This window comes from Sporosalibacterium faouarense (assembly GCF_016765695.1).
GTDB lineage: Bacteria > Bacillota > Clostridia > Tissierellales > VENL01 > Sporosalibacterium > Sporosalibacterium faouarense.
Map to the genome: position 1 here is coordinate 57,672 of NZ_JAETGO010000037.1, position 57,671 is coordinate 115,342.

Consider the following 57,671-nt stretch of genomic DNA (forward strand, 5'->3'; position numbering starts at 1 on the left):
AGCAATCTTGATAGAATCTTCATTTTTTAATTCTATTGCCTCTTTAATTGCATTTACATCATAATCCTGAATTTTTTTTCTCGAAATTCTGCTCATGATCCTATTAGTTAAAATTTCATCACTCGATATGATTTTGTAAACTGATAAGTAAACTCCATCTTCTAAGTATTTGATTTCAAAGGACTTCCTACTATTGCCTCCAATTTCATCTAAGTGCTGAAGAACATTATCTATCTCTTCTTCATCGATGTTCTTCTCAGCTTCTCCCTTTATTGTCATCTTAATTTTACTGTTTTTCTTAAAAAGTCCAATTATTGATTTTCCTTCTTCAATTACTTCAATCTCAACTTCATTCTTAGATTTATTAAGTTTATCCAGTCCTTCATTGATAAGCTCGTCCATGTCCTTGCCTTCAAGTATAATGTAGTTCTTATCCATAATATCACCATCCCCCACTAATACAAATCGTCAATGCCAATTTTATTCAAACTTCCTTTCATCTTTAGTATAGCCTTACTATGAATTTGTGATATTCTCGACTCTGACAAATCTAAAACTTCCCCGATTTCTTTATACGTTAATTCATCGAAATAATACATTGATATAATCATCTTCTCTTTCTCAGGCAAAGAGTCTATTGTTTCTTTAAGGATTTTTTTGATTTCTTCCTTACTAATTTTTTCCTCGGGTGTCAATTGGCTCTGATTAGCTGAATAGTAATCGCCCTTTAAACTAATCAATTCTTCAAAAGAAACTATGTTAAAGGTTGAAATCTCTGCAAGGGTGCTCTGTACTTCTTCTTTACTTACATTTAATTCATTAGCTATATCATCTACAGTTACATTTTTAAATAGCTTGTTTTCTAATTTACTTATTACAGCCTCATATTCTTTTGACTTTTTTCTTAAAGACCTAGGCACCCAATCAAGCTTTCTAAGACTGTCTATAATTGATCCTCTAATTCTAATTTGAGCATAGGTTTCGAATTTAATATCTCTTTTTACTTCGAACTTCTCTATTGCATCAATAAGTCCAAATATACCAAAACCTAATAATTCATCAAACTCTACATTACCACCATAGAAATTATACATCCTTCCAGCGACAATTCTAACAAGAGGAACATATTTCTCAATTAATTCCTGTTTATAAAAAATGTCAGAAGTATTTTTATATTTTTGCCAAATCTCTTCTATGGTCATAAAAAGTGCCTCCATTTAGGTAATTTTATATAGTACGTACTCCATGCCCTATAGTTTTAACCATTAATGAGCCATCTGATGTGTCTAAAACTATAGTTCTTCCATAATTCCCACCAGTATCCTCACCCAAAATAGGGATACTAAGCTCTTTCAACTTTCTCTTAGTTGCATTTACATTTCTTTCGCCTATTCTTAAAACATCACTCTTTGATTGAAAGCTAAACATCTGAGATCCACCTGCAATTTTAGCTTTAAGATTTTTTCGCCTTGCACCTAAAGCTATCATTTCTTTAAGTAATATATCAATTGCAGTATCTGCAAATTTAGCTTTATTGGAATTGTTTTTAATTTCTTCGCTTGAAGGTAGCATTATATGTGCTAATCCTCCGACTTGACTTAATTTATCATATAATGCTATACCTACACATGAACCTAGTCCTAAAGTTGTTAAATTGTTTGGTGACTTAACAGCAGCTAAATCTGCCATCCCTACCTTTACAGACTCCATTTTAACTAACCCCTAGTTTCTTCATCATTTTTCCAAAAGAGTCTATCTTAGGTATTAAGAATAAGTCCCCTGCAACTCTTTTATCATCTTCTTCAAATTGTGTTTCAATAAATAGGATTTTATCTCCTAATTGACCAAATTCAACCGCAGGTACACTTAAAATTGCCCCTGCCATGTCAATATTGATTGAAGGTATAGATATTTTTAAAGTCATTCCCGTCAAAGAACTCAAAGAGTTTATATATGATGCTGCCAAAATATTCCCAACTTCAGATAATGCTGACATATCCATTTCTTCTAAATTATCATTGGAATTTGCCCTATTAAACAGCATATTAACTAGATTTACTGCTGATTCATAATTAAGAATAAACATGATATTTCCATCAATGTCTCCTGACATTTCAAAATATATGCCCACAACAGGAATTTCAGCTCCCCCAAGAACATCTGTTATATCTTTGAACTCTAATATTTTAACCTGTGGCACATCCATATCAACTTTTTTATCTATCATTGAAGCTAGTGCTGTTGCTGCATTACCTGACCCAATATTTCCTATTTCTTTCAATACATCTAATAACATTGAATTCATATTGTCAATATTCATATAGTCACACCTTTACATATCTTCTAAATCATCGTGAATTCCAATAACTTTTTCCAAATCCAATAGCATTATCAATCTACCATCTTGCTTTCCAATTCCTTTAATAAACTCTTCAGTTATCTGCTCCCCTATATTAGGAGTATTATCTATTTCACCTTTTACAAGAGTAAGCACTTCAGAAGATGAGTCTACTAATAGCCCAACCACAATATCCTTTATCGATACTATTATTATCCTTACTTCTGCTTCGTCTACATTTTCAGATTCGATGCCAAATCTCTTTACAAGATCAATTACTGGTACAACTTCTCCTCTTAGATTAATGACACCCTTTACATAATCTTCTGAATTTGGAACTCTAGTATAATTAGTAACTTTTTCTATAACCCTAACATTATAAATATCAATTCCATAGTTTTGACCGGCTAGTTTAAAAATAACAAATTTATTGTCCGTATCTGAACTAGTAATATTCATAGAATCACCTCACAATCATTAAAATAACGAATTTACGTCTAAAATTAGTGATATTTCTCCATTTCCAAGAATTGTTGCTCCAGCAATGTATTTTATTCCGGTTAAATATTTTCCTAATGATTTAATAACAATCTCTTGTTGTCCAATTAAATTATCAACAATTACTCCTGCTTCTTTATCACCTTTTTTCACAATAACTGCAATTAACTCTTCTTTATCTTTTTTCTGCTCTAAACCTAATTTCTTATTTAATCTTACAATTGGAAGTGTTCTATTTCTAAATAAAACAACTTCTTGGTCTTGAACCTTTGTAATATCTTTGCTTGATATAGGACTTATTTCTCTTATCGAACTAATTGGTATAGCATATATTTCATCTTGAAGTTTTATTAATAAAGCTTGAATTATAGCTAATGTCAATGGTAGTCTGATAATAAATTTAGACCCCTTATTAGTATTAGTTTCTACCTCAACATTGCCTCCGATTGATTCTATCTTGGTTTTAACTACATCTAAACCAACACCTCTTCCAGAAATATCTGATATTTGGTCTGCTGTACTAAACCCTGCACTAAATAGAAGCTCTACTGATTCTTCCTTAGATAAGTTCTTAGCCTGATCCTTAGAAATAACACCTTTACTAATTGCTTTTTGCTTAACCTTCTCTATATCTATTCCTTTACCATCATCGGCAACCTCAATAACAACATTATTACCATCAGGATAAGCAATAAGCTTAACTGTTCCTTCTTCATCCTTACCATTCTTAGTTCTCTCTTCTGGACCTTCAATTCCATGATCTATTGAATTTCTAATGAGGTGTATCAATGGATCTCCAATTTCATCAATTACTGTTCTATCAACCTCTGTTTCTTCTCCTGACATTTCAAGATTAATAGACTTCCCTAACTCCTTAGATAAATCTCTAACCATCCTTGGGAATCTATTGAATACTCTTTCAATTGGAACCATTCTAACCTTCATAACTGCATCATGTAAATTAGTAGTTATTCTTTCAAGGTATTCTATTGCTTCATTCATATTCTGTCTCTCAGATGATTCTCCAATGTCTTCCATTCTTGTCTTAATTATAATTAACTCACTTACTAGATTCATCAAGTTATCAAGTCTATCTATATCAACTCTTACAGTTTTTCCAAATCTATTTGTAGTTTTTTTCTTATCTTGGCTTTTAATTTCGATTTCTTTTTCATCTGATTCTTCTTCTTTTGGTTTTTCATCTTCTCTTCCTTCAATATTCTCTTGACTATCCTCAATTTCTCCAAGATCTATTGATGATACAACAACATTATTTATCTCAGAAATAGACATTATATCATCTTCTATTTCTTTTTTATTAGTTCTTGTAACTAAAACTATAGAAAAGCTATCTTCAAATTTTTCATCTTCAATATCCTCAGCTGGAGGATTTGATTGAATAATTTCAGAATGTCTTTCTAACTTATTGAATACTATGAAAGCTCTAGCAGCTTTAAGCATACAACTTTCATCTACTGTTACGTCAACTTTAAAAGCATTTAAATCTTTTTCTTTAGCCTTATTTAAAACATTAAGTACATATTCATTTGCATTTTCTAATTTTACTCCATTACTTGATACTTGTATTTTATTATCTGCTGTTTCAATACTTTCATTATTTGAACCTTCTACCTTACTACTTTTATTATTTAATATGTCATTTAAGGCTTGTACTAAATGTTCAGTTTCTAAATCACCTTCCTCACCTGTTGTACTAATATTTGTTACATATTCTTCTAAAGCATCAAAACATTCAAAAAGTATATCAATGATTTCAGATGTGATTTCTTTTTCTCCATTTCTCACGGCATGAAGTAAGTTTTCCATCTCATGAGTTAGATTAGATACTTTAGAAAAACCCATGGTACCAGCCATCCCCTTAACTGTATGGGACACCCTAAATATTTGATTTAACAAGTCTTTGTCATTTGGATTTTTTTCTAGTTCTAATAAGCTTTCATTCATACTAAGCAAGTGCTCTTTAGCCTCTTCAATGAAAATATCCAAATATTGATTCATATCCATTCTATACACCTACCTTCTTATTTAAATGTGGAGCTATCTTATCTAAGGACAATATCTCTTCAATTGCCCCTAAGTTAACAGCGACTTTTGGCATACCATATATAACACATGTTTCTTCATTTTGTGCAATGGTATAACCTCTATTATTTCTAATCTTTTTCATACCTTTTGCACCATCACCACCCATACCAGTTAGTATAACTCCATAAATATTTACTGATGTTATATCTGCTACGGAATCCATTAAGACATCAACTGAAGGTCTATGCCCTGAAACTACACTGTCTTGTGTAAGCTTAATGTATAATTTATTGCCTTTCTTTTCAACTTTCATGTGATGGTCACCAGGTGCTATGTAACACCAACCCTTTATAATTTCTTCACCATGTTCAGCTTCTTTTACTGTCACTTGACTCAATCCATCTAATCGATTAGCAAGGGATTTAGTGAAACCAGGTGGCATATGTTGAACTACCAAAATACTTCCATTTATATTTTTATTAAAATATGGTATCACTGATTGTAAAGCTCTTGGACCACCAGTTGAAGTTCCAATAGCTATCAAATTTGCAACTTTTTCATCTCTTTTGATAAAGCCAGTAGATTTAGACCTATTGAAAATTGATCTTCTAGTAGATTTTCTTTCTGGTATTTTAGCTGGTTTTTTAGTCGGAGCTTTAGGTGGGATTTTCACCTTAGCAATACCCTTTATTTTATCTATTAGCTCAGTTTTTTTAGAATCACTATCCATATCAAAAATACTACTAGGCTTTGTAATAAAATCAATTGCTCCTAGTTCAAGAGCTTTAAGAGTTGCTTCAGCTCCTTCCACTGTTATACTACTTAACATTACGACAGGTATTTCATAGTTAGACATGATTTCTCTTAATGTTTCTATACCATCCATTACCGGCATTTCAACATCCAATGTCACAATATCTGGTTTAATAACCTTTAGTTGCTCTAGAGCATCCTTTCCATTTTTCCCTGTCCCAATAACTTCAATCTCTTCATCTAAACTAAGGATATCACTTATTATTCTTCTCATAAAAGCAGAATCGTCTACTACAAACACTTTAATAGCCATTATATCAAACCCTTTTTCCTTAATTTTCTTTGTTGATTAAATATAAATTTAATTATTCTTTCTCTATCAGTATCATCTATTTCAGAAAATTTAACCCCCAATGTATATTTGTATTGTGGATTATTAGCGTTGTCTATCCTTACTATTTTTCCATGAATAGTTATTACAAATCTATCAAGTTCTAACTTTAACTCAACTAAGTCACCTTTATCATGAGAATAGTTACTAAGTAAACCTATTCCACCACCACTAATATTTTCAGTAGAGCATTCTTCCTTTATTTCTTTTTCTATACCATCCTTTGTTATCTTATATATCTTCAAGGCTGGCAAAGAATAGTCTAAACGATAAAAATTTCTCTGTTGAATTTTTCTTATCTTCGAAGTTTTTTCAACAACTAGCTTGTACATATTTTTATTGATAACCTTTTTTACTATTGCCTCGAAGAAGTATTTACCTTTATTTTCTTTGTAATATGCTACTTCAATAATGTTATTTATATAAAAAGGAACTATATTTCTATTTTTCAGAGGACCGCTAATAGTATAATTTCTTTCATCAATAATATCTAGCATTTGACTAATATATTTCTTCTTTTCTCTTGACCTAGTTATATTATATAATTCTAATCTATCACCTATATTTGGCAAATCATTTATAGACATTAACTACGTATCCCCCTTTGAAAATAAACTTCTGAATCTCTTAACAAAGTTACCTATTCCACCATCATCTTCAGTATCCTGATTCCCTGAAATCTTTAATGCTATAGAATTTATTTTCTTTGATATACTCGAGTTGGGATAAAGAAGAATAAAGGGATCTTGATTTTTAACAGACTGCATTACTAACTTACTGTCATTAACAAATCCTAATTTTTCTATAGTCGTATTTAAAAATTTATGGGATACTCTACTAAGTCTATTAAAAACCTCATCTGCCTCATCACTATTTTCAACTTTATTAATCACTACACTAAGCTTATTATGTCCACCATTTGTTCTAAGTGTCTTTATCATTGCATATACATCAGTTAATGAGGTTGGTTCTGGTGTTGTTATCAGAATAACTTCATCAGAAGAATTTACAAAATTTAACACTGTATTAGATAATCCAGCTCCTGTATCAATGATAATGTAATCAGCATAATTATCTAACTGCTGAAGTTGACGAGTTAAAATGTCCAACTTTTGACTATCTAAATTAACCAATGACTTTATTCCAGAGCCTCCTGCTATTATTTTTATACCATTAGGTCCTTCTGTCATTATATCTAGGATATTTTTACTTCCATCTAAAACATCAGCTATTGTATATTTAGGAATAATTCCAAGTATAACATCAATATTTGCTAATCCAATATCAGCATCAAATACTACAACCTTGTAACCAAGTTTACTTAACGAAATACTTAAATTTATAGCAAAATTAGTTTTTCCAACTCCACCTTTTCCACTAGTTACAGATAAAACTTTTGATTTATTTATGAGTTGAGATGTATTATCTAGATTTGTTTTTGTATCCCTTGTCTTGTTGTGTAATATTATTTGTCTAAGTCTCTCAGCTTGATCTCTCATGTTTTGTCTCTCCAATCAACTCATTACTTAGTTTTGGAATATCAATGATTTCAATATCTTCTGGAACATTTTGTCCAGTTGTAATATATGACAATGGTTTATCAGTATAAAATTTTGTATCAAGAATTACACCAAGATTGTTTGATTCATCAGACTTAGTGAATATAATTTTAAAATTATCAATAAAGCTATATTGCTTTAATATATCCTTTATGTTTTCTATATTTGTAGTGGCACTTAAAACAAGAAAAATATCTTTTTGCTTAACTATTTCTAATAATTCTTTGACATCTTCCATTTGTTCACTATTTTTATGACTTCTTCCAGCTGTATCGACAAAAACTACATCTTTATCATTAAAATTCGATAATACCTCGTAAAAATCCTTTTTCTCATATATAATTTTTATCGGTAAATCTAGAATATCACTATAGATTTTAAGCTGTTCAACTGCAGCAATTCTATAGGTATCTGCAGTCACTAATCCAACATTCAGTTTTTTCTCTAAAGTATAGTATGCTGCTAACTTAGCTAACGTGGTAGTCTTACCAACTCCAGTAGGACCAATAAAAAATACTATTTTTTGGTCATTATTGTATCTAATAGGAGAAGGATTTCCAAGATATCCATTTATATTAAATTTAACGACCTCTTTTACTTCTGATTCATTCTTATCTTCTAAGTTAACATTTTTATCTATATTTCCTAAAATACTATTACTAACAATTTCACTAACTCCATTATCAACTAATATATCTTTATAAGGCCTTAATTTCTCTGGCAAATAAAAGTCTTTATACATTTTACTTTCAAAGCTCTTCATAAATCCTTCCATTGTTCCCCTAAGCTTTTGAATCTCTTTGTTGATTTCTTCATTTGATTTAGAATTCTGATTATTATTTACATTCATCTGAGTATTCAACTTATCAAAGAAATCATTTGTAACGTTTTTATCTAAAACCTTATTCTTATCTTTTATACTGTCAGAAAAAGAGTTCTTTTCTTCATTCTCTTTTATGGTGCTGCCAAAGTTCTTCCTAGGAGTGCTATTATAACTATGGTTTTTGTATTTTTCAATATTATAACTTCTACTACTCACCTTTGGTTTTGTATCTTCTTCGCCCGTTTCTTCTTCATCAATTGCTGCAACAATTTCTATTAAGGATTTACCAAAAAGTCCCAAAAATCCTGACTTTTTAATTTTTCTTGTATGAAGTATTATTGCTTCAGGTCCTAATTCAACTCGTAATTTTTTCATAGCCTCTTGTGTTGTTTTCCCAATATATCTTTTAACAATCATTATATAGTCACCATCCCTAGAGATTGAACCTCAACTGAAGAATCAATTTCATTATATGATAATACTATTAAATCCTCAGCTACTTGCTCAGATAATCTTTTGAAGAATATCCTTACTATAGGCGCCGTTAACACGATTGGTTGCTCTCCTATAGAAGTGAATTTTTCTATATTTTTAACTAAACTCCTTAAAACCTGCTGTACCGAGTTAGGGTCTAGAGATAAATATGAGCCCGTTTCTGTCTGTTTAATTGAATCCATAATTCTTTGTTCTAGCTGACCATCTAATGTTATTACCTTAATTCTCTTATTTTGCACATATTTATTTGTAATATATCTAAATAGCTTTTGTCTAACGTATTCTGTCAACATATCAGTATCTCTTGTTATATTTCCATAATCTGCCAAAGTTTCCAGTATAGAACCCATATCCCTTACAGAAATATCTTCTTTTAAAAGATTTGCTAGAACTTTTTGAATCTCACCAATGGTAAACATTTTAGGAGTTACTTCTTCTACTAAAGCCGGATGCTCTTCTTTTACATTATCTACTAATACTTTCACATCTTGTCTTCCTAATAATTCATGAGCATTGCTCTTGATTATTTCTGTTAAGTGTGTAGATATCATCGAAGGTAGATCAACTACTGTATATCCAAGTATCTCTGCTTTCTCTCTTTCTTCTTCAGTAATCCATTTAGCAGGTAATCCAAAGGCAGGTTCTACTGTATCTATACCATTTATGTCTCCCTGTGAAGTTCCTGGGTCCATAGCAAGATAATGATCAAACATTACTTCACTTTTACTCACTTCTGTCCCCTTAATTTTTATAATATATTCATTAGGATTCAATTGAATATTATCCCTTAATCTCACTATTGGTACTATTATACCCATTTCGAGAGCAATTTGTCGTCTAATCATAACAATCCTATCTAGAAGATCTCCGCCTTGATTAGCATCTGCCAATGGTATAATACCATAGCCAAATTCTAATTCTATATCTTCTACTTTAAGCAAAGACATTACGCTCTCTGGCTTCTTGATCTCTTCTGATTCAGATTCCTCTTCCATTTCCAATTCTTGTACTTCAGCAGTTTTGATGTTTGTACGTAGCCTTAATCCTGCAAAAATTAATACACCAGCCATAACAAGATAAGGTAATTTCGGTAATGGTGTTCCTAATCCAAGGAAAATAAGAACTCCAGATATGATAAACATTACTTTTGGATTTTGTCCAAAAAGCTGCTGTAACACATCTTGTCCAAGATTTGAATCTGAAGCTGCTCTGGTGACTACTATACCTGTAGCAGTTGATATTAAAAGAGCTGGAACTTGACTTACAAGGCCATCTCCAACTGTTAATAACGTATATTGGTTTAAAGCTTCACCAAAGGACATATTGTTCATTACAATTCCAATGACTAAACCTGCACTAATATTTATTAATGTAATTATTATACCCGCAATTGCGTCTCCCTTAACAAACTTACTAGCACCATCCATAGCTCCATAAAAATCTGCCGATTGCTGTATTTCTTTTCTTCTAATTCTTGCTTCCTCTTCTGTTACTAAGCCTGAATTTAAATCCGCATCTATAGCCATTTGTTTCCCAGGCATAGCATCTAAAGTAAATCTTGCGGCTACTTCTGCAACCCTTTCAGAACCCTTTGTTATTACAAGGAATTGAATAATAACAATAATTAAGAAAACTATAAATCCAACAGCTGCATTTCCTTGAATAACAAATTCACCAAAAGCTTCAATTACTCTACCTGCATCCCCTTCACCAAGAATATATCTAGTTGTTGATATATTCAGTGAAAGCCTAAACAATGTGGTCATTAGTAACAGGGATGGAAAAATTGAGAATTGAAGAGCATCCTTTGTATACATAGATATCAATAGGATTAATAATGCCAAGGAAATATTTAAGCTAAGAAGGATATCTAAAGCTGTCTTCGGTATGGGAATAATAATAATAATAACTATGCAAATTACTGCAATTGCAACAACTATGTCTCCAAATTTCATTTCTTATCCTCCTTAATTATGTCTTAATCCATATACATAAGCTAATACTTCTGCTACAGCCTGATAAAGCTCTTCAGGAATAATATCACCAATTTCTACACTTTTATATAATGCCTGTGCAAGAGGCTTATTTTCTACCATAGGTATATCAGATTCTTTAGCTACTTTTTTTATATTCTGAGCAATCAGGTCCTTCCCTTTTGCCAAAATAAAAGGCGCATCACATTTTTCTTTATCATACTTAAGAGCTATAGCATAATGAGTAGGGTTAGTAATTATTACGTCCGCCTTGGGAACATCTTGCATCATTCTGGTCATAGCTATCTGTCTTTGCTTTTCTTTTATTTTAGACTTAATCATTGGGTCCCCTTCTGTTTGCTTATGCTCTTCTTTTATTTCTTTTTTGCTCATTTTAAGGTTTTTCTCGAAATCCCACCATTGATATATATAATCAATAACTGCAATAACTATCAATACACCTCCGGCTCTAAGAGCTATGCCAAAGGTAATATCACCGATATAGGTTACTATTGCTGCTATACTCATATCTAATAAGTTATAAATAAAATTCATTTGTTTCAAGATATAGGAAAAAGCTACATAGCCTATAACAAATACCTTAATTAAGGATTTAACTAGCTCAACAATTGACTTCGGCGAAAATATACGCTTAAATCCTTCAATAGGATTTATTTTACTAAACTTTATTCCTATACTTTTAGTGCTAAATAAAAAACCAACTTGCATATAATTTGATAATAATCCTATAATTAGTGCAACTGCTGCAATTGGTGCCACAGTTTGGGCGGCAACAATTATAATTTCATAAAACATATTATTAATTCCTTTGATAGTAAAAAGATCATCTATTTCGTTATAATGACTCAAAACCCTTTGAGTAAAATCACGAATATTACTATACATATAGCTTCCAAAAATTTTCAAACCAACAAAAGTTCCAATTATTAATAAAGCTGAGTTGATTTCTTGACTTTTTAATACTTGTCCCTTTTCCCTTGCTTCTTTTCTCTTCTTGGCGGTTGCCTTCTCAGTTTTTTCCTCGTCAGCGAATAATTGAAGATTAAGTTTATATGTTAATTCCATTTGAATCATCCTTTAGAAATAATCTTCATAAATATGTCGATTTCATTAAACATGCTTTCAAATAAATGTTGAAGTATAACAGAAAAAATGGGTATTGTAAAAATTAGAACTAGTAAACCTACTGCTACCTTAAAAGGCATACCAACTACAAAAACATTCATTTGTGGCATAGTCTTTGCTAAGATACCAAGCAACACATTTGCTAAAAAGATTGTAGCAATTATAGGACTAGCAATTTTGAATCCAATTACAAAAACTTGTCCAAATATACTTATCATTTGTGTTGTTAAATCATTACTAAAAGCAAAGCTACCTATAGGTATTAAACTATAACTATCAACTAATGCCCTAATTAATAAATGATGACCATTTGTAGTTAGAAAAATTAGAGCTGCCAATATATAATAAAAATTACCAGTTATGGGTAACTGTACATTATGCTGTGGATCAAGAACATTAACCATTCCAAAGCCTATTTGCATATCTATGATCTGACCTGCTATATACATAGATGTGAAAAAAACATAAGAAATAAATCCAATGATTAGTCCAACTGCAAACTCTTTAATTATTAACAATACCATACTAAGATCGTTAAATACTTCTGCATCATAATCTATAACTGAAAAAATAATAAGGGACATAAAAAATGCAAGTCCTATTTTTAAAATGTTAGGTATATTCTTTCTACTAAAAATAGGTGTAATTACAAATAGTCCTGTAGATCTTACTAATATCAAAAGAAAAATCTGGTACTTATTTAGAATAATATCTATTATTGCATCCATTTTATTCACCTAAATCTTATTGTATATATAAATTCAAATTCATCAAAAGATTCTGAGTAAACTCCAACACGAGTTTAAGAATCCATGGTCCAAAAAAGATAAATGAAACAAGCACAGCAACTATCTTAGGGATAAATGCCAATGTTGCTTCCTGGATTTGAGTAGTAGCTTGAAAAATACTTACTAACAAACCAACTATAAGTCCAAATCCCAGCATAGGAGCAGATGCCATTAGTATTGTTTTCACACCTTCTTGAGCTAGTCTTAAAATTTCTCCTTCATTCAATTGGATCACTCCTTAACTAATTAAAACTCAGAACTAACGATCTAATAACCAAGTGCCAGCCATCTACCAAAATAAATAATAATATTTTAAAAGGTAATGAAATCATTATTGGTGGAAGCATCATCATACCCATTGACATTAAAGTACTTGCCACGATCATGTCAATTACTAGAAATGGAATAAATAAAATGAAGCCCATTTTAAATGCCTTTCTTAGTTCTCCTATTACAAAAGCAGGTACTAGGGCTTTGGTTGGTATATCATCAGTATTTTCAACTTCATCAATTTGAGCTATATCCATAAAAAGACTAAGATCTTTACCTTCTGTCTGTTTTAGCATGAAATTTCTTAATGGTTCTATTCCTCTTTCAATTGCTACATCTTGTCCAATTTCTTCATTTAAATAGGGTTGGATTGCATTATCGTTTATTTCTGTAGCTACAGGTGCCATAATGAAAAATGTCAAAAATAATGCTAATCCTATAAGAACTTGATTTGGAGGAGTTTGTTGTGTTCCCACTGCATTTCTTATGAATGAAAGCACTATGATTATTCTAGTAAAGCTAGTCATCATAATAACAATTGCAGGTAGTAAAGCCAAAATTGTAAAAAGAACTAACAATTGTATACTAGGAACGTAATCTCTAACTTCAAAACCTTCCGCATAAGCACAAGAAGTAAATAATAATAGTATTATACAAGTTAATAATATCGTCTTAGTTCCCTTATTCATTCTCCTCTTCCTTATCTAATTGATTATTGTATTTATCATTCTTTAGTTTGAGTACCTTCATTTTCATATTTACAAGCTTATCATTTAAGCCTGATTCTCCAGAATCATCATCTATAGAGTCCATGATACTGTCTAGTTGTTTTTCAAAGTCCCTATTATCTACTAGGGACTCTTGATCTTCTAAATTAATATCTTTTTCACTAAGTTTATCTATAACACTAGTTTGATTATTGTTTACAGATAAAACATAAATTTTTCTATATATTTTAGCTACTAGAATCTTATTATTACTTCCAAAGCTAAATTGGTCTAATATCTCTATATTATTACCTTTACCAAGCTTTTTTGAATGTCTAGCTATAAATTTAGTCCCATAATAAGTTAAGAACAAGACTAAAGCAAGAGCTAACAAGTATAAAACTATTTTACCAGCTGCTCCAAAAAGACTATAATCTTCAGAAATTAAGTCATCGGAACAATAGGCACTTGAGCTGAAAAATAATAAGCTAAAAAAAGCTATTAAGGCATAAGTATTTTTTTTCATTTTTTATCCTAATGCCTTTTTAACTGCCTCTAAAACCCTGTCTGCCTGGAAAGGTTTAACAATGAAATCTTTTGCTCCAGCTTGTATTGACTCTATAACCATTGCCTGTTGTCCCATGGCAGAACACATGACAACTCTAGCCTGTGGATCAGTTCCCATAATTTGCTTAACAGCTTGAATACCATCTACTTCTGGCATAGTTATATCCATGATTACTAGTTCTGGTTGCAATTCATTGTACTTTTCAATTGCAACTTTCCCATTCTCAGCCTCTCCTGCTATTTCATAACCATTTTTTGTTAATATATCCTTAATCATCATTCTCATAAAAGCGGCATCATCAACTACTAAAATTCCATTTGCCATGTAAATTCCTCCTCTATAGTTTATTTATTCGTTTAGATGGATTTATTATATCAGTTACTCTGACACCAAAGTTATCATCAATAACTACTACTTCTCCTCTAGCTATAAACTTTCCATTGGCATATATCTCTAGAGGTTCTCCAACTAATTTGTCTAATTCAATAATAGTTCCTGGTCCATATTCTAAAATTTCACTTATCCTTTTAACAGTTCTGCCTAATTCTACTGTTATTTCTACAGGAATATCTTGAATTCTTTCTATACCTTCATTATACATAGCATTGTCATTGCTATCAAATGCCTGAAATTGCATTTCTTGTACATTTACTGGCTCTTGCTTATTAATTTCATCATTTTCAACATTTTTTCTAGAATTATTACCAAGATTATTACCTTCTGCATTTATTTGATCATTTCGAAGCATAGATTGCATATGGCTGTTATCTTGTCTTGATGAATTACTATTTGTTTGATTAGCTTGAACTGCAGGCTGCTGAGAGGCTTTTGACGAAGAACCCAAACTAATTTCTTCCTCATTATCTTGCTCACCCATTAGCTTGTTAACCATATTTTTCGCAAACCTCATAGGAATAAGCTGCATAATTTCACTATCTATAACATTTCCTACTTCCATTTTAAAAGATACTTTAACAATATCTTCTTTTGGGTCAAATATTTCCAAATCCCAAATTCCATTAGCATTGAATTTAATTTCAAATGCTCTAGGAGGATCAATATCAATTTTATTCATGAACATCTCTGACAGTGAAGTGCTTGATGAACCTACCATCTGATTCATTGCTTCACTTATGGCACTCAAGTCCATCTCACTGATATCTCCACCAGGACTTGTCCCATCTCCCCCCATCATTAAGTCAGTTATTACCTTGACATCGTCCGACTTAAGTATCAAGAGATTAGTTCCTTGTAATCCTATTTTATATTTGACATCAACAGCAACAAAAGGGATTGGGTATTCTTGTGCTAATTCTTCAACATTAGTAATAGAAACCTTTGGAGTAGTAATAACAACTTTTTGCCCTAATAATGTGAACAAAGTTGTTGCAGCAGTTCCCATACTAATATTACCTATTTCACCTAATGTGTCTTTTTCCGAATCAGTAAGTCCATCATTTGGATTACCTTCTATATCAGAATTTCCACTTGAGCTTTGATTATCATCTTCTCCTTTTAATAGAGCATCTATTTCCTCTTGTGATAGCATCTCACTAGTCATCTGCATCATCACCATCCTTTTTTACGTCAGTTAGCTTAACAGCCAATTTATTTTTATTGGTCCCAGGTAATCCATAAAACTTTTCTACTCTACCTGTAAATATCCTTAGCTGCTCATCTGTTTTAGTATCTAGCTTTATGACATCTCCAACATTTAAATTCATTACTTCTTTTAGAGAAGCTGTTGTAGAACCTAATTGCGCCCTTACTGTCACAGCAGCTCTCTTTATCCTTTTGGACATTTTATCTTTATCTTTGTTATCTTCATCTTCTGTTCTTTGAGCATTTGAAAACCAAAGCTTAGTACTTAATCTGTTCAAGATTGGTTCGATAACAAGATGAGGAATACAAATATTAAACATTCCTTCAACCTCACCTATAGAAACATTCATTGTTGCTAAAGCAATTGTTTCATTGGGAGATACAATTTGAGCAAACTGAGAGTTAATCTCAATTTTCTCAAGCTTAGGCTTTAACTCGATTACATTTTCCCAAGCTTCTGGAAAAATATCTAGTATTCTTGTCAATACCCCTCTTAGCAATGTGAGTTCTATCTCAGTAAAGCTCCTAGTTTCTTGTCCTTTTTCACCATCTCCACCTAGTAGCCTTTCTATCATAGTGAAAGCGAGGCCAGTAGAGATTTCCATTAGTATTTGCCCATTTAATGGATGAAAGTCGATTACTGGTAAAAAAGCTGGATTAGAAATTGAGTTATTAAATTCGCTGTAAGCAAATTGGTCTACTGTTAAAACTTCAATTTTTACTGGAGCCCTTAAATAGCCAGATAAAAAGGTTTGTAAAAGTCGCCCAAAATTCTCATGGATAATCTCTAATGTCCTTAATTGATCCTTAGCAATTTTTTGGGGATTTCTAAAGTCATAGTTTTTAACCTTTTTTTCTATACTATCATCTTCTATCTCATTAACATCAACTTCTCCAGAATTTAAAGCTTTGAGTAGGGCATCTATTTCATTTTGTGATAAAACATCAGCCACTATAAAAACCTCCCTACTGTATGATTAATTCTTCAAAATAGATATTTATTATTTCATTAGTAGAAAAAACAGTATTAAGTCTGTCAGTTAATTCTTTCTGAAGAGAAAGTTGACCATCGCTGCCTTCTAAATCTTCATAAGTTTTGCTTCTAATAGTTTCATTGATATCATTTTTTATCAAAAAACTTTTTTCATCAAATTCAGTTATTAAATCCTCATCAGTAGTCTCAATAATAACCTTCAGCCTAACTATTCTACTAGTTTCTTTTAGATTACATATCATCTGATCAACATTATAATATAACGATTCTTTTACTACTTCTTCTGTATTATCTTTATCATTAAATACAAAAAGCTTCAATCCAGTAAAAGTTATTGCTGAAATTACTAACAAAGAAATAATTGCATAAATAAATATTTTTTGTGTGCTCATAGTCTTCCAACTCCTTATTTTTAGTTGGGCTCCCATTTACTATAGGATGATTTCAGAATTAATATATCAACCCTTCTATTCTTGGCTTTATTTTCTGCTGTGTCATTAGGGGCAACTGGTCTATAATAAGCATATCCAGCAAAGGATATTCTATCACTTTCAATTCCTTTCTTATCTACAAGAAATCTAAGCACGCTAGATGCCCTCATACCTGAGAGTTCCCAGTTCGATTCAAAAAGATTTGTATAGAGTATAGGGTCTGAATCAGTATGTCCCTCTATTTTGATATGCTTGTCCTTTACTTCTTCTAGTTTTAACATATCACCAATATAAAGCAAGACTTCTTTAGCTCTAGGTTTGATTTCAGCTCTACCAGGATCAAAGAATACATTATCTAAAATTCGTATCACTAATCCTCTTTCCTCTATATCTGCTACAATTTTTGCATCTAAATTGTTCTCTTCAGCATAGGTTTCAATTTGATTCTGTAGCTTTTTAAAATCTTCCTGTTCTTGAATGTCACTAGTTGACATATTCTCTGGTAAATTATCAGCATTTATGTTGGGAGCTTGTTCTATAGTCTTACCACCCTCCCAAATTCCTAAGGAGCCTTCAAAGGATTTCATTATGGCTTGAAATTTCTGAACATCAATTTCTGAGAATGAAAATAACAATATAAAGAAGCATAATAAAAGTGTTACCATATCACTATAGATAGTCATCCATTCTGGTGAACCTTTCTTCTCTTCATTTTTTTGTCTTCTTCTCATTATTCTGCCCCACTTTCAGCTTCCTGTCCTTTAGAAATTGCCTTTCTCATATCTGGTGACAAGAATGTAAGTAGCTTCTCTTCGATGATTCTAGGATTTTCACCTGCTTGTATAGATAATAATCCCTCTACCATAAGTTCCTTCATCATTATTTCTTCTCTACTTCTTCCTTTAAGCTTATTGGCTATTGGAATGAATAGAAGATTTGCTAGAACTGAACCATAAAAAGTTGTAATAAGGGCTACAGCCATCTTTGGACCAACTGTTGATGGGTCATTTAAGGTTTTTAGCATATTTATAAGTCCAATAAGGGTACCAATCATACCAAATGCTGGAGCGTATGTTCCCATGGATTCAAAAATTCCTTGTCCTTCTTTATGTCTGTCCTCCATAAAAGTTAATTCAGTTTCTAGTATATTTCTTACAAGCTCTGGGTCAGTACCATCAACAATCAATAATATACCTTTTTTTAAGAAATCATCATTAATTTCTTCTCCTGCCTCTTCTAAAGCTAGTAGACCTTCTTTCCTGGCCACATTTGCCAATTCAATTATTTTATTTATAACATCATTAGGCATATCATTTTTTGTCGTAAACGCATTCTTTACAACCTTTAAAGTAGCCAAAACCTTTTTCAAGGGATAACTTACAAATGTAGCTGCTATTGTTCCCCCTAAAACTATAACTATAGAGGCAAAGTTATAAAAAGTAATTAGTGACCCTGAATTAGTTATTCCCCAAATAATAAATCCAAATCCTGTTAAAAAGCCTATAGCCGTTGCTAAATCCAATAGCTACACCTCGTTTCTTTGTATCATCAAATTATTGTTTGTTTTTTTCTTGAATTCGATGACCTTATTTATTATATCATCAACTGAATCCTGTACAACTATTTTCTTCCCTGTAGTAAAGGTTATAACAGTGTCAGGAGTTGATTCCATAAATTCTATTAACTCACAATTTATTACTAACTCTTCTCCATTTAATCTACAAACTTTAATCATTGCATCACCCTAGTTTGTTATTTATCCCTGGATAATAATTCAATTATCCAGGGATAATATTATTTAATTATCTTTTCATATTCGCTAGTTCTTGAAGCATTTCATCAGTTGTGGTAATTATTCTTGAGTTTGCTTGGAAACCTCTTTGTGTAGAAATCATTTCAGTAAATTCCATAGATAAATCTACATTGGACATTTCCAAAGCACCTGGAGTAATTGCTCCTAATCCATTACTTCCTGCAGTTCCAAGTTGAGGTTCTCCAGAGTTAGGAGTTTTTTCAAAGAAATTACTTCCTGATTTAACTAGTCCTGCTGGATTATCAAAGTTTGCTAGTTTGATCTGCCATAAGGCCATTTTTATTCCATTATCAAAACTAGCAATAACTTGTCCTGTTTCATTTATGGTAAATTCAGTAACAGATCCAGAGGATTTACCTGTGTCGCCATCTAATCCAACATCAACACCCTTAGCTGAACTCTCATTTCCAAATTGTGTTAATTTAGTAAGGTCTATCTCAATATTATCATTAGTTGAACCACTAGGCCCAAAATCAACCCCTAGATTAGTTGCTAAATCACTAAGGTCTAAATCAAATTTCGGATCACCTGTTATTTTTCCAGAAGCATCAAATGTAATTTGGGGATTTGATCCAGTATTAAATTCCCAATTGCCCGATGCCGGATAAATTTTATTATTCGATACTCCTCTTATCTCTTTAATGCCTACTGTCCATTCATTCACGCCATTACCAGAAACTGAGTTATCCATATGTTCAAATTCAATTGCTACCTTATAGGAATTTCCTAAACTATCTTTAACATACACATCTGTCGTATATTTCCCATCATTGTTAGTTTCATCAACTGTACCATCATCATCTGTATCATCTTGATAAAATGGTATTCTTGAATCTAAGTTACCACTAACATCAATTTTTGTTGAAGCCACAGGCGGCGATGGAATAGCTTTACTAACTTTAATCCCATCTAAATCCTTTGTTGAGTCTACATCTAGATAATCAGCATAATCGGAATCTCCAATATAAGTTCCTAGTACTTTATATCCTCCTTTTGTTACTAAGTTACCTTCAACATCAAAACCAAAATTTCCAGCTCTAGTAAAGTATCTTTCCTCAGCATTTGGGTCATTAGATACCATGAAGAATCCATCCCCATCTATCATTAAATCTGTAGGATTATCAGTTCTCTGTGTTGCCCCTTTAGTATGAATCGTTTGAATTGCACCAAGCTTAAGTCCAAGACCTATTTGTTGAGGGTTTGTACCTCCACTTCCTCCACTTGGAGCAGAACCTCCACTAACTACTTGGCTAAATGCCTCTTGAAAACTAGCCTGAGATTTTTTATAACCAATTGTGTTAACATTAGCGATGTTATTACCAATAACATCCATCTTTGTTTGATGTACCCTTAACCCAGATACTCCTGAGTACATTGATCTCATCATAATTATTGACCTCCTTATTGTTTAGAGCTGTTCTATGCCCTCTATCATTCAGACATAAAAGCTTCCTTTAAAAGGTCCAGCTTATATTATTACAGCTCCATCTATATTAGTAAACACTTTCTCATTCATTCCATCAGGATTAGCAGTTGTTATAATCGTTTTGCTTTTTACGCTGGCTATGAATGCTTTATTATCCATTAATATCAAAGCTTCCTTTATTCCTTTGTTTTCAGCTTTTGATAAAGCATTTTCTAGTCTTTTAACTTCATCTTTATCTAGATTTATATTTCTACTACCCATTCTTTGTACTGCATGCTTTGAAAATTTAACATCATTACTTTCCTTATTAATTTGATGTAAAATCTCATCAAAGCTTTTTCTATTATTCTTCTGAATATTAGGTTGCATATTAGTATTATTTCTGTTGTTAATTCTTATATTACTAACTTGTGGATTAATCTTATTCATTTTAATCACCTCTATTGTTCTACTCTTCGCCTGAGTAAGCTTTTATGGCTTCTTCAATTGAGGCAAGCTTTTTTAATACTTCTACTTGGCTCTCTACATGATTATTATTAAGGTCTTTAATACTCTCAATAATAGCAACTTGCGAATTTTGTAAACTTGCATTCATGTTTTGCATTTGTTCCAATGAACTAAACTGAGCCATCTGAGCAATGAATTCTTTATCTTCCATAGGTTTTAAAGGATCCTGATTTCTTAATTGAGTAACTAATAACTTTAGGAAAGCATCCTTATCTAGAGTACTATTTTTACTTAAAGCACTTTGAGTAGTATTCACATTATTTGTACCACTAGAACCTTGAACTGTAGTATCAGACATTATTTATCCCTCCTTATGCTTGTAGGTTTATTGTGCTATTACCAATCATCATATTATCTTTACTTCCAGCTACTCCAACTTCAGTAGTATCATCTAAGTACTGATTATATTCATTCTTTACACTTGCAATCCTTCCAATTCTCCTGCTTCTTTTATGGTTCCAATTATGTCCATTATGTCTTTGGAAGTTAGAATCATCACCAACTGATACTTCAAAGTTGGTAATATTGATACCTTGCTCTTCTAGATTTTCTCTTAACTGATTAAGATTTGATTCTATTAGCTGCTTAACCTGCTGATCTTGCACAATCGCTTTAGCGCTTATTACACCCTCATCCATACTCAACTTAAGAGACATTTCACCTAGAATTTCAGGCTTTAAACTTATCTTAATTTGAGAGCTATTACTATTTGTATTAATTTTAACTTTACTAACTATTTGTTTAATTAAGTCATTTTTATCTATATCATGTGCTTTATTAGATAAATTACTCAACTGTGTATGTGTATCTTTTACAGCTTTAGTACTAACTTCTCCTTCAGCTACCTGTTGAAAAAACACTTTGTTGTCACCATTATCTGTTTTTGATAATGTAGACTCATTTAATACTTTTATCTTCTCACCACCATCAAAACTTTTATCACTTTGTCCTTGACTATTATTGGAAGCATCTTCTTTTTTTGATAACTGACTTGCTTTTTCATTATAATTATCATCATCTATTCTTAAGTTTTCAACGAAGCTTGAGTCAGATTTTGAAGTATTTTTCTTAGAATTTTCACTACTATCTAATGTTTTATTCAGTTTGTCAATAATAGCTGTGAAATTTTCAGCTTGACCTGATTCAATCTTAGAAGCATCTATTTGAGTAATTAAGCTATTTAAGATATTTTTAAGTTCCTTTACTATATTTTGGAATTGTAGCATATCTTGACTACCTTGATTTTCCTCAAACTGTGACAAGATTTGTTGTAGCTTACCTTTGATGCTTTCTACATCTAGTCCGCCAAGGTTATTACTAAGTTCTTCTTGGCTTAAACTGTTTAAGAGGTTAATAATACTATCTTGGATTTCATCAGCCTTATCTTCAATATTGATTTCGTGCTTGTCCTCTAATTCTTTAGTCTTATCAGTTTTAGTTTCTTTTGAGCTATTAGTTGATTTGGCACTACCCGATTTTTCATTTGAATTAGTAGTATCATCTGTTCTATGTAGCTCTTTTCTATCTGTTGCTTCAGATTCTTCTTTATCAGTAAGATTTTTTCCCTTCACTGAAGTACTAGTAGGCTTCCTTTTTCTGTCTACTTGACTATTATTCTCTTCTAATGAGCTCGTCCTTCTTTCAAAAATACTTTCGAAATTATTTTTTGAAGAATTATCTCTTCTAGAAGACGAATTTTTAACTGAACTACTCCTTGAGCCAATGTTATTGATTAAATTAAAAGCCATATTATTCACTTTCTCACCTCCCTTCCCTAGATTATACCAAATTTCTAGTTTAATATTAGTTTTCTCGACAATTCTGCAGCCTTTATTGAAGACATATTACTCAAAACGTCAGAAACTGTCGATTTATTCATTTTACGTAGGACATCCATTATTATAGAAGCATCAGAAACTCTATATAATTCATTAGTATCTATTTGAAAGGAACTCAACTCATTGTCTTTTCTTAACATGTTGGTAACTATGTCTCCTAATACATCAGGTTCCATCTTTTCATATACCTCTACTAACTCATCAATTTTATTATTATAATCAGTTAAATAACTGAAAACACGACTAATTTTTAAGGCTTTTGAATCAGTAATTCCTTTTAATCTTTCCTGATCTCTAATACCGTTTAGTAAACTATCTACAAATTCTTTATCATCACTCTTAAATAAAATCTCACCAGCTTTTTTCGGTGTTAAATTCATATATATTGTTGCCAACTCATCAATTGTATGGCCTTGTGTATTTCCTATTTCAGCAAAAGATGTTTCTAAATCTTTTGCTTCATAAATATCTGCTAAATCAATAAGTTTATTTTCTTTAAATGTCTTTTCTGCTAATAAAGAATTAATATTTTCTCTACTGTTCTCTTTAACCATGCTTAATATAAGCGTTCTGTCTTCTTGGCCTAGATAATATAGGATGCTAGAAGCAATATTTGGGTCCATTCCTTCCATTATCTTTCCTATCTCACTTAAGAACGAAGGATCACTATCTATTTTGCTACTTATTTCATCTATTGCTAAATTAGTTTCCATACTTTCATATCTTTCAACTTCAGTATCTAGAGCATTTTCTTTTTCTGTTTCCATCTCCCCGTAAACAGATACTAGCATGTCATCCCTAATCTCAAGGTTTCGAATACTCGCTAAAATTTCTTTTGTTTTATTACTGGACATGGAATTCATCATATCTTTAATGTCATTAAAAAGCACTTCATCGTCTTTCTTGATTATATAAAGCTTTTCAGCTGCTCTTTCAGGCTCCAATTCAATATAATGCTGTGATAAATCAGAAATCTTTTTCTCCCTTTCATCATCGGTAGGAATCTTTTCAAAGTGTGTTCCTATAAATCCGGGAGCATCTCTTAAATAGTCATTTACAGCTACTTCAAAAGTATCGTTTGTATAATACACTAATGTTGAAACTCCAAGGGGTAACCCTATTAATACTAGTGTAAATATTAATATTATTTTTATTGTATTTGTCTTTTTTTCTTTAGCCATATGATACCCCCACTATTTTACACTATTATTAAATGACACCAACTGGTCTACTATTTTTTCATCCTCTCTTTTTAACTCAAAGAGATGTTGGTCATAATCTTTATCCTTTAGCTTCTCAAAAGTTCTTTTTTCTTTTACAGATTTAATTAATTCCTGCTTTGCTTCTTCAACTTCATCTTTCTTTACATTGACTCTTGAGTTTTGCTCTATAATTATTTCATTCATTTTATTTAAATAATTATTAAATATTTTTAAGTCTTTAACAGTAGACTGCTTTGTCAAACTGTTCCTCTGTTTATTGATTTCTTCTTGTTCCTTAATAAAGATATTAAGTTTATCTTTTTCTTCATTAAATTCTTTTATTTCAGTATTATAACTAGCTCTTTTCAAATCTTCAATTGTTTGCTTAAAATCCAATATTCTTTGAAATCTAAAATTGAATTTCTTCATAAAACCACTCCATTATATACAGTTTTATTTATGAAATCTTTGAAGCTATATCTTCCAATAACTTAATTGTTTCCTCATAAGTGAACTTTTCCATAATATCTTGTCTTAAAAAGCTATTAATTTCATCTATGTGTTCAACAGCTAAATCTAACTTTCTATTAGCTCCTTCTTCATAAGCCCCAATATTAATTAAGTCTTCAGACTCTCTATATACTGCAAGAATATCTCTTACAATACTTGCGTAACTTTTGTGGTCTTCATCACAAATATTAGGCATAACCCTACTAATACTCCCAAGTACATCTATGGCTGGATAATGATTCTGATGGGCTAGCTTTCTAGATAACACAATATGACCATCTAATATTCCTCTCACGGTATCGGTTATAGGTTCATTCATATCATCACCATCAACCAACACAGTGTATAGAGCTGTAATTGTTCCCTTGTCAGAATTTCCAGAGCGCTCTAGAAGTCTAGGTAATTCAGCAAAAACAGAAGGAGTAAATCCCCTTGTAACAGGTGGTTCTCCTATAGCTAGTCCAATTTCTCTTTGAGCCATTGAAAATCTAGTTAGGGAATCCATCAATAACATTACATCTTTACCCATATCTCTAAAATATTCTGCTATAGCTGTTGCCAACAAAGCACCTTTCTTTCTAACTAGAGCAGGTTGATCTGATGTTGCAACTACTAAAATAGATTTTTTTAGACCTTCTTCTTTAAGATCATTCTCAATAAATTCCCTTACTTCTCTTCCCCTTTCTCCGATTAAAGCTATTACATTAATATCCGCAGTAGCATTTCTCGCAATCATACCCATCATAGTACTCTTGCCAACACCACTACCTGCAAATATTCCAATTCTTTGGCCCTTACCACATGTAAGAAACCCATCCATTGCTTTAATTCCTAAGGGTAAAGTATCTTTGATTTTTCTTCTCTGTAAGGGGTTAGGTGGAGTATTATATACTGGATAAGATTTCCCTGTATTTATAGTTCCTTTATCATCAATAGGGTTACCTAAACCATCTAATATTCTTCCTATCAAGCTTTCACCTACATCTACCTTAAGTGAATCACCACTTGCTAAAACTGTACTTCCAGAACCTATACCTGTCATTTCCCCTAAAGGCATTAGTAATATCTTATCCTCTTTGAATCCTACAACTTCTCCTCTAATTGGAATCTTAGAATTGAAAGGATAAATATAACAAAGTTCACCTATACTTGCCGATGGTCCATTTGCTTCAATAGTTAAGCCAGTAACTCTTGTAACCTTGCCACTATATTTTACAAACTCTTTTCCATCCACTGCATTAATATATTTAGTAAGATCTATTTTCTCCATTTAATATCACTCGCCATTTAGTAAATTTTGTAATAAATCTTTTATTTCTTCAAATTGAGTTCTCAGACTTGAATCCACACTGCCTTTAGATGTCTCAATAACACATCCTCCAGCCTCAAGACTACTATCAACTTTAATTTCTATATCCTCTACTAGATTTGCCATGGCTAAGATTCGATCCTTTGACATTTCAACAAAATCATAGTCTTCTTCAGATACTCTAATTGTCATTTTTTCTCTTGTATTTAAGCTACCTATTCCTTTAGATATAATTGATAAAATTGCTTCTTTATTGTCTTCTACTAAATCACCTAAAATTTTATCACATACATTAATTACCAATTCTATTATGTTATCCTCTAAATCATTAAGGAGATTTTCTCTTTGTGTAAAGTACTCCCTTTTAATTTGGTTAGCCTCTTTAATTAATTCGTCAGACTCTGTCTTTCCTTCATTGTATCCTTTTTCATAACCTTCTTTTCTTGCTTCATCCACTATATTTGATGCTTTTGAATAAGCTTCCTCAATATGACTTTCACTTTCAGATTTAGCACTGTCAATTATTTCTTTAGCTTTTTCTTGGGCTTCCGCTATTATTTCTTCGTATCTTTTATTCGCTTCAGCTAGCTTTTCTTCCAAAATATTTCTTTCTGCATCAATATTGTTCACCTTTGTCTCAACTGTTTTTTGAGGTTTCGTCTTTATAACATAGGAAGATTTTATAATACTAGACAATGACTTCATCTCCTCCTCTAGGTGTAACTATTTCGCCTTCTTCCTCTAGTCTTCTAATTACATTTACGATATTTTGCTGAGCTTCTTCTATATCCTTGAGTCTTACAGGACCCATAAATTCCATATCTTCTCTTATCATTTCTACTAGACGTTTAGACATATTGGCAAATATGACTTCTTTAACCTCTTCACTAGCTCCTTTAAGAGCAACTGCCCATTGATCGTTTTCAATCTCTCTAGCAAATCTCTGTATAGATCTACTGTCAAGGGAAACAATATCATCAAATACAAACATTCTCTTTCTAATTTCTTCACTAAGTTCTGCATCTTGGACTTCAAGCTCTTCCATAATAAGTTTTTCAGTACCTCTATCTACGGAATTTAATATGTTTACAATTGTCTCAATTCCACCTACCGCAGCATAGTCTTGAGTTACCATGTTAGAGAATTTATTCTCTAATACTCTCTCAATCTCCTTAATAACCTCTGGTGAAGTTCTGTCCATTACAGCAATCCTTCTAGCTACCTCAGATTGTTTTTCTTGAGACAAGCTAGATAAAATTTGAGCAGATTGATTAGGGCTTAGATAAGCTAGAATCAAGGCGATTGTTTGTGGATGTTCATTTTGAATATATGTTATTAATTGGCTAGGATCTGCTTTTCTAATAAATTCAAATGGCCTAACCTGCAATGAAGACGTAAGTTTATTAATTATATTGACAGCTTTTTGGGATCCTAAAGCTCTTTCTAGAACATCTTTAGCATAGTTGATCCCACCCTCTGAAATATATTCTTGAGCTAAACAAAGCTGATAAAAGTCTTCTAAAACAACTTCTTTTTCCTCAGGCGAAACCATTCTCATATTTGCAATTTCTAAAGTAAGTTCTTCAATTTCATCTTCACTTAAATGTTGGAAAATATCAGCAGATTTCTGTGGTCCTAAAGTTATGAGTAATATAGCTGCTTTTTCTTTTCCACTAAGTCCTTTTTGTTTTGGCATAATTTCACCTCTAATCTTCGTTTAACCAGCTTCTCAATAGCTGTGCTACTGCATCAGGCTTATTATCAACAAATTTATTAATTTGAGATTTAAATTGAGATTTTTCTTCATCAAACTTAATATCTTGTAAACTTGACATCTCATCTGTTCTTTCATCTATAATTTTTTCAAGATCTACTTTTTCTTTTGACTTTCTTCTCCTATTTATAAAGAATCCTGCCAATAATCCTGCTCCTAATAAGGCTACTCCTAAAATTGCAATTGTAATAGCCGATGGCATATTAGAACCACCTTCTGTTCCATTTGGAGTTTGAATAAGTGAATTATCATCATTAAACTTAGAAGCATGAACTTCAACACTCTTAGTATCTAATCCTGTAGCTGCATATATTAGTTTAACTATCTCTTCCTTCTTATCGTCAGTTAACTCTCCGTCAACCAAAGAGTCCTGATTGATTAAAACAGCCACGGTAATAGACTCTATCTTACCTGGAGCACCACTAATTTGCTTATTAATTTCATTTAGTTCATAGTTAATAGTTTTACTTGCACTTTCATATTTCGACAGATTATCATCTTGTTGAACATAATCAGTAGTGTCTTCAGTGTTAGACTCCGTTCCTGCTACACCACCGTCAACCCCATTAACAGTGCTTTCTTCCATCTGCTGTAAGCTCCTAATTAAACCTTCATCACTACCTTCAACAGGGGGCTTAAATTCAACTATATTGGTTATCTCACTATCAAAGTTTATTTTTACATTCGATACTACTGCAACATTACCTGTACCAAATACAGTCTCTAAAAATTCATCTATACTATTTTCAACCCAAGACTGATAGCTTTGTTGTGTTGCATATTGTTCAGATAAATTAAAACTATTTGAGTTGTCATCGGCTTGACTTAAAAGGTTACCTGAGTCATCTACGACAGATACATCTTCTGGTTGCATCCCTACTGCATTTGCGACTGTAGTTTGTATAGACAATATTTTGTTTGGTGTTAATGAAGCACCAATTCCTTTTTGAATAATAACTGATGCGGTTGCCTTTTCATCGTTATCAAGAACAAAACCTTTTTCTTTTGGTTTGTATAAATATACTTTAGCACTTGCCACACCGTCGATTTGTGATATCGAATTAGCTAGATTGGTGGATAATGCCTGGTTATACAATCTATCTTTATCAGATTGTGTCATAGTCCAACTTGTATCATTAAATGCTTCCTCCATTGTCAAACCGTCGGAAGCAAATCCTTCTTTTGCTAATTCCATCCTTACTCTACTTTTCATATCACTAGGTACCAAAATGGAATTAAATCCTTCTCCTTCTTCCCAATCAATACCCATTTCATCTAATTTCTCAACTATTAGGGCCGATTCTTTAGCAGTTAAAGATCTACTAAAAAGCTCTTCATACTTAGTCCTCGTAGTAAATAGAATAATTGCTGTGATACTTAAAATTATAAGAGCCGCACTTACTCCTAATTTAATTTTTTTTCCTTTATCAAGACCAGACCAAAATTCATTCAGTTGGTTTTTCATTTGTTCTAAGGTTTCCCCCACCTAATCACCTCATTTCCTGCCACTTATTATGCTGCATTATATCTGCATTCTCATTATTTCATTATATGCATCTAAGATCTTACCCCTTACTGTCATCGTAAATTGTAAGGCAATGTCTGCTTTTTCTGCAGCAATTGTTACTTGATGAATATTATCTACTTGTCCAGTGGCCAGTAATTGTTTATATTGGTCGGCCTCAACCTGTAATCCATTTACTTTATCTAAAGCATTTTTTAAATAACCTTCAAATGAAGAATCTTTGCTTTGCTGTTTATTTAATATTTTATTATTTAAATTTAAATTTCCAATTTTAGTAATACCATTTGGACCCATGTCTTACCTCCTACTTTCCAATATTGATTGCTTTCATTGCCATTGATTTTGAAGAGTCGATTGAAGTAATATTTGCTTCATAAGAACGTGTAGCAGTAATCATATCAACCATTTCCTTTACTATGTCTACATTAGGCATATTTACATAACCAGCTTTATCAGCATCAGGATGTCCTGGGTCATAAACTTTCTTAAATGGAGATTTGTCCTCCACAATTTCACTAATCTTTACCCCGTTCTTTTCCATTAAACTTCTAGACTTTGTAAAGTTTGATAAATGCTCTGCAAAAGATTTATTTTTGCTTTCTTCAAATACAACCATTTGTCTTCTATAAGGTGTGCCACTGCTTGTCCTAGTCGTATTAGCATTTGCAATGTTCTTGGAGATAATATCCATCCTGGTTCTTTCTGCTGTTAGTCCAGTTGCACTCATATTAATAGAATTGAAAATTCCCATTATTATTTACTCCCTTCTTCAATAACATTTCTTATTTTTATAAACTCGTTTGATACTTGTCTAATAAGTGCATCATACATAATAGCGTTTTTAGCTAAGTTTGCCATTTCTACATCGATATTAACATTGTTATCATCTAACCTTGTAGAGGTGTTTTTTTGTTCCTTAACTATTGGATTAAATTCTTCTGATGAGCCATTACTCTTAATATGTTTTTCATTAGTAGCTTTTAACCCCATTCCATTACTCTTAATTTCATCTTTAAGTATATTTTCAAATTCAACTATATTTTTTTTGTATCCTGGAGTATTCACGTTTGCAATATTATTTGATATTGCTTCATTACGAACCCAAGTTCCATCTAATGCCTTTTTTAGAAAGTCAACGTTACTATATACATTCTTAATCATTAAATCACCACCCTGTAAATGCTTTACTTTTATACATTCGATTTTTTTTTACGTTTTCCTTCAATTTTTTCCAAAATTTTTCCTTGTTTGCAAAGCAAGAAATATTTTCTATGTTTTTTTCTCTTATTCAATTTTTTCATACTTTTATAAATAAATAAAGATAAAATTTGTCATTTTTCGATTTTGGTACGTTAGTCCTATGCTATATTTTGTTATTTTTAGTAAAAAGATTGTTTATCCAAATTTTATGTTTTCTTCTTTAACAAGGAAAAATAGCTTGATTTTTCTAATTTCTTTATAAATATAAAAGATGATATGTTCTTTAATTAAAAAGCCATATCATCTAAATTACTTATTAACTTGTATATTTCTTCAGTTCTTCCATAAGCCTACTATTCAATATCTTGATATGCGTTCCTTTCATTCCTAGAGACCTTGATTCGATTAAACCCGCACTTTCAAATTTCCTTAGAGCATTTACAATTACAGATCTTGTTATCCCAGCCCTATCAGCAATTTTACTTGCAACAAGCAATCCTTCATCTCCTTCTAGCTCATTAAAAATATGTTCTACTGCTTCAAGTTCAGAATAAGATAATGTCCCTATGGCCATCTGAACAACAGCTTTTTTTCTAGCTTCTTCTTCTATTTCTTCATTTTTAGATCTTAAGATTTCCATACCTACGACTGTTGCACTGTATTCAGCTAGAACTAAGTCTTCTTCTGTAAACTCTCTGCCGAATCTTGCAATTACCAGAGTTCCAAGCCTAGCACTCCCACTATTAATGGGTATAACAGTAGAAATCTTATTTGGATAATCACATTTTGATACTTCATCAAAAACACAATTAGCCGTTTCTTTCAGATTTTCTCTAGTTTCTGTTATCTCCATTATAGTATCGTTGTATTTTGGTGGGAATCTTCTTTCTTGAATTACTTCATTTTCTATTATACCACAATCAAAGCCCTCAGATAAAGCGAAACCTAAAACTCTTCCCCTTCTACTAGCAATATATACGTTAGCTTCCAAAATATCGCTTAATATCTTGCTCAGTTCAGTAAAAGACAATGCCTTTGAAGCTGATTTTTGTAGTAATTTATTTAACCTTCTAGTCCTTTGTAATAAAGTTTGGGACATAGTCATCCTCCTCAATCTTATTATAAAATGTATTTTTCCATATTCATTTCCTTAATTTTTGAACTCAATTTTTCTTTGACATAATTATTATCAATAACTATTTTTTTATTACCTACTTCTGGAGCTTCAAATGATAAATCTTCTAAGAGCTCTTCTAATATAGTGTGAAGTCTTCTTGCACCAATGTTTTCTGTTTCTTCATTTATAAGAAATGCATATTTAGCTAATTCTCTAATACCTTCATCATTAAATATAACTTCCACACCTTCTGTTTCTAATAAAAGCTGATATTGCTTAGTTAAAGCATTTTTAGGTTTAATCAAGATTTCTTTAAAGTTTTCTTCAGTTAATTTTTCCAATTCAACTCTAATTGGAAAACGTCCTTGTATCTCAGGTATTAAATCTGTAACTTTAGCAACATGGAATGCACCTGCTGCAATAAAAAGAATATGGTCGGTTTTCACAGGTCCATGTTTTGTCATTACTGTGCTACCTTCAATTATAGGCAATATATCCCTTTGTACTCCTTCCCTAGATACATCTGGTCCAGAGCCATACCCTCTTCCAGCAATCTTATCAATTTCATCAATAAAGATGATTCCATGATCTTCTGCTCTTGAAATACCTTCACTCACAACCTCATCCATATCTATAAGCTTCTGCGCTTCTTCCGAGGCAAGTATTTTCTTTGCTTCTTTAATTGTTACCTTGCGCTTTTTAGTTGATTTAGGAACTAAACCTCCAAACATATCATTCAAGTTAATATTTAGTTCATCCATACCAAGTCCCAACATTCCTACTGAAGAATTTTTATTCTCTTCTACTTCAATTTCTATTATTTCATCATCTAGTTCAGATTTTTTTAGCTTTTCTTTTAATTCTTCTCTTTTATATTCCAAATCTTCTTCATCGTTAGAATTTTCAGTATTTTCTTCATCTTTACTATAATTCACTCCTAATATGGCTTCAAGTGGATTAGAAAAGCTTTTTTTATCACCTGGCATAGGTATCATAATATCAACTATTCTGTCTAAAGCAACTTTTTTTCCTTTGTCATAAACCTCTTCAACTCTTTTACTCTTTATCATTCTAATAGATGTTTCTACTAAGTCTCTGATCATAGACTCTACATCTCTGCCGACATAACCAACTTCAGTAAATTTAGTAGCTTCTATTTTTATAAAAGGTGCATGTGCTAGTTTTGCTAATCTTCTGGCAATTTCAGTTTTACCAACACCTGTTGGTCCTATCATAAGGATATTCTTTGGTTTAATCTCTTCTTGGAATTCTTCGTTTAAAAGGCTTCTTCTGTATCGATTTCTAAGGGCAATTGCAACTGATTTCTTAGCTTTATCTTGCCCAATAATATACCTATCTAATTCCTTTACGATTTGTTTTGGGGTTAATTCTTTCATTTTCAATCACTCCCTTACAGACCTTCAACAGTAATATGGCTGTTAGTAAATACACAAATCGACGAAGCTATTAAAAGGGATTCCTTAGCAATCTCATCTAAATCTAGACTTGAATGCTTTAACAGTGCTTTCCCTGCCGATAATGCGTAGTTACCACCAGACCCTATTGCTGCTATTCCATCGTCAGGTTCAATAACATCTCCTGTGCCAGATATAACAAAAAGATTCTCTTTATCACATGCTATTAACATAGCTTCGAGCTTTCTTAATACTTTATCTTTTCTCCAGTCTTTTGCGAGCTCTACAGCAGCTCTCTTAAGATTGCCACCATATTGCTCAAGTTTTTCTTCAAGTTTTTCTGAGAGTGTAAAGGCATCGGCAACAGACCCAGCAAATCCTATGAGTACTTTACCATTATAGAGCTTCCTTACTTTCTTTGCAGTGTGCTTCATCACAGTCTTGTCACCCATAGTCACTTGTCCGTCACCGGCGATAGCAACTTTTTCTCCTTTTTTAATTGCAATAATCGTAGTACCTCTTAGCATTGAATCACTCTCCCAACTTTATAGAAACAAAAGAAATATTAACACAATAGTAGAGATTTTTCAACAAAATTTACTTAATACTTTTAACACTATCTTAATAAGTTATAAAATTTGAACCTATTCTGCCTTTTTCTTCTTTACCTTATACCCACATTCTTTATTAATACACTTTTTTGTAATTCCTTTTTTTGTAACTTTTTCAGTTAAAATACTATTGCATTCTGGGCACTTTTCATTCGTTGGCTTATCCCAAGATACAAACTTACATTTAGGATAATTATTACAGCCAAAAAACTTTCTGCCTTTTTTGGACTTCCTTTCAATAATATCCCCGCCACATTCAGGACATTTTACTCCTATTTCATTTACAATAGGCTTTGTATTTTTACACTCAGGATATCCTGGACAGGCTAGAAATTTACCGTATCTACCGTGTTTTATTACCATATTTCTTCCACATTTTTCACACTTCTCGTCTGTTTCTTCATCTTTTATCTCAATTTCGCCTATTTCCTTCTCTGCTGCCTCAAGCACTTTACTAAAGTCTTTATAAAAGTCCTTTATAATTTCCTTCCAATCAATTTTAGATTCTTCTACATCATCTAATTTTTCTTCCATATCAGCAGTGAATTCTTCGTTAACTATATCCTTAAAATGTTCTTTTAATATATCAGTAACTAGAATTCCTAACTCTGTTGGTATAAGACTTTTATTCTCAAACTCAACATATCCTCTACTTAATATAGTCCCTATTGTAGGGGCATAGGTGCTTGGTCTTCCTATTCCTAATTCCTCAAGGGTTTTGACCAAGGATGCTTCAGTATATCTTGGAGGTGGTTGAGTAAAATGTTGTTGAGGGTTAGGTTCTTTTAGTTCCACTTTTTCATTTTCTTCCAAGTCAGGAATATTTATATCTTTATCCTTACTACTTATATCATATACCTTCATAAAACCATCAAACTTAATCTTTGATCCACTAGATTTGAAAATATTAATACCACAATTTATTTTTACAGATAAAGTGTCATAAATGGCTGGCTTCATTTGACTAGCTACAAAACGCTCCCAAATAAGCTTATATAACTTATATTGATCCTTTGTTAATGAACCTTTTATGGCACTAGGTGTTTTATCAATTGAAGTAGGTCTAATGGCTTCATGGGCATCTTGTGCACCTTTTTTCCCTTTTTTAAATTGTCTGCCTCCAGTTGCATATTCTTTACCATAATTTTCATTGATAAAAGCATCTGTGCTATTAATAGCTTCATTAGAAATTCTAATAGAATCAGTTCTAATATAAGTAATCAGACCTACGGTTCCTTGACCTTTAATGTCTATACCTTCATATAGCTGCTGAGCAACTCTCATAGTTTTTCTAGTAGAAAAGCCAATTCGTTTTGAAGCATCTTGCTGTAAGCTACTTGTAGTAAAAGGTGGATATGGATTCCTTTTCTTATTACCTCTTTTTACTTCTGATATTATGAAGTCTTCTTTTTTAATTTCTTCTATAATTTTTTCTACTTCTTCTTTATTATTTATTTTGACTTTTTTGTCTTTATTTCCATCTCTAATACCAAAATATGAAGCCTCAAACTCTGATTTGTTTTTTCTAAGCATTACACTTAATGACCAGTATTCTTCAGGATCAAAGTCATCTATTTCCACTTCTCTATCACATATTAACTTTGTTGCTACTGATTGAACTCTACCAGCACTTAGTCCTCTTCTTATTTTTCTCCACAATAATGGACTTATCTTATAACCAACTAGCCTATCAAGTACTCTTCTAGCTTGTTGGGCGTCTACTAAATTTTTATTAATTTCTCTTGGTTGTTTTATAGCTTTAGTTATTGCACTTTTAGTTATCTCATTAAATTCAATTCTATTTTTATCGGATTCATTTAATTTCAGAATGTGAGCTAAATGCCATGAAATAGCTTCACCTTCTCTATCCGGGTCAGTTGCTAAGTAGATTTTATCTGCTTTTTTTGCTTCTTTTCTTAACTCACTTAATACTGGACCTTTACCCCTAATTGTAATATATTGAGGATTAAAATTATTATCCACATCAATTCCTAATTTACTCTTGGGTAAATCTCTTACGTGTCCAACTGAAGCTTTTACTTTATAATTTCTACCTAAAAATTTTCCAATTGTTTTTGCCTTTGCAGGTGACTCAACTATAACTAAAGATTTTGCCAATTTTTTCACCTCCGAATCTCATAATGTTTGTTATTATATCAAAAACATTCATTTTAGTCCATGTTTGTCCTTTAACAAACAGTAAAAATTTTACCTGGTAATTGCTTTATGTATCCTTTCATTTCAAGAATTGTTAGAATACTATTAACTTTCGAAATATTCAGTCCACACTCATAAGCTATCATATCACAATGAGCTGGTTTCTCAACTATTTTTTTTATAATAATTGATTCTTCTTCACTTAAGTCTTCATATTTTATATTCTTTTCTATATTATTATTCTTTATTTCCTTTAATTCTACAATCTCGTCTAAAATATCATTTATATCCATCAATACTCTAGCTCCATCCTTTATTAAAAGATTAGTTCCTCTACTATATATACTATTAATATTTCCTGGTAATGCAAAAACATCTTTCCCTTGATCCAATCCATGGTGAGCAGTTATTAAAGATCCACTTTTTTCTCCTGCTTCTATAACTATAACACCCAATGATAATCCACTAATTATCCTATTTCTTTGGGGAAAATTCTGAGATAAGGGTTGAGTTCCAGGGGGAAATTCAGATACTATACTTCCATTGTTGTAAATCTTATTATATAGCTCTCTATTGCTTTTTGGATAAATAACATCTACTCCGCAACCTAAAATCCCATGAGTTCTACCATTATTATTAATTGCTCCCCAATGGGCTTTAGTATCAATCCCTTTCGCCATGCCACTAATAACAGAAATTCCAATTTGAGTAAGCTCAGTTGCAAATTTTTCTGATGCCCACCTACCATATGCTGTAGCTTTTCTAGCCCCAACTATAGCTATTGATTTTTCGTTCTCTTTTAGAAACTCACCTTTTATGTATAGAACCTTTGGAGGTGCATAGATATTTTTAAGACTGTCAGGGTATTTCTTATCATATATTGTTATAACTTCTATATCTAATTTCTTAAGTTTTTCTATATGTCTATTATAATATTCTATATTCCTATTTTTTATTATTAAACCTTTAATTTTTTCATTTATAAAAGACATATTTTGTATTTCTTTTGCAGATGCTGTCCAAATAAATCTTATTTCTCCAAAATATTTTTCTATTTTACTTGCTGTAATACACCCTACACATTTTAAACTATTAAGCCAGATTAGTGTTTCTCTATTATTCATATTATTCCCTACTTTCAATTAGAATTATAAATTATATATAGAAACTATATAAAATCATCTCCAAAATTTTCTGTCCAAACTTCTATATTGTATTGCTTCTGCTAAATGATGACTTTCAATAAATTCTTTATTATCTAAATCAGCTATAGTTCTTGCAACCTTAAGTATTTTATTATATGCTCTAGCACTAAAGTTCAGAGTTTTAAAAGCATTTTCTAATAAGTCTTGTCCTTCCTTATTAATATCACAGTATTTTTTTATTAATTTAGGTGAAAGCTTTGAATTGGAATAAATATGTTTTCCTTTGTATCTATCAATCTGTTTTTTTCTCGCACTTTCTACTCTCTCTTTTATCACTTTTGAGGTTTCTTCTTTGATATTTTTAGATTGAAGATCCTCATATTTAACAGGTGTGACTTCAATATGTATATCCATTCTATCTAGTAATGGTCCACTAACTTTTCCTAAGTATCTATCTATACTTCCTTGGCTACAAGTACATTCGTGGGTTGCGTCTCCAAGGTAGCCGCACGGACAAGGATTCATACTAGCTACCAGCATAAAATCCGATGGATATGATAAAGAAGCATTCACTCTAGATATTGTCACATGCCCATCTTCCATAGGTTGTCTTAATACTTCTAAAACCTGCTTTTTGAATTCAGGAAGCTCATCTAAGAATAACACTCCATAGTGGGATAAAGATACTTCTCCAGGCTTAGGTTTTCTTCCACCACCGACAAGGGAAGCGGATGATACAGTGTGATGTGGCGACCTAAAAGGTCTTTTCTTTATCAATGAATTATCCTCTAACAATCCAACAATACTATATATCTTAGTTATTTCCAAGGACTCATTAAAGCTTAGACTAGGTAATATAGTAGGAAGTCTTCTTGCCACCATAGTTTTTCCAGAGCCAGGTGGACCAATTATCAATATATTATGTCCTCCCGCAGCTGCTACTTCCATGGCTCTTTTTAAGCTATGTTGTCCTTTTATATCACTAAAATCCTTTAAATTTTCTTTTATACTAGCTTCATTTATATTGATATCAATTTGATATGGTATAATCTCAAAATCATTATTTAGGTATAAAATAAGTTCTTCCAATGACTTTACAGGTATGACTTCCACTCCTTCAATAATTCCACACTCATCTTTATTTTCGAAGGGAATAATGACCCTTTCTATTTCTAGCTCTTTTAATGAGATGACTATTGGTAAAGCTCCTTCAATCCTATTAATATTTCCATCAAGAGATAGCTCTCCTATGAAGGCTGTTTTATCAAAATTTTGCTCCTTAATCTTATCATTAGCCGATAATATTCCCACAGCTATTGCAAGATCTAGCTGCGACCCTTCCTTCTTCAAATTTGCTGGTGCCAAATTAATAGTTATTCTACTTAATGGAAAATCAAATCCACTGTTTTTTATTGCAGTTCTTACCCTTTCCTTAGATTCCTTTATTGATATATCAGCCAAGCCTACAAGATTCATACAAGGTAATCCATTTGAAATATCAGTTTCAACATCGACAATATAACCATCAAGCCCTTGTAATACACACGTTTTAACTTTTGATAACATTTTATTTCTCTCCCTATCCCATTTAATATAAATTCGTTTATATGTTTACTAGTTGTATAACTAGTAATTATCCACTTTAAAGAACATGAAAAAAAGTGCTTTCTTATTGTTCTAAATCTATTCCCGAGGAAATAGTTGAATTTCTAGCTTTTATAACATTTAATGACAGAAAATACTTTTTCAATTTCATTATACAATTCAAGCATACAAAAAGACTAGGAAAATTTCCCAGTCTTATTATTTATACTTTCATATTCAGTTCTTATATTGGAAGAATTCACTGATATATTAGTACCATCTATTCCATTTATCTCTAATTGAGTTTGTCATATTTATGTAGAGTGTTAAATTCATGTTATTTTTTTCTTACATTATATATATCGATAATTTGAGTGTTGGTTTAATGTTTATTGAATATGTGAAATTAAAATCATAAAGTAGAAGGACTTCTAAACAATTTACATTACAAATTTTACTTATAGTATTGTTCTCAACTCCAATTAGTTTAGTAGTTTATTTGAATAAATTGCTTTTATAAGAACATAATAATAATGTTGTAATATGGGAATAAGAGATATAATTTTATTTTCAATACTCCATTTCAAACAAAACTATTTTGATACTTTCATACTTTAACCTTTTTTAATGTTATTTACTTGTGCATTTCCAAATATTGCATAATGAACATGTGGGGCTAACTGCAAGGACTTTGTATAAGAAAGTGATACATCAATCTAGATTTTCCATCTTTTTTATGAAAGGATGATTTTTGATGTCAAATATCAACTTGTCACATGCACTACTTGCAGTAGCTATTGCCTCTCTAAGCAATTTATTAGAAGCAATTAGTTCTAGTATCAAAATCACTATTTTAAACAATAATACACTAAAACAATTAACAGCTGATTTCGTAGCACGTCTACTTATCTTATTAGTATTACTTATTATAATTAATCAGTTTGCACAACAGAATCCGCCCCGTAATTTATAGAATTATGGGGCAAGCCCCACATTTCTGTATTAACTTTATTCTTTGCTAATCATTTAATATTATCATCACACACTTTTTATCCATATCATTTGCTTTAGCAATGTCCATGTTATCAACCATTGCTTCAACAAGTTTAAAGTTGTTCAGATAATTTAACATCCTACCCAATATAGAATACTTCTCTAGTCTAGCTCCCAAAAGCTTACATATATTATCCTAAAGTTTTTATCCAAGGAACCTATGTTTGATTTTCTAGCTTATATACTTATGTTATTATAACCCATGATTCTCCAGTCATTCTCGCTTAAGTGAGGTTTCTGTCGATATTTGTTTTATTGGTTGATTAATTATTATTCAGTCTTAAATAATATGTAATGTAACAGTTAGTTACATTTTGTTTGAAAATCTCACCCATATCTTAATCAAGTCCTTCCGAGAACCTAAGAGCTAATCTAAAAAATGGGTTTCTTGTCCTATTTTGAGTCATAGTATAAAAAACACAAGATATACTTAATATTTCAAAAATCTGTTAATGCATCAAATTATAACTTTTTCTAATCTCAATTAATTTTTAAAACCTTCCTTTAATTATTAAATCTTTTGTATGTAATTCTTAATTACCTTTCTTGTTTTGTTGTTGTAGCAATTTTTATTGACATTATAAATGTATTTTTTTGATATTTGTAACTTTTTGTTTCATTTGTTACAATATGTGACAATTAATGATATCATATTAATTAGAATTATTTAGGAGGTTAACTATGGAATTTGGTGAGCGTATTTCCCAATTAAGAAAAGAAAAAAGCATGACACAAGAAGAATTATCTAAGTTACTAGGTGTCTCAAGGGGAGCTATTGGTATGTACGAAATTGATAAAAGAGATCCAGATACCAATACTCTAAAAAAAATATCTAATATATTTAATGTGTCCGTAGACTACCTTCTAGGAAAAAACAATGAAAGAAAAGGATTTTCTAAAGCATATCATACCCTTGATGTTGAGGGATTATCTGAGGAAGATATAAGGAAAGTTGAGGAATACATAGAGCTAATTAAAATGAAGTATAATTCTGATGGAAGTTTGAAGAAAAAATAATTTTTATATATACTCAAATTAATATCTTTGCTTATTTATATCGTTTGAAATTGAATTAAATATCAAAAATAAAATACAAAATACTAAGGGGGAGTAAAATGGATTTTATTGATGAACTAAAACAATTTTCAACTAAAGCAAAAAAACTTAAGGATCGCATTTCGACCGAGGAAGCAACTAAAACCTCACTCATTATGCCTTTCTTTCAACTACTAGGATATGATGTATTCGATCCTGATGAGTTTTTACCAGAATTTATTGCTGATGTAGGTCTTAAGAAAGGTGAAAAAGTAGACTATGCCATAATGAAGAATGATGAACCTTTAATATTAATTGAAGCAAAAACCTGTTCAGAGTTTTATTTACATAAGCATGGAAATCAGCTTTTCAGATATTTTGGTACTACAAAGGCAAAATTTGGTATTCTAACAAATGGTATTTCATACTTATTTTATACAGATTTAGATGAGCAAAACATTATGGATACAAAGCCATTTTTTGAATTTAATTTGCTTGAAATTAAAGAAAATAAAGTTAATGAATTAAAGAAATTTAAGAAAGAGAATTTAGATGTAGATACTATTATGAGTTCTGCTTCTGAATTAAAGTATACTGGTGAGATAAAAGAACTTATGACCAAATTATTGGACAACCCTACAGATGATTTTGTTCATTTTATACTTGGAGAAATATATTCTGGTAGAAGAACACAAAACATGATTGATAAATTTAGATATATTGTGAAAAAATCATTAAATGAATACATAAATGAATTAATGAATGAAAGAATTAAAAATGCAATTGAAAAGCAAAGTTCTTCTTCACAAGAGGATGAAGCCTCATCTGAAAATGATAATGATAATAACCAATCTGATGATAGTAATAAAATAGTTACCACAATCGAAGAATTAGAATCCTTCTTTATAATAAAAACAATATTGAAAGATTATATTGATCCTGAGAAAATAACTTATAAAGATACTCAATCATATTTTAGTATTCTACTTGAAAACAATACTTGGAAATGGATCTGTAGAGTTTACATTAAAGAAAGTATAAAGTACTTAACCATACCTGATGAAAATAAAAAAGAAATCAAATATGAAATAGATGATATACAAAATATATACAACCATAAAGATGATCTTATTGAAAGCTTAAGGAGATACATATAGTTATATCTCAGAATGAATCAAATAGGTTTCATATCTAAAAAAATAACGGCTTGAGTTTGATATTATACTATAAAAGACCACTTATTATGTGGTCTTTTATAGTATCCAATTTTTTCGACAAATTAATGCATTTTTTTACAAGGTTACGTTTAGAAATTCATTGTTTTTATCATAAATTCTAATTATACTTTTTGCTTATGTGTAAATAAAATTCATTTTGGGACATGCTGTCATATTATATAAATCACAAAATTAGTGAGAAATGACGAATGCTATACAGTGCTTAACTTTATTAATTAAAATATTATTTAAACCATCAAAAAAAAGGCTGGAGGCAACAATGATAGAAAATAGTTCAAACAAATTTATAAAATCTATATTAAAAATTATTAGAAGTTATTACTTTAGCTTTCCAGTAATAATCTATGTTTTAGGATTTATATATTCTCAATCATTAACAATGGCATTTGCTTACGATATTACTGGATTTACACTTATTCGAGTAAATTTTGACGGCTTATTACCCTTCTCCTTTAGTACCTATTTGATTATAGGCTCTAAATTATTTATGTATACATTACTACTAATTGTTTTAACTTACATAATAACTAGAATACTAAATTCTCTTGGAAATTTCTGCTTAAGAAATTCCGACTTTCGTAATTTTCTTTTTTCTGTTAGATTTCGTATTTCCTCCTTAAAAAGTCATAAGTATGCTTGGACTCTATTCAAATTAGTATGTTATGCACTGATAAGTTCTATCTTTGCTTTTCCTATAGTTACGCTGTTTGATTTGTTTTCTTTTGCTACAAGTATTGAATTTGATTCTAGTTTATATAAACTCTTTAGTGGATTTATACTCCCAAATATTGTAATATTTTCTCTAATGTATTACATATATATTTTGATTACTTATTTATTTAAAAACAACTTTTTTGATTCTGAGGATAAGCCATATATTTTTATTATTTTTGGTTTAGTTACAATTGTAACTTTGTATATTTTAATAACCATAAACTCTTTCTATTCTTTTTATTGTAAAGTGCAAAGTGTAACCAATGATGAATCTAAACTTCAAGTAATGAAAGTATATACTAGTGAAAATGATTATAGAGAATTACTAAAAATAGATATTACAGATAATTATGTTATTGGATATAATACCCATAAAAATAAAATTGATGTCATTCCAACTAATAGAATTTTTGAAATTGGCATATATAGTGTAGGTAATAATAAAGTATTTACTAAGTATGATAATAATAAAACACTTAAAGGACAAGTAAACAAAAATTATCTTGATTCTGAAAGAATCATTGAAAGCTTAGACATTTACTATAATATAAGACAAAAGAAAACTATAAAAAAAGAAGAAGTTAAAGAGTTGAAATCTCTCTTAGTGTATGATTTTTATGAAAAAAGATATAATCTTATGTCAGATAACATCTTGATTAAGAAATGGGAGCTATCAGATAATTTTAATAATTATTCAACAGATAAATTTATAGGTTATGATATGTCATTACCTATAAAAACTGATGATAATTACGAAGTATATGTAAAAGAATATTGGATAGATGAAGATATCTATTTAAAATATGCGTTTAGCGATGATAATTCTATTTGGAAGATTTCATCAATAGAAAAACTAAATGAAAACTTTGATTTTACCTCTTCTCAACAATAATGAACTAAAGACATAATATTTCATATTTTCAATAGCTATTTAGTTTAAATAAATTAGGATTTTATACATCCTAATTCTAGAGGTGCAAGTACACATATTAAAATAGATGTTTTGAAAAAATATATAGATTCATATACAAACGTTTCTAAGATCAATCCTTTCACTTGATTTATTAATATCCAATATCCATTTCAAATGATTAATATTATAGTGTATACTATAATTATGATTGAATATATGATTTTAATCAATTATTAGATTTGTGCAATCATATTATTATTTGTATAATATGTATATTCTAATTGGTTTACTTCATATAATGTATTCAAGTTATTATTTAGCTAAATAGGAGGTTATTATATGACAACGAATGAATTTAGTAATCTTAGAGATGAAATAGAATCAAAACGTGGAGAAATATATACACATCAGTTAACCATGTCAGTTGGTGAGTTGATTAATTTATATCAAGAGAGCGAGATAAATCTTGACCCTGCCTTTCAAAGATTGTTTAGATGGGACTCATTTCAAGAAACTAGCTTTATTGAATCCATTTTACTGGGATATCCTATTCCAGCTATTTTTGTACTCCAAAGAGATGATGGTGTTTGGGATGTAATAGATGGTGTACAAAGACTTTCAACTATATATCATTTTGCTGATATATTAAAAGACGAAAATGATGAAAAAATAACTCCACTACAACTTGAAAAGGCAAAAATACTTAAGCATCTTGAAGGTAAATACTACTATACTAGATATGGAGATAGCTTAGATACTGCAACTAAAATTGATTTCAAGAGATCTTCTCTACCTGTTATCATATTAAAACATGGGAGCGAAAAAAAATCAAAATTTGAGCTATTTAAACGCCTCAACACTGGAGGTTCTCACCTAAGCCCACAGGAGATTAGAAACGCTTTAATTCTTATGAGTGATGAAGATGTTTATAATTCAATGGATGCATATTGTAAGAAAGACAGCTTTATAACTATGATTAACATTCCTGATTCAAAGTCTGAGATAAGAATGGATATGGATATTCTAACAAGGTTTCTAGTTATGAGGAATTATGAAGATATTGATGATGTTCCTAACAGTGCAGATATTAATGAGTTCTTAGATGATGCAATTGAACAGATTATTACAAGAAAAAATTTCAATATTAACGAAGAATTAAATGCTTTTGATATTCTAATTAATTTTTTAAGTGATAGTATATCTGATGATTATGGCTTTAAAGTTTATGATAAAAGTACTAGTAGATTTAAAGGGGCATTTAATTGGTTTGTATTTGAAACTCTAATTTGGGGATGTACAGTCTTAAATAATCCAAATACTTTGCTTGAAAATAAAGCTTATTACATTGATAAAATTAAAAATTTAAATAGCATTGGTACTCATTTACAAAAAATTGGAAAATCCAATATAAAAGTAATTCAAAGACTTAAGGAAGCTAAAGAAGAAGCAAAAAAGGTTTTTACTAATGAATGATTCTTATAATAATAAAGTTGAATCATTTATCAATAAGCTCGATAATGAATTGATTTTAAGAAAAAAATATTTAGGATATTTGAATGAAATTTTACATGAACTTAAGTCTAATAATCATAAATTTACTTTTATTAGAACAACAGTGCCAGAATTATACGCTCATTATGAGGGTTTTTTGAAATTTAGTTTTTTAGAGTTGATTTCTTTTCTTAAAACTCTAGATTTATCAAATGATGATATAAATATAAACTATCTTATCTTCTGCTTACTCACAAAATTAGAAAATCACATAGTTACACAAGATGCTAAGGCTAGAAGAATACTTGATGTTTTTTATAATGTTTTTAATGCCAATGAAAGTTTCCTAAAGAATGCAGATATTGATAAATATATCTTAAATCATGATACTCTAAAATATACTTTAGAAATCCTGTCAATTGACCGAACTAACGCAACTTTTCAAATGGACAAGCTAGGAGTGCTTTATCAAAGGCGTAATGGGATTGCTCATGGAGAATTAAAAACTGGTAACGCTTTTTCTATTTCTAAAAACAGAGATATTACAGATGCTCAAGTTCAAACATCATATAATATATGGACTGAGGATTATAGATGTGTTGTAGAAACATTAGATATTATAAAGAATACGTTAATTGATTATATAATTGATAAAGAATATCTTAATACTTAAATCTAAAAAAAGCTATAGCTTTTTTTAGATTTATATAGTAAACTTTATATAAAATATTTATTTTTAGGAGATGCAGTATGAAAAAAAATGAGTTATTAGACATATTTAATAGATCTCAAGAAAATTATATTGAAAAAAAGAGCCGAAAACACTTAAAGTCAAATTCTCAATTTTTCACTCCCCCACATATATGCAAAAAAATGCTTGAAACTATTAATTGGGATTCATTTAAAGAACAAGATTCTATTAGTCTCTTAGAGCCAGCGGCTGGTTGTGGAATACTGATACTTGAAACAGTTTTCTATATTATTAAAAAAACAAACATTAATAAACTGTTTATTGATGTTTTTGAACTTGATTCTGAACTATTTAATATATTAAATGAGAATCTTAATCTATTAAAAATGTACTTTAAGAAGAATCACAATATAGAAATTATCATAAATCTATATAATGAGAATTTCATATTGTTTAATTCAGACAAATGGAAATGTGATAATAATTATTTGTTATATGATATTATAGTTTCTAACCCACCTTTCAAAAAAATTAATCAAAGCTCAGATGAAGCATTGCTTATGAAAGATTTAGTACACGGTCAACCTAATATATATACACTTTTCATTGCAATGAGCCTAAAGCTATTAAAAAAAGAAGGTGTATTTTCGGTTATTAGTCCAAGAAATTATTTAGTTGGAATATACTCAAAGAAAATTCGCAACTTTATCTTTAATAATTATTCTTTTTCACATATACATACTTTTGACAACAGAAATCTTTTTAAATTTGTAAACCAGGAAATTATTATATCTACATACGTTAATAAAAGGAATACAGAAATCCAAATTTCACGTAATGGCGATTCTGAGTTGAAAATTAATTTTAACAATATTATTTTTGATAAAAAAAACAACTCTATATTTGTTCCAAACGATAATAAAGACTTAATGTTAGTAAATAAGTTTTTGGATTTAGAATATACTTTAGATGATATAGATATTAAAGTGTCTGTTGGACCAATTGTACAATTCAGAAATCAGGAATATTTAAGGAAAAATATTTATTCAGGAGATTATGCTCCTTTACTCATTAATAACGATATAGTTAATAATAATGAAATTATTTATTTTTCTAGAAAAAACTCTAGAAAAACTCATAATAAATCAATTCATAAAAGTGCTAGATGTTTAATAAAAAATTCCAATTATTTAATCTTAAGAAAGGTTACTGCTAAAGATGATAAGAACATACTTATTTCTTCTGTTTTGAGTAAAGATTTTTTTCAACATGAACTTTTAGGTTTAGATAATAATCTTTTATATTTTCATAGGGTAACTAATGATAAATATTTATCATTGGATGAATGTTATGGTTTGTTTTGTATTATCAATTCTAAACAATTTCAAAGCTACTATTATCTAATAAACGGAACTCATACTATTAATGTCAGTGATTTTAAAAATATGAGATTTCCAAATTTAGATACAATCTCTTCAATTGGATGTAAGCTAAGGAATACTAAAAAGTATACAAAAGAACATTGTAGTGATATAGTAAGTGAAATATTAACTATATAAAGATATCCCCTAGTATATTTTAAATATTAGGGGATATACTTTTTTCCTAGTTTATTATAATTTCAATTATTTAAAATATGAATATTAAAGGTTTTGTATTAGACTTCACTTATCTCTCTATCAAAATATTCTAGTGATATTTAAATCAAATTAGATAATTTCTCTCAAAATCACTTATTTAAATAGCTTTGAAACTTAGGCATATCACCATATAATACAACAAAGACTTCTTCCCATCTTCCTTGTCCATGAAATTCTTGAGCAAGTCCTTCAACAAAATGATAATCTCCATGATGCTGTGGAACTATATTATAAATTTCTTGCTCAAAGCCACCATGATGAACACTTTCATTATTATCTATTTTTCTTCTATATTCATCCATCACGTCCATAATTGAACGATATTGTGGTTTAGTAACATTATATTCAAAAAGTAACCTATCTACTCCTGTATTATTAAATAGAAGTTCTTGACGGAATTCTATTAGGCTTAGTCGATCCTCGATTGTATTACACATAAATTCTCCTCCTTTTTTCTACTGCTCTTTTTAAACTACTACTAACACTCTTTTTTACTTATATGTTATGATAATTTCAAATCTGCTCGTCAGTCTTTCTCATATACTCACTAGTTATGTCAACATTTCACTCAAATCCTTTGTTTACTAAAAAATAATAAATTAGATATACTTTTGTATATTTTTTTCTCTAACCTATCTCAGTGATGTAAACTTACTTTGCATTTAACATATCATCACTTCATCTTAATCTAATTTATAAACATTATATAATGTTTATAAATTTACTAAATATTTTATTCTATTTTTTATCTCAAGAATATTTTCATATCTCACCTCCTCTTAGAGTAATCTATTTTACAAGATTGTTTATTAAATATTCATATTTATATACGCTTTACTACTAAATTTTTCATCTATCTCCCCAAATATGTTGAATAACAATTGCAATATAAATTGGTTTGAAATTTTTTAATGTTGTATTTTAGAACTGAGTAATTCAGGCTGTTCTCTTACATAAATATTTTTGATTTCTTTAATTTCTTCAGCATATTTCTTCTGAACATTTGGTAATTCATAATTATTTATTAAATTAAAAAATTCTTCTCTCTTGATGTGATCTTCATATGTTCTCAAGTTTTTCAATAGATTAAAAGCCCTATCAATATCGCCTACTTCATTTCTCATATCTAAAGCAACAATCAAATCTTTCTGGGCAAGTAAATTCAATTCATTTAAGTCTAGTGCTATTTCAAAATATTCAACTGCTTTAGAATAAAATTTACCTTTTAGCTTAATAAGTCCTAAATTTGAATATGAGTAAGATTTAAATACGTCTTCTTCTATATTTTCAATTGCTTTTTTGTAATACACCTCAGCTTCTCTTATATCTCTTGTACTTATTACAATGGCATAATGATTATAGATATCTCCTTTACGTGCGTTATCTACTACATTAGGTGTCTGTTCAATTAAAGATATTATTTCACTATACAACTCAATAGACCTTTTTATTGAAAGATAATCGCTCCTATTTCTTTCTGTTTCTGCTTTCATTTCTAACAAATCAATTCTAGTCTTTATAGAGTTTTCTAATGCTTCATTCTTAACTTTTTCCAAAATGTCATTCATCTTAACTAATTTATCTTCAAATTCATTATTCAAATCTTCTCTATCATTTTCTATTTTTTCTCTTAATTCTACAATACTAGCTTCTAAATCGCTTTTAATTCTAGTAATCTCTTTAGACTTTATATACTAAAATAATGAAAACGTGGTTATTACTACTGTTATATACACTGTCAATACAATAATAATATTATAAATTTTGTTAATAGCATTATCAGTAGCATTCATAATACTACTTATTACATTTGTCTGTAAACTTTCTATATTTAAACTATTAGTTTCCATTGTTGCTCCAATTTGAAGACTAGATAATAAAAAATAAATTATTATTGAAGTAAAAACTAGTAATGAAATAATAAAAAAAGTCTCTGATTTTATTTTTCTCAAAAGTCTCTCTCCCCTTCTTCTAATAAATGTGATAAGTCACAGAAATATAAGAAATCAATAAAATTATATCATTTTTATCCCTTTTCTACAATTATTTTACATATGAGCACAATTATCTATTTTATCATTATTTCTTCCTAACACATTTTTACTTGTCAATATATACTTGTTAAATAAGTAATATGATATGATAGAACGTACGTTTTCTATGTTAGGAGGATTATTTATGATTGCAACAAAAAAATTAGAAGAAATAATAGATAAGTGTGGTATTATACTGAAGTTTATTTATCTTCCAAATTCAGTTTTAGCTTACTACACCTTTGATAGTGACTACTACATAATACTTATTAATGAGTCAATAAGAAATAATGAAAGGTTGTGTAGGACAGTTCTAGCTGAGGAGATTGGACACTATAGAACTACTATAGGTGATATCACTCCAAGGAAATATATGAGTTATAGGGATAAGATTAATGTTGATAAGAAGGAGCTCCTTGATTTAAGGTGGGTTGCTGATTTTATAATACCTACTGATCAGCTTTTGTCTTTCATGAAAGCAACCCTGTTTGATCCTTCGAGGGGATTATCGATCATTTCTATATTACTAATGATTTGGTTAATTTGAAGTTTAAATTCATAGCCAATGAAAAAAGAATTGTGAACCATTTACCCTATCATAACTTAATAACCAATCACCTCAACAGCTTTCTCACAAAAGAAACTGTAAAATATGACATTAAGAAAATCCCTAGAAACCCTTCAAATATTGATAATAGTTTAGTTGGAGTATTTAATGGATGTATATCACCATAGCCAATAGTTAAGAAAGTAATTCCACTATAATAAAATGAGTTTATTAGATTCTTTATATTCCCTACTTCAATACTGAACAATTGATGTGTTATTCTTCTTGAATTGTCACTACCTAAAATATTAATTTCATTTAAAGCTCCGACGTTAAATTCAAAAAATGGTATAAAAGTAAATAATACTGCAAAGGCACATACTACAATTAACATTGTAATGAAAACATTTCTGGGTTTTGTCCCAAATCCACCTATTTTATAAAATATAAGCCACTTCAAAAAATATCTCATTGATTCAATAGGTCTAATAAGGTAAAGCTTATTTAGAGCAATTAAATACTTAATATAATCTAAAATGTGACTACGAGCTTGATTATTTAATTTGTTCTTGTAAAAATTAACCCTTTGATTCAGGCTATTCTTATAATTAATCAATTTTATTTTTCTCTTAGAAGCTCTCTTTGGCGTTTCAATTTCATCATATAATCTTGATTTAATTTCACACTTCCTATATTCAAGATATGATTCATCTTCATCGTCATATTGTCCTAAATTACTAAAATTTTCTTTAAGCATTCTAAATTGTTCAGCCTTTTCCATGAAAGTCGTACTCTTATCTTGTTTATAAATTAATTTTTTAACATTATTCTTGTACCAATCAAGTCTAATTTGACCTAATATTATTGTATTCAATATGTCAATTCTCTTGATATCTACCGGGATATACTTAGTTGGGTTTAAATTTAATACATTTTCTATTCTGCATTCTATTATTTCCAAGAATCTGCAATATGCAAACTGCATATTTACGTAATCATAGAAGTGATTATCCTTAAATGTAATATTACTACTTTCTGCATATGATTGCCTAAAAGAAATTTCTCCTTTTCCAAATATTGATCTAGTAAAATCAATACTCATATGTTGAATTTTATCTTTCCTGCTTGGCATAAAGGTTGTACAACTGAAATCTAAATCACCGTTTCCAAATTCAGCACCTTTAAAGCTTACACTCTGACCCCCAAAACTAGCTCTATTAAAACTTATATTTCCTGTTTTAAATTTAACATTATTAAAATAGGAAGACCCTCTAAAATCTGCAAATTTGAAACTCACATCTCCATTACTAAAATGTGCCTCTCTGAAATCAATACATTTATTATAAAACTTCACATTTTCAAAATTAATATTTCCAGTACCAAAATTAGTGTTCCTAAAGTCTACTTGTCTAGCTATAAACTCCGAGTCTTTAAAACTAATATTCCCATCTCCAAACTTACAGTTTCTAAAATCTATTGTCCTATTTTTAAAAATGGCATTGTCAAAAGCTATACGCTTGTTTTCTTTTAAATTAAAGAATGCAGAAAATGCAGTAAATCCGATTATAGGGATTTTTCTATCTTTTGAATTGCATATTTTATTAATGTCTATCTCACCTAATGAAAAGTCTTCTATGTAACAGTAATCTAAATTTACAGTTTTACCCTCATAAATAGACCTATAAATATCTTCTTTCCTAACAATATCCAATTCTAAGATTTCATCATTTCCATCTTCATATACAAACTGAAAAACAGCAGTCCCTTGACTTGGCAATCTATTATGTGCACTATTTCTCTTAATTCTCGTTATATCTAAGCTACTTCTTTTAGTCTTTATAAGCTTATACATCATTACCAATCACTCCATTTTCATGATATCTGATAGCATTCCAAGTCAAAGATTCCTTAAATGCAACATTCCTTAAATATTATACCATATATCCCATATTTTACATATTGCTGGAATGGTTGAGCTTAGTTTTGTAAGTCTAAATTCCATTGCTATTTAAAATGATCACCTTTTAATTATGTCATTAATTGTACTTATCAAAAAAGTTAAAAGACTAGGGTTCCCCCTAGCCAATAAACTACCAAGTTGTATATATAGCCTATTTAATGTATCTAAATAATTTTTAAGAAATTTCACTTTTTCTTTCTATTTGACCTTCAATTCTACCTGTTAACCAACCTCTCAGCCAGAATACTGTTCCTATAAATAGTACCCCGCCTCCAACTAATGGTAGTAGATATGCCTCTATATGTTCAAGTAATAATCCTGATAAGATCAATGCCATGGGAGCAATAATTTTAGCTCCACCCATACCTATACTTAGGACCCGCCCTCTAAGATTACTTGGTATCTTTATCTGCATAAAGTATATAATAGGAATATCTATAAAAGAAACAATTAATCCAAATAACAGATTACAAATTGCATAATATATAAGATAAATATATTCAACAAAGATGCCTGATTGTATTATTAAGGGTATACCAATCATAAGAATAATCGTAGCTAATCCCAAGGTCATTATCTTCAATAATCTATCGTAGTCCATCTTTTTCATAATATATTTTATAATTGTAGCTCCTAATATCATTCCTATGGGAAAAAAGCTTTTAACAATTCCATAAGTGCTTGAACTCAATTTTAATACTTGATTTATGATATAGGGTAAAGGTACAGTTATACAAAGGCTTATAAAAAAGTTTATTGCTATCAACAAACTAACTATTGCTATCACATCTTTTCGACTTAAGATATAATTAATTCCCACTTTAAAATCTCGAAAGAAGCCAAGATTTTCTTCTTCTCCATCTATTCCTGTTTTATTAAGGTTAAAATCAATCATGCTTTCAAAAATAACAGATATTAGAAAGGAAACTCCATTAAACAGAATAAATAGATCAATACTTATAAAAGCAAAAACCATCCCCCCTATAGCTGGACCTGCTATAGAAGCTAAAGATTCAATTATTGTTGTAACTGAATTTATTTTTAATAGTTTGCTATCAGTTACAATGTTAGGCTTTGCAGTGTTAAATGTAATACCAAATATGGTCGTTAATCCTGAAGTTAAAAATGTACTTATATAAATGGTTGCAAATGTTAAACTATTATATTTGCTAACTATAAATAGAATAATAAACATTAATCCATTTAATAAATCCATAATTATAACAATTCTTTTTTTGTTAAATCTGTCTGATACTACACCTGCAATTGGATTGAAAATAATAACTGCAATAACATTTAACATAAGTGTTGTTGCAAAGCTCATACCTGATTCTGTTATTTTTAAAACATAGAGTCCTATAACAAAAGTATAAATAGCAGACCCTAATATTGATATTAGCATTCCAATCGAAAAAAAAGATAGATTCAAATTTTCTCTCTTAGAAATCAACATAAGTATCACCCCTATCTAATACTTATGTTAACCTATAGACTTAACCCAATGTCAACAACATAAAGTGATCAATTTCTTAACCTTATTTAATAAAAGGTTGGGTTAACCCAACCTTTTACCATGATATTGATAAGTATAAACAACCTCACCATCAACAAAATAATTTTCAAACAGACCACCTTTTTCTATATAGTCTGAAATATTTTCTTGTAAGCACTTATATCCCAGTCCACTTAGTTTATTTTTCACATTATTCAAGAGAAAATTTTTTCTATGCGAATCCTCTATTAAGCTATTTGATGCAAAGTTCTTAAAAAGTATGTAACTTCCAATTAAATCAGCTTGGTCTTTTACATATTTGTTTATATCTTCTAATAAAAATTCAGTATGAGCAAAGGAATAATTACTTGTTCCTGAATAATCAATGAGTAAATCTATAGTTTTTTCTTGAATGGGTATTTCTTTAAAATCTGAGCATATAAAGAGTATATTCTTCTTGTTATCTGATCTTTCAAGAATGTTTTTTAAAAGTCTATGTTTATTGATATCATGATCTATTGCTATGTATAAACAATCATCAGGTAGTAAATGGTATATATTCCTAAGTAAAAAGCCTACCCCAGACCCTAACTCTAGGACAGTTTTGTTATCTAATTCTTGAAAAGCAGTACTTCTTTTTAGCCAATCAATCCCTTTATAAATATTTTCAAGATAATTACCATCTGTTGAACTAATATATTTTGTAATAAAATTATGGTTGTAATGACTCTTATCTTCAATTTTATCTTTTGATATCATCACTATCCCATCTTGAATTAAATACTCTTCACCACATTTACAAGAAAGTAGACCATTCAGAATTTGGTTATCTATTATATCACCTTTTTTTATTATTAAGGAAGATTTACAATTCAAACATTTTAATTTAGACAATGTATCTAAGGAAACACCTATGGTAAACTTTTTCTTATTATTACATTCATCAAGCTCTTTGAGTTTACTTTTTATTTTTACTTTTGTTAATTCAAGTTTTTTTATTTCCTCAACTACACACTGATACTTGTTTTCAAAAAGCATCTTATAATATTCATCTTTTTGATAAATAGTCATGTTCCCTAGAGAATTAAACATAAAGATTGTCTTAATTTCACTTAGTTTAAATCCCATCTCTTTTAATAAAAACACTTCATTAATACTTTCTTGACACTGAATATCAAAAGAATACTGACCATTTACCTTATCTGGAAGTAACAAATCTAAATCCATATAATGTCTTATAGTATCTATACTCACCTGATTTTTTTTAGCAAACTCTCCAATTCTCATAATTCCTCCTAATGTATATATATCGTGAAGTGACCATTTTCTTCAAAAGGTTATTCTTGAATATAATGCTAGTAAACCTAAGTCTGTCGTTCCTTATTGGGTATAAATTCCTCTACGCTAATCCCTCGAATATCCTATCATCTTTCTTTTCATTAACTAGTCATATAATAATGAAAAAAAATAAATTATTGCTGGGGAAATAGTCAGATTTCAACTCCTTGTAACAAATAATTACATAAATTAATGTCAAAAGAAATACTTACTTAGTGAAAAATTGACTTTATAATTTATACTTAATATAGCTTATTACTCTTATAACCATTATAGGCATTATATAATCCAAATATTAATATTATATACGACACTAATCCTAACAAAATTGTCGGTATGCTAATAAATTGTAGAACATAACCAAGTTTAAGTGCATAAGCTGTATTCCTCATAATATAGGGTATAAAAAAGTAGTTCTTAATAAAATCTAATACTACTATAATAATTCTTAGACTAAAAAACCATATCCCATACTTATAAATATTTCCTTCCTTAATTTTTAAAGCACAGATTACTAATCCAATCATAAATACAAAAACTGAAAAAGTAATATGTATTATATTAATTAAATTCATTTGAAATGATTCTCCTTTCCCTAATCCAAACTCATTTTTATACCTCTGATAATTTAAGATTACCTAATAAAATTCAACATTTGAAGAAATAGCATATTTACAAATTCAATATATTTTTATAATTTAATAAGGTAATTATATACAAACTCACAATTCTCAATATCTTTCTTCAATAGTAATTCGTCTGGTGCTGCTTCTTCAAATGTCCAACAAATACTTAAAGCATATAATACAAATAAGGCAATGGTAATAGTTTTCTTAGTCTCATTAAATTTCGTACTAAAAATATTTATCATATCATCTAGGATTTCTTTTTTATTTTCTTCTTCTGAAATATCTAAATGATTGGTCATAAATCTAGCAGATTCAAAATATGGTGGTCCTAAAACTCCATGGGGGTCTATTGCCTTCCAATTACCATTTTCATCTTGTAGTATATTCCAGTGATGTAAGTCACCGTGTAATAAAGCTACTTGACTATCATTAGATTCAACCTCTTTAAAAAACTTTTCTGCTTCATCAATAAAATGTATCATCTTACTACCAACTTTGTTCTCTGTTCTGGCCTTTTTAAATGCCCTATTGATCCATTGACTATATGTCGGAAATCCATCCTTAGCATCAGTAAATAAAGGTACCTTAGCAATCAATTCAGCTGCAATAGTGATTTGTTCTCTATGATTTTTTAAAGATGTTAAACATTTACCGGGTACTATCCGTTCTAAAAGTAAAGCCCCAATATCCATATCCAAAGCATAGCATTTACATACACACTCTTCATTAAATAGAGATAGAGCTTTCATTTCTGTATATTTTTCAGGATGTGGTCCTTCTAATTTAAGCACCACATCTCCATATTTCTTCGATTTAGCAAAATATATAAGATTTATAGATAAGTCTTCAACTATTTTAAAGTCGTATAATTGCCACTTTCCCTTACATATATCAATAATTTTAGGTAATTGCAAAATCCATTCTTCCCCATTTTCATCAAAACGCCTTATAGATTTAGTCTTAAATTCCTCAGTTATCAGCATATTAAAATCTCACCTTTCTTAAGAAGTCATCATAAGTTTTAAGTAAGTCTCTCTAGAATTAATAACATAATTACTATTGTTATTGATTTGATCTATTAACTTTCTAGCTTCTTTATATGCTAAATTATATTCACCATCGGTTATTTCTCCATTCTCAAGAGCTTCCTCCAATTCATCCTCATCCAGTAAAAAAACTTCTCCATTTGCCAGTACAACAACATCTAAGAATAAGTCGTCGAAATATAATTTGCCATCTTCATTAACACCATGTTCTTTGATTATATCAAAATACCATTGAATTAAATTATACTCATGATCATACATTGCGATAACTGCATAATTATAATCAACTGGTAAATACTTAACCCAAATATAACCATCATTAGCCAATTGTAAAGTACTACCTTCAAATTTTACGATTAGTGGCTCCTCTATTTTATCTATATATAATATGGAAACATAGCCCTTGAATTCATTATTTTCTATATATTTTTGTTTATATCTTCTTTTAATTAGACGTTCCCAGTCAGAGCTATCGACTAACTTCCTCTTCATACTTATCACTTCTTTCTTTTTTTACTCTTCATAATCCAAATATCCTAATTCCCTTTCTGACTCTCTCATTAGTAGTAGCATCAATATATACATTACAAAAGAATATATAATTATAACAATAAATAGAATTGCTACCAATCCAGGTACAACAAATCCTAATAAAATTATCAAGTTATTAATTAGATATAACATCCATCTTGTCATAGCCTTTTTTGAAAGTTCTATCTTTTCTTGTTGTTGGGCTAATTCAGAAATACCATTACATATTTTGTAAACCATTATTAAGTTAATTACAGTGACTGCTATACCTATTACTAACATTAATGGTGGGCCATAGGTTATATTGACACCGCCTGCATTATTCTGAGGTTGAAATATATCAAGAATTGACAGAAATATAAGAGGTAATGCTAAGTTCTTTGCTGTGCTAAAATTTTGATTCTTATTCATAAGTGTCTTAAGACCTATAAATATAAATATATATCCTACAAAATCTGGTAATATATCGAATCCGTTGAATCTAAAATCAAACATAAAGAGAAATCCCCAAAATAATTTATTAAATCCCATAATACTACCTCCTAAAACATTTAAATTATACTTACTTAAGCACTAATCTATTTTAGTTCCTCCCCACTCTATCACGGTAAATCCAGAGCGTTCAAAGGGCTTTAACTCCTGAGTCTTGATTTCTGTATACTTGTCTAGTGGCTTAAAAACCATAAAAACTCTCTGTATACTATCTGGTTTTGGTTTAATAGTAAGATTAGCTAAATCAGCGTATTCATTTCCTGCAAAATGAATTAAATTATAGTTATTACCTTTCATCAATGGCAACCAATAT

General features: G+C 30.0%; 61 protein-coding genes (2 of these 61 cut by a window edge). 7 read left to right on the forward strand and 54 right to left on the reverse strand.

What is annotated here, in order from left to right; translation table 11 throughout:
* The 43 genes from JMO20_RS06680 to JMO20_RS06890 form a co-directional block, all read right to left on the reverse strand.
* A protein-coding gene (locus tag JMO20_RS06680; RefSeq protein ID WP_202708761.1) for a DUF342 domain-containing protein crosses the window boundary here: on the reverse strand, positions 1-438 show its 5' portion. The gene continues 1,395 nt to the left of window position 1, outside the view; 438 of the gene's 1,833 nt are visible here — the first part of the coding sequence; it begins with the start codon at positions 436-438; the stop codon falls past the left edge of the window.
* Positions 439-455: 17 nt separating this feature from the next.
* Positions 456-1,202, reverse strand: a complete 747-nt coding sequence (locus tag JMO20_RS06685; protein ID WP_202708762.1) for a FliA/WhiG family RNA polymerase sigma factor — start codon at positions 1,200-1,202, stop codon at positions 456-458.
* A gap of 25 nt (positions 1,203-1,227) precedes the next feature.
* Positions 1,228-1,710: a chemotaxis protein CheD gene (locus JMO20_RS06690; protein ID WP_202708763.1), complete on the reverse strand. Its 483-nt coding sequence runs from the start codon at positions 1,708-1,710 to the stop codon at positions 1,228-1,230.
* Position 1,711: 1 nt separating this feature from the next.
* Positions 1,712-2,320: a chemotaxis protein CheC gene (locus JMO20_RS06695; protein WP_202708764.1), complete on the reverse strand. Its 609-nt coding sequence runs from the start codon at positions 2,318-2,320 to the stop codon at positions 1,712-1,714.
* A 12-nt stretch (positions 2,321-2,332) separates the two neighbouring features.
* Positions 2,333-2,797 (reverse strand): chemotaxis protein CheW, encoded by a 465-nt coding sequence (locus tag JMO20_RS06700; protein WP_202708765.1) that lies wholly within the window; start codon positions 2,795-2,797, stop codon positions 2,333-2,335.
* 18 nt (positions 2,798-2,815) lie between these two features.
* Positions 2,816-4,861, reverse strand: coding sequence for a chemotaxis protein CheA (locus JMO20_RS06705; protein ID WP_202708766.1), 2,046 nt, complete (start codon positions 4,859-4,861; stop codon positions 2,816-2,818).
* A gap of 1 nt (position 4,862) precedes the next feature.
* A complete protein-coding gene (locus JMO20_RS06710) occupies positions 4,863-5,948 on the reverse strand; it encodes a protein-glutamate methylesterase/protein-glutamine glutaminase (protein WP_202708767.1) in 1,086 nt (361 codons plus the stop codon).
* Positions 5,948-6,613 carry a flagellar brake protein gene (locus JMO20_RS06715; protein ID WP_202708768.1) on the reverse strand — a complete coding sequence of 222 codons (666 nt, stop codon included), beginning with the start codon at positions 6,611-6,613 and terminating at the stop codon, positions 5,948-5,950. The genes JMO20_RS06710 and JMO20_RS06715 overlap by 1 nt, the downstream gene beginning before the upstream one ends.
* 3 nt (positions 6,614-6,616) lie before the next feature.
* Complete coding sequence (locus tag JMO20_RS06720) at positions 6,617-7,525, reverse strand: MinD/ParA family protein (protein WP_202708769.1); 909 nt, start codon at positions 7,523-7,525, stop codon at positions 6,617-6,619.
* Positions 7,509-8,825: a flagellar biosynthesis GTPase FlhF gene (gene flhF / locus JMO20_RS06725; RefSeq protein WP_202708770.1), complete on the reverse strand. Its 1,317-nt coding sequence runs from the start codon at positions 8,823-8,825 to the stop codon at positions 7,509-7,511. Before flhF ends, JMO20_RS06720 begins: the two co-directional genes overlap by 17 nt.
* On the reverse strand, positions 8,825-10,858 hold the full coding sequence (flhA, locus tag JMO20_RS06730) for a flagellar biosynthesis protein FlhA (protein ID WP_202708771.1): 2,034 nt from the start codon (positions 10,856-10,858) through the stop codon (positions 8,825-8,827). Before flhA ends, flhF begins: the two co-directional genes overlap by 1 nt.
* 12 nt (positions 10,859-10,870) lie before the next feature.
* Positions 10,871-11,962 carry a flagellar biosynthesis protein FlhB gene (gene flhB / locus JMO20_RS06735; protein ID WP_202708772.1) on the reverse strand — a complete coding sequence of 364 codons (1,092 nt, stop codon included), beginning with the start codon at positions 11,960-11,962 and terminating at the stop codon, positions 10,871-10,873.
* A 5-nt stretch (positions 11,963-11,967) separates the two neighbouring features.
* The gene (gene fliR / locus JMO20_RS06740) at positions 11,968-12,750 is read right to left on the reverse strand and encodes a flagellar biosynthetic protein FliR (RefSeq protein ID WP_202708935.1); all 783 of its coding nucleotides are present in this window, start codon (positions 12,748-12,750) and stop codon (positions 11,968-11,970) included.
* A gap of 16 nt (positions 12,751-12,766) precedes the next feature.
* Complete coding sequence (gene fliQ / locus JMO20_RS06745) at positions 12,767-13,036, reverse strand: flagellar biosynthesis protein FliQ (RefSeq protein ID WP_202708773.1); 270 nt, start codon at positions 13,034-13,036, stop codon at positions 12,767-12,769.
* 16 nt (positions 13,037-13,052) lie between these two features.
* Positions 13,053-13,769, reverse strand: coding sequence for a flagellar type III secretion system pore protein FliP (fliP, locus tag JMO20_RS06750; protein ID WP_202708774.1), 717 nt, complete (start codon positions 13,767-13,769; stop codon positions 13,053-13,055).
* The gene (locus JMO20_RS06755) at positions 13,762-14,313 is read right to left on the reverse strand and encodes a flagellar biosynthetic protein FliO (RefSeq protein WP_202708775.1); all 552 of its coding nucleotides are present in this window, start codon (positions 14,311-14,313) and stop codon (positions 13,762-13,764) included. Before JMO20_RS06755 ends, fliP begins: the two co-directional genes overlap by 8 nt.
* Before the next feature lie 3 nt (positions 14,314-14,316).
* The gene (locus JMO20_RS06760; protein WP_202708776.1) at positions 14,317-14,679 is read right to left on the reverse strand and encodes a response regulator; all 363 of its coding nucleotides are present in this window, start codon (positions 14,677-14,679) and stop codon (positions 14,317-14,319) included.
* Between the two features lie 13 nt (positions 14,680-14,692).
* The gene (gene fliY / locus JMO20_RS06765) at positions 14,693-15,922 is read right to left on the reverse strand and encodes a flagellar motor switch phosphatase FliY (RefSeq protein WP_279380072.1); all 1,230 of its coding nucleotides are present in this window, start codon (positions 15,920-15,922) and stop codon (positions 14,693-14,695) included.
* The gene (gene fliM, locus JMO20_RS06770) at positions 15,909-16,910 is read right to left on the reverse strand and encodes a flagellar motor switch protein FliM (protein WP_202708777.1); all 1,002 of its coding nucleotides are present in this window, start codon (positions 16,908-16,910) and stop codon (positions 15,909-15,911) included. Before fliM ends, fliY begins: the two co-directional genes overlap by 14 nt.
* A 13-nt stretch (positions 16,911-16,923) precedes the next feature.
* Positions 16,924-17,343, reverse strand: a complete 420-nt coding sequence (locus tag JMO20_RS06775; protein ID WP_202708778.1) for a flagellar basal body-associated FliL family protein — start codon at positions 17,341-17,343, stop codon at positions 16,924-16,926.
* Positions 17,344-17,363: 20 nt separating this feature from the next.
* Positions 17,364-18,113, reverse strand: a complete 750-nt coding sequence (locus JMO20_RS06780) for an OmpA/MotB family protein (protein ID WP_202708779.1) — start codon at positions 18,111-18,113, stop codon at positions 17,364-17,366.
* Positions 18,113-18,904, reverse strand: coding sequence for a flagellar motor protein (locus JMO20_RS06785; RefSeq protein ID WP_202708780.1), 792 nt, complete (start codon positions 18,902-18,904; stop codon positions 18,113-18,115). Before JMO20_RS06785 ends, JMO20_RS06780 begins: the two co-directional genes overlap by 1 nt.
* A 3-nt stretch (positions 18,905-18,907) precedes the next feature.
* Entirely contained in the window at positions 18,908-19,117 is a 210-nt protein-coding gene (locus JMO20_RS06790; RefSeq protein WP_202708781.1) for a flagellar FlbD family protein, read from the reverse strand.
* Between the two features lie 67 nt (positions 19,118-19,184).
* Positions 19,185-20,582 (reverse strand): flagellar hook protein FlgE, encoded by a 1,398-nt coding sequence (locus JMO20_RS06795; protein WP_202708782.1) that lies wholly within the window; start codon positions 20,580-20,582, stop codon positions 19,185-19,187.
* A gap of 81 nt (positions 20,583-20,663) precedes the next feature.
* On the reverse strand, positions 20,664-21,050 hold the full coding sequence (locus JMO20_RS06800; protein ID WP_202708783.1) for a TIGR02530 family flagellar biosynthesis protein: 387 nt from the start codon (positions 21,048-21,050) through the stop codon (positions 20,664-20,666).
* 19 nt (positions 21,051-21,069) lie between these two features.
* A complete protein-coding gene (locus JMO20_RS06805) occupies positions 21,070-21,426 on the reverse strand; it encodes a flagellar hook capping FlgD N-terminal domain-containing protein (protein ID WP_202708784.1) in 357 nt (118 codons plus the stop codon).
* A 13-nt stretch (positions 21,427-21,439) separates the two neighbouring features.
* The gene (locus JMO20_RS06810; protein ID WP_243414671.1) at positions 21,440-22,876 is read right to left on the reverse strand and encodes a flagellar hook-length control protein FliK; all 1,437 of its coding nucleotides are present in this window, start codon (positions 22,874-22,876) and stop codon (positions 21,440-21,442) included.
* A gap of 44 nt (positions 22,877-22,920) precedes the next feature.
* The gene (locus JMO20_RS06815; protein WP_202708786.1) at positions 22,921-24,147 is read right to left on the reverse strand and encodes a MotE family protein; all 1,227 of its coding nucleotides are present in this window, start codon (positions 24,145-24,147) and stop codon (positions 22,921-22,923) included.
* 12 nt (positions 24,148-24,159) lie between these two features.
* Positions 24,160-24,597 carry a flagellar export protein FliJ gene (gene fliJ, locus JMO20_RS06820; protein WP_202708787.1) on the reverse strand — a complete coding sequence of 146 codons (438 nt, stop codon included), beginning with the start codon at positions 24,595-24,597 and terminating at the stop codon, positions 24,160-24,162.
* A 28-nt stretch (positions 24,598-24,625) separates the two neighbouring features.
* Complete coding sequence (gene fliI, locus JMO20_RS06825) at positions 24,626-25,948, reverse strand: flagellar protein export ATPase FliI (protein WP_202708788.1); 1,323 nt, start codon at positions 25,946-25,948, stop codon at positions 24,626-24,628.
* A 6-nt stretch (positions 25,949-25,954) separates the two neighbouring features.
* Positions 25,955-26,683, reverse strand: a complete 729-nt coding sequence (locus tag JMO20_RS06830; protein WP_202708789.1) for a FliH/SctL family protein — start codon at positions 26,681-26,683, stop codon at positions 25,955-25,957.
* Entirely contained in the window at positions 26,676-27,683 is a 1,008-nt protein-coding gene (gene fliG / locus JMO20_RS06835; RefSeq protein ID WP_202708790.1) for a flagellar motor switch protein FliG, read from the reverse strand. The genes JMO20_RS06830 and fliG overlap by 8 nt, the downstream gene beginning before the upstream one ends.
* Positions 27,684-27,693: 10 nt before the next feature.
* A complete protein-coding gene (fliF, locus tag JMO20_RS06840) occupies positions 27,694-29,226 on the reverse strand; it encodes a flagellar basal-body MS-ring/collar protein FliF (RefSeq protein ID WP_202708791.1) in 1,533 nt (510 codons plus the stop codon).
* A 57-nt stretch (positions 29,227-29,283) separates the two neighbouring features.
* Positions 29,284-29,580: a flagellar hook-basal body complex protein FliE gene (gene fliE / locus JMO20_RS06845; protein WP_202708792.1), complete on the reverse strand. Its 297-nt coding sequence runs from the start codon at positions 29,578-29,580 to the stop codon at positions 29,284-29,286.
* Between the two features lie 10 nt (positions 29,581-29,590).
* Positions 29,591-30,037 (reverse strand): flagellar basal body rod protein FlgC, encoded by a 447-nt coding sequence (gene flgC / locus JMO20_RS06850; RefSeq protein WP_202708793.1) that lies wholly within the window; start codon positions 30,035-30,037, stop codon positions 29,591-29,593.
* 2 nt (positions 30,038-30,039) lie between these two features.
* The gene (gene flgB / locus JMO20_RS06855) at positions 30,040-30,447 is read right to left on the reverse strand and encodes a flagellar basal body rod protein FlgB (protein ID WP_202708794.1); all 408 of its coding nucleotides are present in this window, start codon (positions 30,445-30,447) and stop codon (positions 30,040-30,042) included.
* A 355-nt stretch (positions 30,448-30,802) separates the two neighbouring features.
* The gene (gene codY / locus JMO20_RS06860) at positions 30,803-31,585 is read right to left on the reverse strand and encodes a GTP-sensing pleiotropic transcriptional regulator CodY (protein ID WP_202708795.1); all 783 of its coding nucleotides are present in this window, start codon (positions 31,583-31,585) and stop codon (positions 30,803-30,805) included.
* 20 nt (positions 31,586-31,605) lie between these two features.
* The gene (gene hslU, locus JMO20_RS06865) at positions 31,606-33,000 is read right to left on the reverse strand and encodes an ATP-dependent protease ATPase subunit HslU (RefSeq protein ID WP_202708796.1); all 1,395 of its coding nucleotides are present in this window, start codon (positions 32,998-33,000) and stop codon (positions 31,606-31,608) included.
* Positions 33,001-33,014: 14 nt separating this feature from the next.
* Positions 33,015-33,545, reverse strand: a complete 531-nt coding sequence (gene hslV / locus JMO20_RS06870) for an ATP-dependent protease subunit HslV (protein WP_202708797.1) — start codon at positions 33,543-33,545, stop codon at positions 33,015-33,017.
* A 117-nt stretch (positions 33,546-33,662) separates the two neighbouring features.
* On the reverse strand, positions 33,663-35,747 hold the full coding sequence (gene topA / locus JMO20_RS06875; protein WP_202708798.1) for a type I DNA topoisomerase: 2,085 nt from the start codon (positions 35,745-35,747) through the stop codon (positions 33,663-33,665).
* Between the two features lie 71 nt (positions 35,748-35,818).
* A complete protein-coding gene (dprA, locus tag JMO20_RS06880) occupies positions 35,819-36,910 on the reverse strand; it encodes a DNA-processing protein DprA (protein ID WP_202708799.1) in 1,092 nt (363 codons plus the stop codon).
* Positions 36,911-36,964: 54 nt separating this feature from the next.
* Positions 36,965-38,497 carry a YifB family Mg chelatase-like AAA ATPase gene (locus JMO20_RS06885; protein WP_202708800.1) on the reverse strand — a complete coding sequence of 511 codons (1,533 nt, stop codon included), beginning with the start codon at positions 38,495-38,497 and terminating at the stop codon, positions 36,965-36,967.
* Positions 38,498-39,226: 729 nt separating this feature from the next.
* Positions 39,227-39,376, reverse strand: coding sequence for a hypothetical protein (locus JMO20_RS06890; RefSeq protein ID WP_202708801.1), 150 nt, complete (start codon positions 39,374-39,376; stop codon positions 39,227-39,229).
* Between the two features lie 873 nt (positions 39,377-40,249).
* Here JMO20_RS06890 and JMO20_RS06900 point away from each other — a divergent pair.
* The 6 genes from JMO20_RS06900 to JMO20_RS06925 all read left to right on the forward strand — a co-directional run bounded on the left by JMO20_RS06900 (position 40,250) and on the right by JMO20_RS06925 (position 47,209).
* A complete protein-coding gene (locus tag JMO20_RS06900; RefSeq protein WP_202708803.1) occupies positions 40,250-40,585 on the forward strand; it encodes a helix-turn-helix domain-containing protein in 336 nt (111 codons plus the stop codon).
* A gap of 98 nt (positions 40,586-40,683) precedes the next feature.
* Positions 40,684-41,760, forward strand: a complete 1,077-nt coding sequence (locus JMO20_RS06905) for a type I restriction endonuclease (protein WP_202708804.1) — start codon at positions 40,684-40,686, stop codon at positions 41,758-41,760.
* Positions 41,761-42,841: 1,081 nt separating this feature from the next.
* Positions 42,842-43,447 carry a hypothetical protein gene (locus tag JMO20_RS19830; RefSeq protein WP_207753452.1) on the forward strand — a complete coding sequence of 202 codons (606 nt, stop codon included), beginning with the start codon at positions 42,842-42,844 and terminating at the stop codon, positions 43,445-43,447.
* Between the two features lie 360 nt (positions 43,448-43,807).
* The gene (locus JMO20_RS06915; RefSeq protein WP_202708806.1) at positions 43,808-44,941 is read left to right on the forward strand and encodes a DUF262 domain-containing protein; all 1,134 of its coding nucleotides are present in this window, start codon (positions 43,808-43,810) and stop codon (positions 44,939-44,941) included.
* On the forward strand, positions 44,934-45,632 hold the full coding sequence (locus tag JMO20_RS06920; RefSeq protein WP_202708807.1) for an MAE_28990/MAE_18760 family HEPN-like nuclease: 699 nt from the start codon (positions 44,934-44,936) through the stop codon (positions 45,630-45,632). Before JMO20_RS06915 ends, JMO20_RS06920 begins: the two co-directional genes overlap by 8 nt.
* A 77-nt stretch (positions 45,633-45,709) precedes the next feature.
* Entirely contained in the window at positions 45,710-47,209 is a 1,500-nt protein-coding gene (locus JMO20_RS06925; protein WP_202708808.1) for an Eco57I restriction-modification methylase domain-containing protein, read from the forward strand.
* Between the two features lie 170 nt (positions 47,210-47,379).
* Here JMO20_RS06925 and JMO20_RS06930 read toward each other — a convergent pair whose 3' ends face one another.
* From JMO20_RS06930 to JMO20_RS06940, 3 genes are all read right to left on the reverse strand, one after another.
* A complete protein-coding gene (locus JMO20_RS06930) occupies positions 47,380-47,727 on the reverse strand; it encodes a DUF1878 domain-containing protein (protein ID WP_202708809.1) in 348 nt (115 codons plus the stop codon).
* Positions 47,728-48,198: 471 nt separating this feature from the next.
* Positions 48,199-48,891, reverse strand: coding sequence for a tetratricopeptide repeat protein (locus tag JMO20_RS06935; RefSeq protein ID WP_202708810.1), 693 nt, complete (start codon positions 48,889-48,891; stop codon positions 48,199-48,201).
* Between the two features lie 93 nt (positions 48,892-48,984).
* Positions 48,985-49,242, reverse strand: coding sequence for a hypothetical protein (locus JMO20_RS06940; protein WP_202708811.1), 258 nt, complete (start codon positions 49,240-49,242; stop codon positions 48,985-48,987).
* A 226-nt stretch (positions 49,243-49,468) separates the two neighbouring features.
* Between JMO20_RS06940 and JMO20_RS06945 the strand changes: the two genes are divergently transcribed.
* Positions 49,469-49,870: a M78 family metallopeptidase domain-containing protein gene (locus JMO20_RS06945; RefSeq protein WP_202708812.1), complete on the forward strand. Its 402-nt coding sequence runs from the start codon at positions 49,469-49,471 to the stop codon at positions 49,868-49,870.
* 67 nt (positions 49,871-49,937) lie between these two features.
* Here JMO20_RS06945 and JMO20_RS06950 read toward each other — a convergent pair whose 3' ends face one another.
* From JMO20_RS06950 to JMO20_RS20015, 8 genes are all read right to left on the reverse strand, one after another.
* Positions 49,938-51,725 carry an ion channel gene (locus JMO20_RS06950; RefSeq protein ID WP_202708813.1) on the reverse strand — a complete coding sequence of 596 codons (1,788 nt, stop codon included), beginning with the start codon at positions 51,723-51,725 and terminating at the stop codon, positions 49,938-49,940.
* Positions 51,726-52,005: 280 nt separating this feature from the next.
* A complete protein-coding gene (locus JMO20_RS06955; protein ID WP_202708814.1) occupies positions 52,006-53,283 on the reverse strand; it encodes an MFS transporter in 1,278 nt (425 codons plus the stop codon).
* A gap of 102 nt (positions 53,284-53,385) precedes the next feature.
* Positions 53,386-54,609: a MerR family transcriptional regulator gene (locus tag JMO20_RS06960; protein WP_202708815.1), complete on the reverse strand. Its 1,224-nt coding sequence runs from the start codon at positions 54,607-54,609 to the stop codon at positions 53,386-53,388.
* Between the two features lie 293 nt (positions 54,610-54,902).
* A complete protein-coding gene (locus JMO20_RS06965; RefSeq protein WP_202708816.1) occupies positions 54,903-55,235 on the reverse strand; it encodes a hypothetical protein in 333 nt (110 codons plus the stop codon).
* A 116-nt stretch (positions 55,236-55,351) separates the two neighbouring features.
* Entirely contained in the window at positions 55,352-56,272 is a 921-nt protein-coding gene (locus JMO20_RS06970) for an aminoglycoside phosphotransferase family protein (RefSeq protein WP_202708817.1), read from the reverse strand.
* A gap of 18 nt (positions 56,273-56,290) precedes the next feature.
* On the reverse strand, positions 56,291-56,827 hold the full coding sequence (locus JMO20_RS06975; RefSeq protein WP_202708818.1) for a DUF402 domain-containing protein: 537 nt from the start codon (positions 56,825-56,827) through the stop codon (positions 56,291-56,293).
* Positions 56,828-56,848: 21 nt separating this feature from the next.
* Positions 56,849-57,397, reverse strand: coding sequence for a hypothetical protein (locus JMO20_RS06980; RefSeq protein ID WP_202708819.1), 549 nt, complete (start codon positions 57,395-57,397; stop codon positions 56,849-56,851).
* 42 nt (positions 57,398-57,439) lie between these two features.
* Positions 57,440-57,671: the 3' end of a hypothetical protein gene (locus JMO20_RS20015; protein ID WP_243414663.1), read on the reverse strand. Its footprint extends 404 nt past the window's final position; only the last 232 of its 636 coding nucleotides appear in the window; its start codon lies beyond the right edge, outside the window; its stop codon occupies positions 57,440-57,442.

Bases quoted from the DNA above. Each gene is read 5' to 3' on its own strand.
- codY (WP_202708795.1), bottom strand. From the start codon at position 31,585: ATGTCCCAAACTTTATTACAAAGGACTAGAAGGTTAAATAAATTACTA.
- dprA (WP_202708799.1), bottom strand. From the start codon at position 36,910: ATGAATAATAGAGAAACACTAATCTGGCTTAATAGTTTAAAATGTGTA.
- fliP (WP_202708774.1), bottom strand. From the start codon at position 13,769: ATGAATAAGGGAACTAAGACGATATTATTAACTTGTATAATACTATTA.
- hslV (WP_202708797.1), bottom strand. From the start codon at position 33,545: ATGCTAAGAGGTACTACGATTATTGCAATTAAAAAAGGAGAAAAAGTT.
- flgB (WP_202708794.1), bottom strand. From the start codon at position 30,447: ATGATTAAGAATGTATATAGTAACGTTGACTTTCTAAAAAAGGCATTA.
- JMO20_RS06810 (WP_243414671.1), bottom strand. From the start codon at position 22,876: ATGGCTTTTAATTTAATCAATAACATTGGCTCAAGGAGTAGTTCAGTT.
- JMO20_RS06945 (WP_202708812.1), top strand. From the start codon at position 49,469: ATGATTGCAACAAAAAAATTAGAAGAAATAATAGATAAGTGTGGTATT.
- JMO20_RS06905 (WP_202708804.1), top strand. From the start codon at position 40,684: ATGGATTTTATTGATGAACTAAAACAATTTTCAACTAAAGCAAAAAAA.
- JMO20_RS06930 (WP_202708809.1), bottom strand. From the start codon at position 47,727: ATGTGTAATACAATCGAGGATCGACTAAGCCTAATAGAATTCCGTCAA.
- fliF (WP_202708791.1), bottom strand. From the start codon at position 29,226: ATGAAAAACCAACTGAATGAATTTTGGTCTGGTCTTGATAAAGGAAAA.
- JMO20_RS06755 (WP_202708775.1), bottom strand. From the start codon at position 14,313: ATGAAAAAAAATACTTATGCCTTAATAGCTTTTTTTAGCTTATTATTT.
- JMO20_RS06695 (WP_202708764.1), bottom strand. From the start codon at position 2,320: ATGAATATTGACAATATGAATTCAATGTTATTAGATGTATTGAAAGAA.
- fliJ (WP_202708787.1), bottom strand. From the start codon at position 24,597: ATGAAGAAATTCAATTTTAGATTTCAAAGAATATTGGATTTTAAGCAA.
- JMO20_RS06790 (WP_202708781.1), bottom strand. From the start codon at position 19,117: ATGATTAAAGTTTGTAGATTAAATGGAGAAGAGTTAGTAATAAATTGT.
- JMO20_RS06965 (WP_202708816.1), bottom strand. From the start codon at position 55,235: ATGAATTTAATTAATATAATACATATTACTTTTTCAGTTTTTGTATTT.
- JMO20_RS06900 (WP_202708803.1), top strand. From the start codon at position 40,250: ATGGAATTTGGTGAGCGTATTTCCCAATTAAGAAAAGAAAAAAGCATG.
- JMO20_RS06705 (WP_202708766.1), bottom strand. From the start codon at position 4,861: ATGGATATGAATCAATATTTGGATATTTTCATTGAAGAGGCTAAAGAG.
- flhA (WP_202708771.1), bottom strand. From the start codon at position 10,858: ATGAAATTTGGAGACATAGTTGTTGCAATTGCAGTAATTTGCATAGTT.
- JMO20_RS06950 (WP_202708813.1), bottom strand. From the start codon at position 51,725: ATGATGTATAAGCTTATAAAGACTAAAAGAAGTAGCTTAGATATAACG.
- JMO20_RS06805 (WP_202708784.1), bottom strand. From the start codon at position 21,426: ATGTCTGATACTACAGTTCAAGGTTCTAGTGGTACAAATAATGTGAAT.
- JMO20_RS06980 (WP_202708819.1), bottom strand. From the start codon at position 57,397: ATGGGATTTAATAAATTATTTTGGGGATTTCTCTTTATGTTTGATTTT.
- JMO20_RS06760 (WP_202708776.1), bottom strand. From the start codon at position 14,679: ATGGCAAATGGAATTTTAGTAGTTGATGATGCCGCTTTTATGAGAATG.
- JMO20_RS06975 (WP_202708818.1), bottom strand. From the start codon at position 56,827: ATGAAGAGGAAGTTAGTCGATAGCTCTGACTGGGAACGTCTAATTAAA.
- JMO20_RS06780 (WP_202708779.1), bottom strand. From the start codon at position 18,113: ATGAGAAGAAGACAAAAAAATGAAGAGAAGAAAGGTTCACCAGAATGG.
- JMO20_RS06955 (WP_202708814.1), bottom strand. From the start codon at position 53,283: ATGTTGATTTCTAAGAGAGAAAATTTGAATCTATCTTTTTTTTCGATT.
- JMO20_RS06690 (WP_202708763.1), bottom strand. From the start codon at position 1,710: ATGGAGTCTGTAAAGGTAGGGATGGCAGATTTAGCTGCTGTTAAGTCA.
- JMO20_RS06815 (WP_202708786.1), bottom strand. From the start codon at position 24,147: ATGGCTAAAGAAAAAAAGACAAATACAATAAAAATAATATTAATATTT.
- JMO20_RS06710 (WP_202708767.1), bottom strand. From the start codon at position 5,948: ATGGCTATTAAAGTGTTTGTAGTAGACGATTCTGCTTTTATGAGAAGA.
- JMO20_RS06685 (WP_202708762.1), bottom strand. From the start codon at position 1,202: ATGACCATAGAAGAGATTTGGCAAAAATATAAAAATACTTCTGACATT.
- fliG (WP_202708790.1), bottom strand. From the start codon at position 27,683: ATGCCAAAACAAAAAGGACTTAGTGGAAAAGAAAAAGCAGCTATATTA.
- JMO20_RS19830 (WP_207753452.1), top strand. From the start codon at position 42,842: ATGAAAGTATATACTAGTGAAAATGATTATAGAGAATTACTAAAAATA.
- flgC (WP_202708793.1), bottom strand. From the start codon at position 30,037: ATGGGAATTTTCAATTCTATTAATATGAGTGCAACTGGACTAACAGCA.
- hslU (WP_202708796.1), bottom strand. From the start codon at position 33,000: ATGAAAGAATTAACCCCAAAACAAATCGTAAAGGAATTAGATAGGTAT.
- fliY (WP_279380072.1), bottom strand. From the start codon at position 15,922: ATGCAGATGACTAGTGAGATGCTATCACAAGAGGAAATAGATGCTCTA.
- JMO20_RS06795 (WP_202708782.1), bottom strand. From the start codon at position 20,582: ATGATGAGATCAATGTACTCAGGAGTATCTGGGTTAAGGGTACATCAA.
- fliR (WP_202708935.1), bottom strand. From the start codon at position 12,750: ATGGATGCAATAATAGATATTATTCTAAATAAGTACCAGATTTTTCTT.
- JMO20_RS06960 (WP_202708815.1), bottom strand. From the start codon at position 54,609: ATGAGAATTGGAGAGTTTGCTAAAAAAAATCAGGTGAGTATAGATACT.
- flhF (WP_202708770.1), bottom strand. From the start codon at position 8,825: ATGATTGTTAAAAGATATATTGGGAAAACAACACAAGAGGCTATGAAA.
- JMO20_RS06715 (WP_202708768.1), bottom strand. From the start codon at position 6,613: ATGTCTATAAATGATTTGCCAAATATAGGTGATAGATTAGAATTATAT.
- fliI (WP_202708788.1), bottom strand. From the start codon at position 25,948: ATGGAGAAAATAGATCTTACTAAATATATTAATGCAGTGGATGGAAAA.
- JMO20_RS06925 (WP_202708808.1), top strand. From the start codon at position 45,710: ATGAAAAAAAATGAGTTATTAGACATATTTAATAGATCTCAAGAAAAT.
- JMO20_RS06775 (WP_202708778.1), bottom strand. From the start codon at position 17,343: ATGAGCACACAAAAAATATTTATTTATGCAATTATTTCTTTGTTAGTA.
- fliE (WP_202708792.1), bottom strand. From the start codon at position 29,580: ATGGGTCCAAATGGTATTACTAAAATTGGAAATTTAAATTTAAATAAT.
- JMO20_RS06885 (WP_202708800.1), bottom strand. From the start codon at position 38,497: ATGTTATCAAAAGTTAAAACGTGTGTATTACAAGGGCTTGATGGTTAT.
- JMO20_RS06970 (WP_202708817.1), bottom strand. From the start codon at position 56,272: ATGCTGATAACTGAGGAATTTAAGACTAAATCTATAAGGCGTTTTGAT.
- JMO20_RS06800 (WP_202708783.1), bottom strand. From the start codon at position 21,050: ATGAATAAGATTAATCCACAAGTTAGTAATATAAGAATTAACAACAGA.
- JMO20_RS06915 (WP_202708806.1), top strand. From the start codon at position 43,808: ATGACAACGAATGAATTTAGTAATCTTAGAGATGAAATAGAATCAAAA.
- JMO20_RS06700 (WP_202708765.1), bottom strand. From the start codon at position 2,797: ATGAATATTACTAGTTCAGATACGGACAATAAATTTGTTATTTTTAAA.
- flhB (WP_202708772.1), bottom strand. From the start codon at position 11,962: ATGGAATTAACATATAAACTTAATCTTCAATTATTCGCTGACGAGGAA.
- JMO20_RS06920 (WP_202708807.1), top strand. From the start codon at position 44,934: ATGAATGATTCTTATAATAATAAAGTTGAATCATTTATCAATAAGCTC.
- JMO20_RS06720 (WP_202708769.1), bottom strand. From the start codon at position 7,525: ATGAGAGATCAAGCTGAGAGACTTAGACAAATAATATTACACAACAAG.